Source organism: Corynebacterium sp. CCUG 61414, from assembly GCF_024453945.1.
Taxonomy (GTDB): Bacteria; Actinomycetota; Actinomycetes; order Mycobacteriales; family Mycobacteriaceae; genus Corynebacterium; species Corynebacterium pseudogenitalium.
The window spans coordinates 1-57,406 of record NZ_JAGPYU010000015.1 but is presented as its reverse complement, the minus strand read 5'-3'; the positions used below and the strand labels follow the sequence as shown (position 1 = coordinate 57,406).

Annotated in this window: 53 protein-coding genes and 2 tRNA genes; 15 read left to right on the top strand and 40 right to left on the bottom strand. The window is 62.9% G+C overall.

Annotation, left to right across the window (positions count from 1 at the left end):
• Together KBX14_RS09630 and lepA are read right to left on the bottom strand one after the other, a co-directional pair.
• Positions 1-2,399 (bottom strand): Rib/alpha-like domain-containing protein (locus KBX14_RS09630; RefSeq protein WP_256042427.1); only part of this gene is annotated, 2,399 nt, incomplete at its 3' end.
• Between the two features lie 310 nt (positions 2,400-2,709).
• Positions 2,710-4,566: a translation elongation factor 4 gene (gene lepA, locus KBX14_RS09625; protein WP_070362058.1), complete on the bottom strand. Its 1,857-nt coding sequence runs from the start codon at positions 4,564-4,566 to the stop codon at positions 2,710-2,712.
• Positions 4,567-4,647: 81 nt separating this feature from the next.
• Between lepA and KBX14_RS09620 the strand changes: the two genes are divergently transcribed.
• The 3 genes from KBX14_RS09620 to KBX14_RS09610 all read left to right on the top strand — a co-directional run bounded on the left by KBX14_RS09620 (position 4,648) and on the right by KBX14_RS09610 (position 6,732).
• Positions 4,648-5,163 (top strand): type II toxin-antitoxin system PemK/MazF family toxin, encoded by a 516-nt coding sequence (locus tag KBX14_RS09620; protein ID WP_070362057.1) that lies wholly within the window; start codon positions 4,648-4,650, stop codon positions 5,161-5,163.
• A 190-nt stretch (positions 5,164-5,353) separates the two neighbouring features.
• Entirely contained in the window at positions 5,354-5,617 is a 264-nt protein-coding gene (gene rpsT / locus KBX14_RS09615) for a 30S ribosomal protein S20 (protein ID WP_070362056.1), read from the top strand.
• A 98-nt stretch (positions 5,618-5,715) separates the two neighbouring features.
• Positions 5,716-6,732: an alpha/beta hydrolase-fold protein gene (locus tag KBX14_RS09610; RefSeq protein WP_256042426.1), complete on the top strand. Its 1,017-nt coding sequence runs from the start codon at positions 5,716-5,718 to the stop codon at positions 6,730-6,732.
• On the opposite strand, the gene KBX14_RS09605 is transcribed toward KBX14_RS09610, so the two are convergent.
• From KBX14_RS09605 to ndk, 19 genes are all read right to left on the bottom strand, one after another.
• Positions 6,719-7,363: a LysE family translocator gene (locus KBX14_RS09605; protein ID WP_256042428.1), complete on the bottom strand. Its 645-nt coding sequence runs from the start codon at positions 7,361-7,363 to the stop codon at positions 6,719-6,721. The genes KBX14_RS09610 and KBX14_RS09605 overlap by 14 nt on opposite strands.
• Complete coding sequence (locus KBX14_RS09600; RefSeq protein WP_256042425.1) at positions 7,363-7,770, bottom strand: ankyrin repeat domain-containing protein; 408 nt, start codon at positions 7,768-7,770, stop codon at positions 7,363-7,365. Before KBX14_RS09600 ends, KBX14_RS09605 begins: the two co-directional genes overlap by 1 nt.
• Before the next feature lie 15 nt (positions 7,771-7,785).
• On the bottom strand, positions 7,786-8,712 hold the full coding sequence (holA, locus tag KBX14_RS09595) for a DNA polymerase III subunit delta (RefSeq protein WP_256042424.1): 927 nt from the start codon (positions 8,710-8,712) through the stop codon (positions 7,786-7,788).
• 5 nt (positions 8,713-8,717) lie between these two features.
• Complete coding sequence (locus tag KBX14_RS09590; protein ID WP_256042423.1) at positions 8,718-10,352, bottom strand: ComEC/Rec2 family competence protein; 1,635 nt, start codon at positions 10,350-10,352, stop codon at positions 8,718-8,720.
• Between the two features lie 3 nt (positions 10,353-10,355).
• On the bottom strand, positions 10,356-11,012 hold the full coding sequence (locus KBX14_RS09585; protein WP_305083623.1) for a ComEA family DNA-binding protein: 657 nt from the start codon (positions 11,010-11,012) through the stop codon (positions 10,356-10,358).
• A gap of 127 nt (positions 11,013-11,139) precedes the next feature.
• Positions 11,140-11,937 (bottom strand): DegV family protein, encoded by a 798-nt coding sequence (locus KBX14_RS09580; protein ID WP_256042422.1) that lies wholly within the window; start codon positions 11,935-11,937, stop codon positions 11,140-11,142.
• Positions 11,938-12,576 (bottom strand): histidine phosphatase family protein, encoded by a 639-nt coding sequence (locus tag KBX14_RS09575; protein WP_256042421.1) that lies wholly within the window; start codon positions 12,574-12,576, stop codon positions 11,938-11,940.
• 4 nt (positions 12,577-12,580) lie between these two features.
• The gene (gene rsfS, locus KBX14_RS09570) at positions 12,581-13,051 is read right to left on the bottom strand and encodes a ribosome silencing factor (protein WP_070478390.1); all 471 of its coding nucleotides are present in this window, start codon (positions 13,049-13,051) and stop codon (positions 12,581-12,583) included.
• A gap of 56 nt (positions 13,052-13,107) precedes the next feature.
• Positions 13,108-13,749, bottom strand: coding sequence for a nicotinate-nucleotide adenylyltransferase (gene nadD, locus KBX14_RS09565; RefSeq protein WP_256000919.1), 642 nt, complete (start codon positions 13,747-13,749; stop codon positions 13,108-13,110).
• A gap of 4 nt (positions 13,750-13,753) precedes the next feature.
• On the bottom strand, positions 13,754-14,170 hold the full coding sequence (locus KBX14_RS09560; protein ID WP_256042420.1) for a hypothetical protein: 417 nt from the start codon (positions 14,168-14,170) through the stop codon (positions 13,754-13,756).
• 28 nt (positions 14,171-14,198) lie between these two features.
• A complete protein-coding gene (locus KBX14_RS09555) occupies positions 14,199-15,128 on the bottom strand; it encodes a cutinase family protein (RefSeq protein WP_256042419.1) in 930 nt (309 codons plus the stop codon).
• Positions 15,129-15,226: 98 nt separating this feature from the next.
• Positions 15,227-16,492, bottom strand: coding sequence for a glutamate-5-semialdehyde dehydrogenase (locus tag KBX14_RS09550; RefSeq protein WP_256007953.1), 1,266 nt, complete (start codon positions 16,490-16,492; stop codon positions 15,227-15,229).
• Complete coding sequence (locus KBX14_RS09545) at positions 16,492-17,400, bottom strand: D-isomer specific 2-hydroxyacid dehydrogenase family protein (RefSeq protein ID WP_256042418.1); 909 nt, start codon at positions 17,398-17,400, stop codon at positions 16,492-16,494. Before KBX14_RS09545 ends, KBX14_RS09550 begins: the two co-directional genes overlap by 1 nt.
• A gap of 21 nt (positions 17,401-17,421) precedes the next feature.
• A complete protein-coding gene (proB, locus tag KBX14_RS09540; RefSeq protein ID WP_256042417.1) occupies positions 17,422-18,558 on the bottom strand; it encodes a glutamate 5-kinase in 1,137 nt (378 codons plus the stop codon).
• 17 nt (positions 18,559-18,575) lie between these two features.
• Positions 18,576-20,096, bottom strand: coding sequence for a GTPase ObgE (gene obgE / locus KBX14_RS09535; protein WP_256042416.1), 1,521 nt, complete (start codon positions 20,094-20,096; stop codon positions 18,576-18,578).
• A 112-nt stretch (positions 20,097-20,208) separates the two neighbouring features.
• Positions 20,209-20,529, bottom strand: coding sequence for a 50S ribosomal protein L27 (gene rpmA / locus KBX14_RS09530; protein ID WP_256042415.1), 321 nt, complete (start codon positions 20,527-20,529; stop codon positions 20,209-20,211).
• A 25-nt stretch (positions 20,530-20,554) separates the two neighbouring features.
• Positions 20,555-20,860: a 50S ribosomal protein L21 gene (rplU, locus tag KBX14_RS09525; protein ID WP_071567665.1), complete on the bottom strand. Its 306-nt coding sequence runs from the start codon at positions 20,858-20,860 to the stop codon at positions 20,555-20,557.
• A gap of 200 nt (positions 20,861-21,060) precedes the next feature.
• Entirely contained in the window at positions 21,061-23,736 is a 2,676-nt protein-coding gene (locus KBX14_RS09520) for a translation initiation factor IF-2 N-terminal domain-containing protein (protein WP_305083627.1), read from the bottom strand.
• A 279-nt stretch (positions 23,737-24,015) separates the two neighbouring features.
• Entirely contained in the window at positions 24,016-24,426 is a 411-nt protein-coding gene (gene ndk, locus KBX14_RS09515; RefSeq protein WP_070478404.1) for a nucleoside-diphosphate kinase, read from the bottom strand.
• 72 nt (positions 24,427-24,498) lie between these two features.
• Here ndk and KBX14_RS09510 point away from each other — a divergent pair, with 72 nt between their 5' ends.
• Positions 24,499-25,965 (top strand): AMP-binding protein, encoded by a 1,467-nt coding sequence (locus KBX14_RS09510; RefSeq protein WP_256042413.1) that lies wholly within the window; start codon positions 24,499-24,501, stop codon positions 25,963-25,965.
• Here the strand turns inward: KBX14_RS09510 and KBX14_RS09505 are convergent.
• From KBX14_RS09505 to KBX14_RS09490, 4 genes are read right to left on the bottom strand one after another with little or no spacing between them, the layout of a single operon-like run.
• On the bottom strand, positions 25,962-26,396 hold the full coding sequence (locus KBX14_RS09505) for a DUF4233 domain-containing protein (RefSeq protein ID WP_256042412.1): 435 nt from the start codon (positions 26,394-26,396) through the stop codon (positions 25,962-25,964). The two genes, KBX14_RS09510 and KBX14_RS09505, sit on opposite strands and share 4 nt — an antisense overlap.
• Positions 26,393-27,889, bottom strand: coding sequence for a folylpolyglutamate synthase/dihydrofolate synthase family protein (locus tag KBX14_RS09500; protein ID WP_256042411.1), 1,497 nt, complete (start codon positions 27,887-27,889; stop codon positions 26,393-26,395). Before KBX14_RS09500 ends, KBX14_RS09505 begins: the two co-directional genes overlap by 4 nt.
• On the bottom strand, positions 27,890-30,598 hold the full coding sequence (locus KBX14_RS09495; RefSeq protein ID WP_256042410.1) for a valine--tRNA ligase: 2,709 nt from the start codon (positions 30,596-30,598) through the stop codon (positions 27,890-27,892). It abuts the gene before it with no gap.
• Between the two features lie 42 nt (positions 30,599-30,640).
• Positions 30,641-31,627 carry a malate dehydrogenase gene (locus KBX14_RS09490; RefSeq protein ID WP_256042409.1) on the bottom strand — a complete coding sequence of 329 codons (987 nt, stop codon included), beginning with the start codon at positions 31,625-31,627 and terminating at the stop codon, positions 30,641-30,643.
• Positions 31,628-31,820: 193 nt separating this feature from the next.
• Between KBX14_RS09490 and KBX14_RS09485 the strand changes: the two genes are divergently transcribed.
• The gene (locus KBX14_RS09485; RefSeq protein ID WP_083290888.1) at positions 31,821-32,618 is read left to right on the top strand and encodes a TetR/AcrR family transcriptional regulator; all 798 of its coding nucleotides are present in this window, start codon (positions 31,821-31,823) and stop codon (positions 32,616-32,618) included.
• Between the two features lie 16 nt (positions 32,619-32,634).
• On the opposite strand, the gene clpX is transcribed toward KBX14_RS09485, so the two are convergent.
• Positions 32,635-33,912 carry an ATP-dependent Clp protease ATP-binding subunit ClpX gene (gene clpX / locus KBX14_RS09480; RefSeq protein ID WP_070362031.1) on the bottom strand — a complete coding sequence of 426 codons (1,278 nt, stop codon included), beginning with the start codon at positions 33,910-33,912 and terminating at the stop codon, positions 32,635-32,637.
• A gap of 87 nt (positions 33,913-33,999) precedes the next feature.
• Between clpX and KBX14_RS09475 the strand changes: the two genes are divergently transcribed.
• The gene (locus KBX14_RS09475; RefSeq protein ID WP_256042408.1) at positions 34,000-34,809 is read left to right on the top strand and encodes an alpha/beta fold hydrolase; all 810 of its coding nucleotides are present in this window, start codon (positions 34,000-34,002) and stop codon (positions 34,807-34,809) included.
• Positions 34,810-34,858: 49 nt separating this feature from the next.
• A complete protein-coding gene (locus KBX14_RS09470) occupies positions 34,859-35,446 on the top strand; it encodes a hypothetical protein (RefSeq protein ID WP_177224295.1) in 588 nt (195 codons plus the stop codon).
• Here the strand turns inward: KBX14_RS09470 and KBX14_RS09465 are convergent.
• The 6 genes from KBX14_RS09465 to KBX14_RS09440 form a co-directional block, all read right to left on the bottom strand.
• Positions 35,443-36,771, bottom strand: coding sequence for an MFS transporter (locus KBX14_RS09465; RefSeq protein ID WP_071573558.1), 1,329 nt, complete (start codon positions 36,769-36,771; stop codon positions 35,443-35,445). The genes KBX14_RS09470 and KBX14_RS09465 overlap by 4 nt on opposite strands.
• Positions 36,772-36,928: 157 nt before the next feature.
• Positions 36,929-37,549 (bottom strand): ATP-dependent Clp protease proteolytic subunit, encoded by a 621-nt coding sequence (locus KBX14_RS09460; RefSeq protein ID WP_070362028.1) that lies wholly within the window; start codon positions 37,547-37,549, stop codon positions 36,929-36,931.
• 20 nt (positions 37,550-37,569) lie between these two features.
• The gene (locus KBX14_RS09455) at positions 37,570-38,151 is read right to left on the bottom strand and encodes an ATP-dependent Clp protease proteolytic subunit (RefSeq protein ID WP_070362027.1); all 582 of its coding nucleotides are present in this window, start codon (positions 38,149-38,151) and stop codon (positions 37,570-37,572) included.
• Positions 38,152-38,342: 191 nt separating this feature from the next.
• On the bottom strand, positions 38,343-39,695 hold the full coding sequence (gene tig, locus KBX14_RS09450) for a trigger factor (protein WP_256042407.1): 1,353 nt from the start codon (positions 39,693-39,695) through the stop codon (positions 38,343-38,345).
• Between the two features lie 77 nt (positions 39,696-39,772).
• Positions 39,773-39,846, bottom strand: a tRNA-Pro gene (locus KBX14_RS09445).
• 146 nt (positions 39,847-39,992) lie between these two features.
• Positions 39,993-40,067 (bottom strand) — tRNA-Gly (locus tag KBX14_RS09440).
• 152 nt (positions 40,068-40,219) lie between these two features.
• Between KBX14_RS09440 and KBX14_RS09435 the strand changes: the two genes are divergently transcribed.
• From KBX14_RS09435 to KBX14_RS09415, 5 genes are read left to right on the top strand one after another with little or no spacing between them, the layout of a single operon-like run.
• Complete coding sequence (locus KBX14_RS09435; RefSeq protein ID WP_256042406.1) at positions 40,220-41,029, top strand: DUF1542 domain-containing protein; 810 nt, start codon at positions 40,220-40,222, stop codon at positions 41,027-41,029.
• A 59-nt stretch (positions 41,030-41,088) separates the two neighbouring features.
• Entirely contained in the window at positions 41,089-41,868 is a 780-nt protein-coding gene (locus KBX14_RS09430) for an electron transfer flavoprotein subunit beta/FixA family protein (protein WP_256042405.1), read from the top strand.
• A gap of 23 nt (positions 41,869-41,891) precedes the next feature.
• Positions 41,892-42,872, top strand: a complete 981-nt coding sequence (locus tag KBX14_RS09425; protein ID WP_256000901.1) for an electron transfer flavoprotein subunit alpha/FixB family protein — start codon at positions 41,892-41,894, stop codon at positions 42,870-42,872.
• The gene (locus tag KBX14_RS09420) at positions 42,872-44,320 is read left to right on the top strand and encodes a cytochrome b/b6 domain-containing protein (RefSeq protein WP_256042404.1); all 1,449 of its coding nucleotides are present in this window, start codon (positions 42,872-42,874) and stop codon (positions 44,318-44,320) included. The genes KBX14_RS09425 and KBX14_RS09420 overlap by 1 nt, the downstream gene beginning before the upstream one ends.
• Positions 44,321-44,330: 10 nt before the next feature.
• Complete coding sequence (locus KBX14_RS09415) at positions 44,331-45,164, top strand: aldo/keto reductase (RefSeq protein WP_070362022.1); 834 nt, start codon at positions 44,331-44,333, stop codon at positions 45,162-45,164.
• On the opposite strand, the gene KBX14_RS09410 is transcribed toward KBX14_RS09415, so the two are convergent.
• Both KBX14_RS09410 and KBX14_RS09405 read right to left on the bottom strand, forming a co-directional pair.
• Entirely contained in the window at positions 45,161-45,625 is a 465-nt protein-coding gene (locus KBX14_RS09410) for a ribose-5-phosphate isomerase (protein ID WP_070362021.1), read from the bottom strand. The genes KBX14_RS09415 and KBX14_RS09410 overlap by 4 nt on opposite strands.
• Before the next feature lie 21 nt (positions 45,626-45,646).
• A complete protein-coding gene (locus tag KBX14_RS09405; protein WP_256042403.1) occupies positions 45,647-46,264 on the bottom strand; it encodes a DsbA family protein in 618 nt (205 codons plus the stop codon).
• Positions 46,265-46,346: 82 nt separating this feature from the next.
• Between KBX14_RS09405 and pepN the strand changes: the two genes are divergently transcribed.
• Positions 46,347-48,755, top strand: a complete 2,409-nt coding sequence (pepN, locus tag KBX14_RS09400; RefSeq protein ID WP_256042402.1) for an aminopeptidase N — start codon at positions 46,347-46,349, stop codon at positions 48,753-48,755.
• Positions 48,756-48,758: 3 nt separating this feature from the next.
• Here the strand turns inward: pepN and KBX14_RS09395 are convergent, their stop codons facing one another.
• A complete protein-coding gene (locus tag KBX14_RS09395; RefSeq protein WP_256042401.1) occupies positions 48,759-49,472 on the bottom strand; it encodes a GntR family transcriptional regulator in 714 nt (237 codons plus the stop codon).
• Positions 49,473-49,808: 336 nt separating this feature from the next.
• On the opposite strand from KBX14_RS09395, the gene KBX14_RS09390 reads away from it, so the two are divergent.
• Both KBX14_RS09390 and KBX14_RS09385 read left to right on the top strand, forming a co-directional pair.
• A complete protein-coding gene (locus KBX14_RS09390) occupies positions 49,809-50,837 on the top strand; it encodes a mechanosensitive ion channel family protein (protein WP_070478424.1) in 1,029 nt (342 codons plus the stop codon).
• A complete protein-coding gene (locus KBX14_RS09385) occupies positions 50,821-51,243 on the top strand; it encodes a globin (RefSeq protein WP_070478425.1) in 423 nt (140 codons plus the stop codon). Before KBX14_RS09390 ends, KBX14_RS09385 begins: the two co-directional genes overlap by 17 nt.
• On the opposite strand, the gene KBX14_RS09380 is transcribed toward KBX14_RS09385, so the two are convergent.
• From KBX14_RS09380 to KBX14_RS09360, 5 genes are all read right to left on the bottom strand, one after another.
• Positions 51,232-51,870 carry a hypothetical protein gene (locus tag KBX14_RS09380; RefSeq protein ID WP_256005403.1) on the bottom strand — a complete coding sequence of 213 codons (639 nt, stop codon included), beginning with the start codon at positions 51,868-51,870 and terminating at the stop codon, positions 51,232-51,234. The genes KBX14_RS09385 and KBX14_RS09380 overlap by 12 nt on opposite strands.
• The gene (locus KBX14_RS09375; RefSeq protein WP_071573570.1) at positions 51,871-52,323 is read right to left on the bottom strand and encodes a thioesterase family protein; all 453 of its coding nucleotides are present in this window, start codon (positions 52,321-52,323) and stop codon (positions 51,871-51,873) included.
• A 24-nt stretch (positions 52,324-52,347) separates the two neighbouring features.
• Positions 52,348-54,018, bottom strand: coding sequence for an energy-dependent translational throttle protein EttA (ettA, locus tag KBX14_RS09370; RefSeq protein ID WP_256042400.1), 1,671 nt, complete (start codon positions 54,016-54,018; stop codon positions 52,348-52,350).
• A gap of 106 nt (positions 54,019-54,124) precedes the next feature.
• A complete protein-coding gene (locus KBX14_RS09365) occupies positions 54,125-54,733 on the bottom strand; it encodes a single-stranded DNA-binding protein (protein WP_070478429.1) in 609 nt (202 codons plus the stop codon).
• A 134-nt stretch (positions 54,734-54,867) separates the two neighbouring features.
• Positions 54,868-56,886 carry a bifunctional copper resistance protein CopD/cytochrome c oxidase assembly protein gene (locus KBX14_RS09360; RefSeq protein WP_256005406.1) on the bottom strand — a complete coding sequence of 673 codons (2,019 nt, stop codon included), beginning with the start codon at positions 56,884-56,886 and terminating at the stop codon, positions 54,868-54,870.
• Positions 56,887-57,406: the final 520 nt, after the last annotated feature.

Below are 57,406 nucleotides of genomic sequence, written 5' to 3'. Positions count from 1 at the left end.
GGCGGGGCGGAACTTTCCACACTCGACGGAACCTGCGTGGTTGTCCGCGGGGCGGACGGCTTCGTGGTTACAGTTGTCCGCGGCGTGGCCTTCGGAGCCGACGTCGTAGCCGATGGTTTCGTGGTCGCGGTTGTCCGCGGCGCGGACGGTTTCGTGGTCGCGGTTGTCCGCGGCGCGGACGGTTTCGTCGTTGCGGTTGTCCGCGGCGTGGACTTCGGAGCAGACGTCGTGGCTGACGGTTTCGGCTTCGCGGTTGTCCGCGGCGCGGACGGTTTCGTCGTTGCGGTTGTCCGCGGCGTGGACTTCGGAGCAGACGTCGTGGCTGACGGTTTCGGCTTCGCGGTTGTCCGCGGCGCGGACGGTTTCGTCGTTGCGGTTGTCCGCGGGGCGGACGGCTTGGTGGTCACTGTTGTCCGCGGGGAGGTCTTCGGAGCCGACGTCGCAGTTGAAGGCTTCGGCTTCGCTGTTGTCCGCGGCGCGGAACTTTCAATGCTCGACGGAACCGGCGTGGTTGTCCGCGGGGCAGACGGCTTCGACTTCGGAGTAGACGTTGAACTAGGTGCCGCACTCGGCACCACACTCGGCGCCGAACTCGACGGCGTGGCCTCAGCCGCGGACACTGTCACAGCGGCAGTAACCGTCTCGGTGGACTGGTCCGGGTAGGTAACCAAAACCGGGACGTCGTGGCGCCCGGCCTTTGTCCCGGCGGGCGGTGCGACAGTGAGGGAACCGTCGGAAGATACGGTGATCCAATCTTGTGTGTGGGCGTCGCGGGCGAAGCTGACGTCGTCAGGCGCGGGACGACCTGTGGGCGCGAGTGTGGGTGCCGACGCCGTGGTGCGCTTCCCTGCTTCGACGGTGATTGGCTGCCATTCCGGCTGGTAGTCCTCGGCGAGTGGTTTGGCGCTGACTGAGAATTGTGCGGAGTCCACAATTTGAGACTCGAGCATCAATCGACCCTGGAAGGTGGCGCCGTCGGGGGTGTCGTCGGGGACGGTGAAGGAGCAGCTGTTGAGGTTGTCGTCGTTGCAGGCACCGACGATTTCGCCTCGTGCGTTGGTCCACTCGATGTCGGCGGACTGGCCAAGTGCGGAAACCATTTCTACGAAGGGGTGCACGTCGGCTCCAGGCGCGGCGCGGTGCAGGCCGGTGGTTGCGCTGAGGTGGAGGCGGGGGTCGGAGGCGTCGGGGACGAGGGCGAAGTGGACGCCGTCGGCGGCGAAGATGCCTTCCGCGCGGTACTGGGCCGCCGGGAGTACGGAGTGTTCGCCGGCGGGGCCAAACATCGGCACGGACCATCCCGAGTACGCCGGGAGCACCTGCTGCGTTGGCCCGGAGTGCTTCGAGCCTGCGACGACGAAGCCGTACAGCGAGTCTTCGGTCACGCGGCCGCTGAATCGCACGGTGTAGTGGCCGTGCTCGACCTTGGCCATCACGGTTTCAGCGATCGCTTCGGGGTGTTCGCGCAAGAATGCTGCCTGTGCGCGGGAAAGCTCGGCAGGGTCTGCGACATCGCCGGTGGCCTCGCTGAGCTTTTCGACGCCCTCTTCGCTCAAGCGGCTCATCACCACGTAGTGGCCGTCGCCATCTTGGCCTTCGGTTTTGCGCGGGAATCCGTCTTCCTGGTTGATACTGGACCAGTACACCGCGCCGGAGACTGAGTACTGTGGTCGATCTCCGGCGGGGCCTTGCTCATCGAGTTGCCACTCAGCGCGCGGGCGGGCGAACGCGAAGGGGGCGTCGGCGGTGCTAGGTTGTTCGGCGGTGTAGATGTGGGCGTGCGTCAGTGCGGAGCCTTCGATGACTTTGGCGCCGAGTAGTTCGTCGGTGTCGGGGCTCATGAATCCGACACCGGAGCCTGGTCCCTGGCGCAGCGTGACCAGGGTGTTGCCGGCGGGCCCTTGTTGGTTGGGGCGCAGCCACAGCTTGTAGCGGGTCCGCTTGCCTCCAGATTCCGGGGCGAAGCGGTGCAGGGTGCCTTCGGAGTCAACCCAGTCGAGGTTGTCGAAGACGAAGTAGCCTTCTCCCGGAGGGGTGCCGTCGGCAAGTGTGTGGGTGCTCGCAGTGAACACTGGCGACGCCGGGGACGTGTTGTCCATCCACTGCAGGTAGATGGTGTAGCCGTTTCCGAGTCCCTGCTGTTGGGAATTCAGCGAGTAGGCGTCCGTGGCCAGCACTGCGCGGCCCTGCACTACTCCCTGCACCTGCTGCTGCTCGATCTGCTCCAGCGAGGTGACGCGGCCGGCGGCGATGGCGTCATTTTCAGTTTGTGCCTGCTCTACAGCGGGGTGCGGGTCCGCCGCGAGAGCGGGCGCGTCGTTAAGCACGAGTGAGCAGATGATGGTTCCGGCGATCAGCGCACGTCGGCGGGCGGCGCGGGACGCTCCAAAGTTTCGCATGAGGTGTGTCCTTTCGGAGGCAATGAAATCGTCCTGATGCTACTTCAAAGTTTCTCGAAAACACGCACCCTAATTAGCCCGACAAAAACATATGAAGCACGGTAGACAATTACCCTGCCTGCACGTTTACGAGCCGTCACCCCGTAGCGCATTCAGTACATTTTCAGCACCTGGCCACAAACAGGCGCCGCACACTAACGAAACTTCAAGGTCACAAAAGCATCCACCGCACGCTCACGCGGTGGATGTCCCACAAAGAATATAGACCGTAAATGGCGTGGTGATTTCCACCACACTCGGCGCTGAGGGGCTACGCCTCGTCGGTCGACAGCGCCGCCACGAATGCCTCCTGCGGCACGGTGACCGAGCCGATCGCCTTCATGCGCTTCTTGCCGGCCTTCTGCTTCTCCAGCAGCTTGCGCTTACGCGAAATGTCGCCACCGTAACACTTGGACAACACGTCCTTGCGCAGCGCACGGATGTTTTCACGCGAGATGATCTTCGAACCAATCGCCGCCTGGACGGGAACCTCGAACTGCTGGCGTGGGATGAGCTCCTTGAGCTTCTTGGTCATCTTGTTGCCGTACCACTGCGCGGAGTCCTTGTGCACGATCGCGGAGAACGCGTCCACGGGGTCGCCCTGCAGCAGGATGTCCACCTTGACCAGGTCCGCTTCCTGCTCGCCGGCGTCCTCGTAGTTGAGGGAGGCGTAGCCCTTGGTGCGGGACTTGAGCATGTCGAAGAAGTCGAAGATGATCTCGCCGAGCGGCATGTAGTAGCGCAGCTCGACGCGGTCCTCCGAGAGGTACTCCATGTTCTTCATGGTGCCGCGCTTCGACTGGCACAGCTCCATCGTGGTGCCGACGAACTCCTGCGGGACGATGATTGTCATGTTGACGATCGGCTCATACACCGCCTGCAGCTTGCCACCTGGCCAGTCGGATGGGTTGTGCACCATCTGCTCCGAACCGTCCTCGGCGATCACGCGGTAGGTGACCGACGGCGCGGTGGAAATCAGGTCCAGGTCGAACTCGCGCTCGAGGCGGTCGCGGGTGATCTCCATGTGGAGCAGCCCCAGGAAACCACAGCGGAAACCGAAGCCCAGCGCCACGGAGGTCTCTGGCTCCCAGGTCAGGGAGGCGTCGTTAAGCTGCAGCTTCTCCAGCGACTCGCGCAGCGCCGGGAAGTCCTCCTGCGAGACCGGGAAGAGGCCCGAGTACACCATCGGCTTGACCTCCTCGAAGCCGTCGAGCGGCTCCTCTGCGCCCTTGTTAGCCCAGGTCACGGTGTCGCCGACGCGGGTTTCGCGCACATCCTTCACGCCGGTGATCAGGTAGCCGACCTCGCCGGGGCCGAGCCCCTTGGTCTTCTTCATGGTTGGAGAGACCACGCCGATCTCGAGGATCTCGTGGCGCACGCCGGTGTTCATCATCTGCACCTGCTGGTTCGGCAGCAGCTTGCCGTCCATCATGCGGATGTAGGTAACGACGCCGCGGTAGGTGTCGTAGACGGAGTCGAAGATCAAGGCGCGGGCCGGCGCGTCGGCGTCAAACTCTGACGACGGTGCCGGGATTAGTTCGACGACCTTATCCAGAAGCTCCGGGACGCCCTCACCTGTCTTGCCGGACACGCGCAGCACGTCCTCCGGCTCGCAGCCGATAATGTTGGCGATCTCCAGCGCGTACTTCTCCGGGTCGGCTGCCGGAAGGTCGATCTTGTTAAGAACCGGGATGATTTCCAGGTCGTTGTCCATCGCCATGTACAGATTCGCCAGGGTCTGGGCTTCGATGCCCTGGGCGGCGTCGACAAGCAAGATTGCGCCCTCACACGCCTCGAGAGCGCGCGAGACCTCGTAGGAGAAGTCGACGTGGCCCGGCGTGTCAATCATCTGCAGGACCATCTCCTGACCCTCGTACTCGCCGGAGCGTGGCGTCCATGGCAGGCGGACGTTCTGGGCCTTAATAGTAATGCCGCGTTCGCGCTCAATATCCATATTGTCCAGGTACTGATCACGCATCTCACGGGCCTCGACGACATCAGACAGCTGCAAAATGCGGTCCGCGAGCGTGGATTTTCCGTGGTCAATGTGGGCAATAATGCAGAAGTTACGGATCCGCTCCGGGTCCGTGAACGTGGTTTCCGCGAAATTTCGTTTTTGGGCAGCCATAATTGTGCCACTCTACCTCGCAGTGCCCCATTTCGAAACACAACCTTGCCCAGGCCAGGCAAAACACTTAAAGTTTGCACCATGGTTTTCTGGCGCAAGCTTCAACAGCAACGACGTGCCTCCCTCGAGGAGGGGCTCGCGCTGCTCAACGAGCGCCTCGGGCTCACCCCCGGCACCAAGACCCGCACCACCGCCACGCGTATCGACGTCCAACCTACGGAGCAACACGCCCGGAACCTGTATTACGGTCCGGACATGGACGGCAACGCCGAACCCGGCGAGGTCGTGTGGGCACTCGTGCCGTCGACTCCCCCGGAGGAACGCGCGATGCTCGTCGTCGGACGCGACCACCACGATGTTCTCGCCCTGCTCATCCACTGCGGCGAGGAGCCGGTGTCGGACCCTGCGTCCGCCACTGAGGAGTGGCTCGGCATCGGCACCGGGGACTGGGACGCCTCCGGCCAGCCCGGCTGGCTGCGCCTGGACCTACTGCTTGTCGTGCCGGAGGCAAGTATCCACCGGCGAGGCGCCACCCTCCCCGCTCGGCGCTTCGATCGCGTGGCGAACCGACTGCGCGACACCTACCACTGGACCTAATAAGCCTGCCACTTGCCCCGTTTCTCGTGGTGGGGTATCTTAGTCGAGTTGTTTGTATCCGGTTTCGGGTGCGTGATCTACGCGGGCAGGACCTTGGGTTCGCGTCAAGTTCAAAGCATTACGCAGTAACAGCCCGTTGCCGAATCTTCGACATTGCAATCGATACCAACTTATTTAAGAGGTGCACATTATGGCTAACATCAAGCAGCAGAAGAAGCGCGTTCTCACCAACGAGAAGCGTCGCGTTCGCAACAAGTCCGTCCGTTCCGCTGTCCGCACGGAGATCCGTAAGTTCCGTGAGGCTGTTGAGTCCGGCGACAAGGCTGCCGCTGAGAAGCAGCTGCGTTTCGCTTCCCGCAAGCTGGACAAGGCTGTGTCCAAGGGCGTGTTCCACCGCAACAACGCGGCGAACAAGAAGTCGAACATGGCTCGCGCTCTGAACAAGATGGCCTAAGCTTTTCGCGCAGAGCAATCCTGTGCCCCGGCTCCGTCCGGTGCGCAGGATTTTTTGCATTCGTAACATTGCTGGATCTGCTCTACGATACTGAAATTGTGAAGAACTATCGTCGTGCGCTTTGCGCAGCAGTAACAGCTACAACTCTGACGTTGGGCGCCGTAGCGGTGGCCCCTGAGCAGTCCGCCGTCACCCCTACCGCTCAGGCGCAGCAGATGCCTGACTTGCGTCAGCTCCAGAAGATGCTGAACCCGCAGAATATTCGGCTTGACCGGCTGGCACTGCTCGTCGGCCTCGTGGCCGCAATTGTTATTCTGGGCCCGGTCACCGGCACGATCGGCTCCTCGCACGAGCCGGGCCGCCGCGGTTCCCAGGAGCGCCGCACCGTCAACGCTGACGGTCGCTCGCGTTCCTACAACGTGGTGTTGCCCTCGGGCTATGAGGAGGGCAAGTCCTACCCCGTCATCATTGGCTACGGCGGGTGGCAGCACACTGCCGATCAGATGCAGGGCTACGCCCACCTCGAGTCCGCGGCAGCCGGTCGCGCCATCGTCGTCTACGCCGAGGGCGAGTCTCAGGCCTGGGCGGGTGCGCCGTACGCCCGCACGTCGACGCGCGAGGACATTGCATACACCCGCGCGATTATCGACGACCTCGTCGAGAACTTCGGCGCCGACCGCAACCGCGTGAGCGCCGTCGGACTTTCCAACGGCGGTGGCATGGTGGCCTCGCTCGCCTGCCACGCCCCTGAGCTGGTCAACGGCATCGCCTCTGTGGCAGGCGCCTATTACAACCCGACCGTCGAGGGGTGCAAGAGCGGTTCCGTGCCGACGCTCATCATGCACGGCACCAACGACAACGTCGTGGGCTATAACGGCGGCACCCGCCACGGAGCCGCGTTCCGCTCGGTCAACGACGTGTTCAACCTGTTCATGGACAAGAACGGCTGCATCGCGGGCTCCGCCACCGAGACCCGCCTGGGCAATGTCACCACGTTGAGCCCTGCCTGTGGCGCTCGAACCGAGCTGCAGCGCGTCGAAGGTGGCGGCCACACGTGGTTCACGGATCCATCTGCAAGTACCGCCACCGTAGACTTCCTGCTCAGCCTGCGCTAAGCAGACCACGCACCACGAGGAGCACGCCAACAACGCAGAAGAAGCCGCCGGAGCCCATATCGATTGCGGGCCCGGCGGCTAGTAATTTGCGCCGCACCCGGTTCGTAGACACCACCTGCGTGAGCACGCCGAACAGGATGAACGAGCTGGCCCACAGCGACAGGATCACCACAATCTGCGTTGCCCACGACGGACTGGCTGGCAGCAGTGGCGCAATCATGGCGGACAACGCCAGCACGATTTTCGGGTTCGCCAGGTTCGTCGAAAGTCCCCGAACAAAGCTGGCTCGCAGGCTACCGAGCCTCTGCTCTGCTTCCTCGAGGGAAAGGGGTGGGTTGCGCCGGTCGCGCCAGCCCTGGCGCACCGCGTTGATACCCATCCATACCAGGTACGCTCCACCGATCACCTGCACTACCTGCAGCGCGCGCGGCATGGCGGTCAATAGCGCCGCCGCACCGAACACGGTCAGCGAGCACCACCACAGCACACCGAGCTGGATTCCGCACGTCGTTGCCCACGCGTGCGGCCGCGAGCGCGTCGCGGTACGCGTGACCAGGATGACGTCGGGCCCAGGCGCGGCTGCACCAACCAAGTTCAGACCGACAATGACCGCGAGATCTGTCGGCGCGATCACCGCTGCGTGCCCTTGAGCAGGTCGATGAGGTCCTCGCGACCGAACATGCTCGCCGTGTCGATGGCGTTTGGAGTACCGATGGTGGCGTCGGCACCCGCGCTGATGAGCGCTCGGGCGATATCGTCTTCCTTCTTGAAGATCGTCCCTGCCAGCGGGCTTTGCCCGCGAGCGTTCAGGGCGTTGACATCCGCGCCACGCGCGATGAGCCCTTCGGTCAGGGCGAGGTGCCCGGAGTAGCTGGCGAGCATCAACAACGAGTTTCCGTCCTGGTTCGCCAGATTGACGTCGACGCCCTGGTCAACGTAATCGAGCAGGGTTGCCTCGCCGTCACGCGCCATCTGGAATAGGCGGGTGGCGAAGGCTTGGACGTCTTCGGGGATCTCGTTCGGTTGTTGCTGCGTCATAGTTTTCTTACGCTATCACGCGAGTTGGGCAATCCTGCGGACTGCTTCTTCCACCGCGTACTCCGGCTCCCCACCATTGCCCTTCACCGTAGACTCCAGCTCAGCGACAATGATGACGGCCTGCGACACCGCATCACCCGACCACTGGCGCGCAACGTTCATGGTCTTCTTCACCACAAAGGGGTGCATCCCGACCGTTCGCGCGAGCTGGTCCGGGTTGCCGCGCACCCCATACAGCTTGGCGATGTCCCCGACCTTGTGCGCGAGCGCCGCCGCGATCGCCACCGGACTCGTGCCCAGCTGCAGTGCCCGGCGCGTGGAGGCGAGCGCGCGGTCGGCGCGCCCGGCGATGGCCTGCTCTGCGATGTCGAAGCCCGCGACTTCCGCCACGCCCGTGTAGTAGTTGCGCACAGCGTTTATGTCGACTTCCCCGTCGGTGTCCGCCACGAGCTGGCTCACCGCACTGGCGAGTTCCCGCAGGTCAGAGCCGACGGATTCGAGCAGCGCAGCGACAGTGTCCGGGGTTGGGCGCTGCCCGTAGCGCCTAAACTCCTGGGTGAGCCACGAGTGCCGGTCGCGGTCGCGCAGCGGGTTCGCGCGGTGGACCTCGGCGATCTTTTCGAACTTCTTCACATAGGCTTTTTGACGCCCACCTCCGGAGTGCTCGATGATCAGCGTCATACCTGGCGCCGGGTCCACGCAGGCGCGCAGCAGGATCTCGAGCGGTTCCTTGCCTGCCAGCTCGGTGTTCTTGATCAGCACGATGCGTTCCTCGGCGAACAGTGACGGGCTGGTCGCCATGGCCAGTTCGCCTTCGGTAACGTCGCCTGCGCGTAGGGTGGTGCGCTCCGCAGCTGGGCTGAGCTGGGCGATGATGGCTTTGGTGGCGCGTTCGGCGAGGAACTCGTCTTCCCCGAGGACCAGGTGCACTGGGTTGAGCATGCTTCTTAGCGTAGCTGTTGCCTCCCATCTGCGTAGAGGACGGGCACCGCTCCCCGGTTGGGGAAGATGACGGGGATGCCGTCCGGGGTTGCTGCCGGCCGCTTGGGTGCGCTGCCTTCCTCGAGTACCACGACGAGCTCGGTGCCTGACGGGATGGGAAGGATGTCGTCTTTGGTGGCCACGACGTGGCTGCGGAGCGTCGCGGGATCCACAACGGCGCCTCGCGGCCACGCGATACAAACGCTTGCTACCACCGCGCAGGTCAGGCACAGCGCCAGTGTCCGGCGGCGCCACGGCACAAGCAACAACACGGCGACCACCCACCCGTAGCCGATAAGCACCGTCACCGGGTTCGCAGCAACTGTGGCGGCGGGCAGCGCCGCTCCATGTTCAGCCACAGCGTGGACCCACCAGGTCAGCGGAGAGATCACCCACAGCACGATCGACTCAAGACCTCCCGGCAGCACCGCCAGCACCACCGCGCACAGCCCAAGCACCGTCACCAGAGGCGTGACGGGGGCCACCAGCACGTTCGCGCCAACAGAGACCAGCGAGACCTGCCCCGCCATCGCGGCCACGAGCGGCATCGTCGCAACGTCGGCGGCGATGGCGACCGCGACGGCACGTACGAGGATGTCCGGCAACGTCGTCGGTGCGAGCGCCCTGTAGAACAGCGGGAAGAGCACCACGATGCCGACGGTCGCAGCCACCGACAGCGCAAACCCGTAGTGCAGCGCCAGGTCGGTATCGAAGAAAATGAGCGCAATCACCGCCAGGCACAACGCGTGAATGACCTCCGTCTGGCTCGATGAGACGACCGCGACGAGCCCCACCAGCCCCATCACCGATGCCCGCAGCACGCTCGGCTCCGGCCCAACGAGCAAGGCGAACACCGCCAACGCAGCACCCGCTGCAACGAGCCTGCCATAGAGCCCGATGCGCAGCGCTGCAGCTACTACCACGGCGAACGTCGTCACGATGGCAACGTTCGAACCCGATACCGCCGAGAGGTGCGATAGCCCGGTAGCGATGTACGCCTGCTGCTCCGACGCCCCCTGCATCGAGGTATCGCCCAGCACCATGCCCGGGATGAGGCCCTGCGAGTGTTCCCCGACGTGCTCGCGCACTGCATCGGCGAACGTTGCCCGCACGTGCTGCGCCCACCCGGATGCACCCGTCGGCCCGGCCAACGGCTCGACCGTGCCATTGACCGCCCACGGGTTGACGCCCACCCGCGACGACTCCGACACGGTGCCGTCCACCCGCACCGTCGCACCACTGACCACCCCATCGGGGACGCCGCCGCGGACAAACACCGGCAGCTCCGCGCCACCGCTCCCGGCGCGCACGCCTACCAGCATCCCGCCAGAGTCAAGCTCCTTTGGGGCAGCGGTCACGGTGGCCTCCACCGGCAGGCGCAGCGTTCCCGCCCGCGCCACCGCGATGCGGACCCAGGCCACCACGACGGCCGCCACGCCACCGGAACCGGCCAACACCGCCTGGCCCACCGCACGCGCACACCCGCACAGCACCACCGCCGCGACAATCACCGCGAACCCCGCCCACGGCGCGAGCGCAACAGCCACGATCGTCGCTATCCAGACACACAGCGCCGTGGGCACCAGCCGAAGCTCCTGCACCGCTTACAGCCCCACCAACGGCGCAATCGCCTCAAACTTCGCAGGGCCAATCCCCTTGACCTGCATCAGATCCTCGACCTTCTGGAACGGACCATTCGCCTCCCTGTGCGCGATAATCGCCGCCGCGGTCGCCTCCCCCACCCCGGGCAGCGTGACCAGCTCCGCGGCCGACGCACCGTTGAGCGAAATCTGACCTGCCGCGTCCACAGCACCACCATCCCCACCTGGCACGGCAGGGCCTTCACCGATTGCGACGACGTGGAGCTGTTGGCCGTCGACAAGCACTTGAGCGAGGTTCAACTGCAGCAAGTCCGCGTGGTCGAGCGGCTGCGCAATATCCAGCGCATCCGCCACGCGGGAACCCTGGTTCAGCGTCACCAGCCCAGGATTTGCCACCTCCCCCACCACCGCAACCACCACGCGCTCCGGCACATCGGTCGCAGTAGCAACGTTCTCCCAAACAGGCGCATCCTCCTCCGCAACATCCGGGCCGCGGACCTGCACCACCGCCCACAGCACCAGTAGGCTCATCACAACCCCCATCACCGCGGCCGCCGGCTTCACCGGAACGTGCACGCGAGGAGTCGGGTACTTCACCTGCAGCAGCGCCTCCTCACCAGTCGGGCGCGTAAGCTCTTGAATCCGTTCACTGACCTGCATAACCACAGGCTAAAACCGGCGTCCTCGCCCCAACAGACCAAGCAAACCCGTTGTGGACAACCCCCAAACCGCACACCCCGTGCAGGCTACTTCTCCACAGCCGCCGCCAACCCCCTTGACAGCGCCGCTACGTGCGTGAACCAAACACGACCGACAGCCCGATCGCGCCGGGCCCGGTGTGCGCGGCAAGCACATCGACCATTGGCTCCACCAGCACTCGTGAGTGCCGCGGCAGCACCTCATCAAGCATGCCCGCCAGCTGCTGCGCGGACTCTTCCGCGTCCGCATGCTGCACCGCAGCAAACACCGGCTGGGAATCCGCACGCTCCAAAACAAGCTCCGTGAGCTTGGAAAACGCCTTCGTCTGGGTGCGAGTCTTGCCTGCTAACTCGAGCTTGCCGTTGTGCATCCGCAGAATCGGCTTCGTTGCCAGCAACGCCGCCGACAACACCGCAGTCCCCGTGGAAATCCTGCCAGACTTGCGCAACCAGTCCAGCTGGTGCAGGTAGCACCACGTCTCCGAGCGCTTCAGCGTGGACGAGGCCATCGCTTCTACCTCGTCGAGGCTCGCCCCCTCGCGCGCGACGGTCGCCGCCGCCATCGCTGCCGCCCCGACCGCCATACCAACGGTACTGGTGTCGAGCACCCGCACGTTCCCCGGAAACACCCCCGAAGCAGAAACCGCCGCGGACCAGGTGGAAGAAAAGTGCTTCGACAGGTGTAGGGCTACCACGCCATCGTCCCCAGAGCGCTCGAGCTGACGCCCGTAAGCCGCTGCGAGTTCCAAGGCCGACAGCCCGCTCGTCGATACTTCATCGTCTTCGACATGCTCCGTGACGTGCAGCGGGAGCACCGTAATGTCGAGCTCACTGGCAATATCAGCTGGCAAGCCCGCCGAGGAATCAACAACAACCCGTACCGCCATTTAGACCGTCAACCCCTGGTTCCACGCCTCGAGGTACCACTGCACGCCAGTGTCCGGCTCGCCGTAGCGCGGCAACGCCTGCAGCTGCGCAAAGTTCGCGTTACGCAGGCTCTTCATCATCGGGTACTGCGAAATCTCCAGGTCCAGCAGGCTCGACGTCAGCGCCGCGATCGTACCTCCGTGGGCGACAAGCAGCACCGCCGCGTCATCCCACTCGTCGAAGTGCTCCATCAACTCGTCAACAACCGGGCGCGCCCGTTGCGCGACGTCAATCCGGCTCTCACCTTCGGGCGGCGCCCACGTTGGGGTATTGCGCCAGTGGGCGCGAACGCTGCCGTCGACACCATCAACCTCGGCGTGTGTCTTGCCCTGCCACTGCCCGAGGTGCGTCTCGCGCAGGCGCGCATCATACGTCACCGGCAGCTCGAGGTGCTCCGCGACGATCTGCGCCGTGACTGCAGCCCTACTCAGGTCCGAAGCCACAATCTTGGCGACGCCCATTTCTGTCAACACCGGCGCAATGTTTCGCGCCTGCTGCCTCCCCTCTTCCGACAACTCCGTGTCGAGTTGCCCCTGCATCCTCGACGTGGCGTTATACGTGGTTTGGCCGTGTCGCAGCAAGATGAGTCGTCGCGCCATGGTGTTAGAACTCGTCCTCGTCCTCAGGGGCATCGCCTGCCAGCGGAAGGTCTTCAATCTGCTGCGCCGAACGCACACTCTCGCCGTCCGCAAACGCACCCGGGCGTTCGTAGGCTGGCAGGCCCTCCACGCTAATTGCCGGGCAGTCTGCGTACAGGCGGTCCAGGCCGTAGAAGTCGCGCTCCGGGCTGCGCTGCACGTGCACCACGATGTTGCCGTAATCCAGCAGCACCCAGCGGTTTTCGCGAACGCCCTCGCGGCGCTTCGGCTCGAAGCCGGCGTCGGTCATGTCGTCCTCAATCTCCTGGACGATCGCGTTTACCTTGCGTTCGTTGTCCGCGGAGACAATCACAAAAATATCGGTAATGCCGATCACGTTCGACACATCGATGACGCCGATGTTCTCGCCGAGCTTCTCGTCGGCGGCCTTCGCGGCGATCGCGGCCTGATCAAGAGAGATCTGCAGAGCAGTCAAGTACTCAGTCCTTCGTCAGTAATGAAAAATAGCAGTAACGCGCCTATTGTCCCACGCTAAGGGCGCTGTTCGCCACTTGAACGATATAGGTCGTTTTTCGCAATGTACTGCACCACGCCATCTGGCACCAGGTACCACACCGGGCGGCCTTCTTTAGCGCGCTCGCGGCACCCCGTGGACGAGATCGCCATCGCAGGAATCTCAATCAAATGCACCTGCTCCTGCACGTCTTCGGGCAAGAAGGCCTCGCTCAGCTCGTAGCCGGGGCGCGTCACGCCGACAAACTGCGCCAGGTCAAACATCAGGTCCCAATCGCGCCACGACATTATCGACGCCAACGCATCCGCGCCCGTGATAAAGAACAGTTCCGCCTGCGGCAACAGGGCGCGCAAATCCCGCAGCGTGTCCAGGGTGTAGGTCGGCCCCTCCCTGTCAATGTCTACCCGAGAGACCGAGAACCTCGGATTCGAGGCAGTCGCGATGACCGTCATGAGGTAGCGATCTTCAGAGTCGGTGATCTGCCGATCCGCTTTCTGCCAGGGCTGACCCGTCGGCACAAACACGACCTCGTCAAGGTCAAAACGGTCGGCGACCTCGCTCGCGGCCACGAGGTGGCCGTTGTGGATCGGGTCGAAAGTACCGCCCATGACCCCCACTCGTCGGGCGTCGCGCAATGATGCTGCTACGGCCTCTGCCACGTGCTTACCCGATCCAGACGTTCGCCTGCTCGAAAGCGAGCCAGAACGCTGTAAGCCCCACGCCAACAATTGAGCCAAGCACAATGAGCAGGATGCCCCACCACGGCAACTTCTCCTTACCTTCTGCGGATGAATCTGGGCGCTGCTTCATCGATGACATCGAGCTGGCGTTGAGGTCTTCACACACCGGCTTGCCATGCTCGTCAAGCACTGGGATGCGCTGCCCGTTGGCGTCGACAAGTACGTTGCCCTTGCCATCCGTCCGGAACTGGCACTTCTGCGATTGGATGTATACCCCGCGTGAGGGCGTCGGCACCGCCACGCCTGCTTCAGTCTCCTGAGCCTGCGCAACCGACACCCCACTGGTCAACAGCGTCGCTGTTACAAGAGCGCTACACGCTATCCGCTTCCACGAAACCATGACTGTATCCTTGTCCTTCCGTCAACTCTTAGCGGTACCGAACCTGATCAACAAAGCGACCAAAAGAGTCTGCCACCTGGTCATCCCAACGGTTCCACCGCAGGAAGTACTGGCCGTGGGTACCGCCCGTCGGGGCAGCAGCCCGCAGGACCTGGACGGAAAGATCGCACACTGCATCCAGCGGCAAGCAGTAGTTGACCTTGTTGCGGGTCGCACCCGCGGTGCGGGTGTTAAACGGCAGGAAACCAAGCATGCCGCCTGCACCGCCGTTTGCCACGCCCACCGTGCCAGCATCACGCGCGGCAGTCATCGGGTTGCCAAAGTAGACAACGCCCGCTAGCTTGCCGCGGCGTGCCAGCTCACGCTCGTGCTCCAGCAGGATCATCGCGCCCTGTGAGTAGCCGGACAGCACGTACTTCGGATGGCACCCGCTCGCGCGTTCGTAGTCGTTCACCAGCGCCATCACGCCAGTGCGCCCAATGTTGACGGAGTCCATAAAGTCCGTGCCAGCCTGTCGCGCCATCGTAAACAACGGCACCGCGTACTGGATAGCCAAACCCAGCGCCTGCAGCAGCGTCGCGGGTGCTGCAACGGAAGGGACATCATAATCCGGGTAAATCGCTGGGTAGTAGCGCGGCTCCATACCGAGGACTTCCACGTCCTTCATCAGGGAGTTCCCGCCGTGAGTGGCACGGTAGCGCGACTCCGAATAGCGAAGGAAAGCGCGAATGGTCTCCCCCTCCCAACCATTCGAGGTCCACGGGGCGTCCCCGGCATAGCGTGTTCGGTAAATCTGGTTATTCTGACCGGAGCCGCGTGCAGCGATTACCGCAACCGAAGGGCACCGCTGCTGGGCGGTCGCTTCCTCCGTCGGCAGCACGGGGGTAACCACCGCAGCTGCTGCTGCGGCGAACGCAACTGCAGTTACGGGTAGCCGACGACGGAAAAACGTACGCATTTTGCGGAACACTATGCACCTTCTCTATGGATGAGTCACACCTTGGACTCCGGGTGTGAAGAAACTGCGCATTAGTGTAGCCCGCCCACACCATTTTCCTAACTTCGAGTCTGCCCGCTGCCCTCCAGGATCCACTTCGTGCTTGTCAGTTCAGGCAACGCCATTGGTCCACGTGCGTGCAGTTTCTGGGTAGAGATCCCGATCTCTGCACCCATGCCGTATTGCTCGCCATCCGTAAACGCGGTCGAGGCATTGAGCATGATGGCTGCCGAATCCACGTGGTCCGCGAAGTACTGCAGCACGCGCGCATCAGTGGCGACCACGGCTTCCGTGTGCCCCGAGGAGTAGCGTGCGATGTGCTTCGCGGCCCCCTCAACGCCGTCGACGACACCGACGGCAACGTCCATCGAAAGGTACTCCTCCGCCCAATCGTGCTCGTCGACCTCGACTACGTCGCAAGCCCCGAACGCACCAAGTGCTGCCGGGTCCCCGTGGACGGTCACGTCGGCGTCCTGCAGTGCCTTTACGACGGCCAGCTTGTCCGCATCCGGCAACGCCGCGTCAAGCAGCACCGTTTCGGTCGCGTTGCACACCGACACCCGGCGCGTCTTGCCATTGACGACAATGTCGGTCGCCTGCTGAATGTCCGCTGAAGCATCCACGTATACGTGGCAGTTGCCAGTGCCGGTCTCGATGGTTGGCACGGTTGCTTGGGTAACGACGGCGTCGATAAGCCGGGCGCTGCCGCGCGGAATGACCACATCGACGAGGCCGCGTGCCGTGATGAGCGCGGTGACGGAGTCGTGCGAGTCGCTCGGCAGCAGCTGGACCGCCTCGGTTGGCAGCCCCTCCTTCGCCAGCACGTCCTGCAGCACCGCGACCAGCGCCGCGTTCGAATGCGCCGCCGACTTCGAACCACGCAGCAGTGCCACGTTGCCTGACTTCAGCGCCAGGCCAAACGCATCGACCGTGACGTTCGGGCGGGCCTCGTAGACCATGCCCATCACGCCGAGCGGCACGCGAACCTGGCGCATCCGGATCCCGTTGTACATCGTGCCGCCGCGCACCACATCCCCAACTGGGTCGTGGAGGCTCGCGACCTGACGCAGTCCGTCCGCGATGCCCGCGATACGTTGCTCATCCAGCGCGAGCCTGTCTACCAACGCTTCGTCCATGCCAGCCGCGCGGCCTTCCTCGATGTCGCGGGCATTGGCCTGCAGAATCTCCGCAGTACGTGCTTCCAGCGCCCGCGCCGCGTGCTGCAGCACAGCGTTTTTGCGAACGGTCGGTAGCGTTGCGATCACCGGGGCCACCTGCTTCGCAGCCTTCGCCAACTGCAGCACCTGAGCTTCGATAGTCGTCATTAGTATCCTTCCTCCACATCAATCTGCGTCGGCAACGGGCGGCCCTCTTGCAGTGCCTCCCAGTTTCGGCGTGTCAGTTCACCCACGCGCGCTTGCATGTAGCGCGGGATGTTCGCGGTGTGCAGGGTAATCAGGCAGCGGTCCATCTGCCACAGCGGGTGATCCTCCGGCAGCGGCTCAGGGTCCGTCACGTCCAGGCCAGCGCCAGCAATCGTGCCATCCTGCAGGGCCGTGGTCAGCGCCTCCGTATCAATCAGTGGGCCACGGCCAACGTTGACCACCGCCGCGTTCGGCTTCATCGCGCGCAGCACCTCCGCGTTGACGAGGTGGTGCGTCTGCTTCGTCAGTGGCGCGATGAGCACGAAGTAGTCCGCCTCCGACCACACATCCTGCGCCTCGGACATCGCCACGGTGCGTTTGGCCCCCGGCACCGGGTTGCCGGAGCGGTTCACCGCAATAATCTCCGGCCCGAACGGCTCGAGGAAGCGGATCAGCATCTTACCGATGCCACCCGCCCCAATCACCGCGACCTTCTTGTTGTCGAACAGGTAGTCCGTCTCCTCGTTGAGCTGCCTGTCGTTCCACTGCGGCGTCACCGCCTTGTGCCGGTGCAGCACCCCCAACAGCAGCGCCAGTGCCGCCTCGGCCACAGTGTCGTCGTATATCCCGGCGGCATTAGCCACCGGCACATCGACATCGAGCACCCCTGCCTCTACCAGCTTTTCGACGCCCGCATACGCCACCTGCACAAGCTTCACGCTCGGCGGTAATTCCTCTGGGAAATCTTCCGGATTCCCGCGAAACACCAACACGTCTGGAGACTCGTCGAGGTCCACAAACGTGTGGCCGTGATCTGTCAGGTCATCGACGACTGCGTCCCAAGGTTTCGGTAAGAATGCAAATTTCATGCACCCCAACCTAGCGTGTATTTACAGACGGGTGGCGAAATTTGATAAATAGTCGGCGTGCACGACGGGTTTGCGCTGCCCTTCCGGCAGCTCATCCGTGTGCTTGCCCAACATGCCGGCAAGCTCCGCGGCATCATACGCAACCTCGCCGCGCCCGACGGCTTCCGAGTCGGGCCCCAGGATCTCCACGATGTCACCGGCGTGGAAGTCCCCCTCGATGTCGGTGATACCCACCGCGAGTAAGCTCGTGCCCCCACTGGTGACGGCCTGCACGGCGCCTTTATCCAGGCGCAGCACGCCTTCAGCGTCCGCGGCGTAGAGCGCCCAGAATTTCCATGCCCTAAGCGTTGACTGCTCACGGGTGTGGAATACGGTTCCGCAGCTTGCGTCCTGCAGCGCCTGCGAGATTTTGGTCGCGCTGGTCAGCAGCACTGGCACTCCGCCGCGAGCAGCCAGACGCGCCGCCGACACCTTCGCCGCCATGCCACCGGTCCCAAGCGCACCACCATCACCGGCCACGACGCCCTCGAGGTCAGCGCCGGTACGGACCTCGGAAACGAACTGTGCCTGCGGGTCGGCGGGGTTGCGGTCGTAGAGGCCGTCGACATCTGAAAGCAGCACGAGCGCATCCGCCCCGATCAGCGTCGCCACGATCGCCGAGAGCCTGTCATTATCGCCGAAGCGCATCTCGGAGGTCGCCACCGTGTCGTTCTCGTTGACAATCGGCACCGTGCCCAGCTGCCGCAGCCGGTCGATCGTACGCTGCGCGTTGCGTGCACGCTCGCGCACGCCCGCATCAGCCTGCGTCAACAGCACCTGGCCCACCGTGCGTCCATGCCTGGCGAAGGAGGCGCCCCACTCCTGCGCGAGGTGCACCTGCCCCACTGCCGCGGCGGCCTGCTTCGTCGCCAGGTCGCGCGGGCGTGCCCGCAGCCCCAGCGGGCTCATGCCTGCAGCAATCGCGCCGGAGGACACCACCACGACGTCGGTGCCCGCATCCATGCGATCCACCAGCGCATCCACGAGGCGGTCAATCTTGACCCTGCTCACCGAGGAATCCTCATTGACCAGTGAGGAGGTACCAAGCTTGACGACGACCCGCTTCGCACCAGCAATGTGCTCGCGAAGCTGCGCCTCCGTAGTTGTTGCTGCGTTCATAGCAGCTCAGTGTAGCGCTAACCCTGCCAACGTTCCCGGTCGGCTGTCTCCCCGTCGCCGAAATCGAACTCGTCGATGAGTCCGCGGCGCGCCTGCGACGCGCGCTTGCGTTCCGCGGCGGAAACACGCGTGGTGTCGTAGAGGCGCGCGTCCTGGCCGCGTCCAGCCAAGGTGGGATCACCAGCTCGCGACGGCTCCCACTCGAACGAGATGTCACCGATGGTGACGGTGTCGCCCTCCATGGCGCCGATCTTGCGCAACTGGTCCTCCACGCCGGCCTTGTTCAGGCGGTCCGAGAGGTAGCCGACTGCCTCGTCGTTTTCGAAGTCGGTCTGGCGAATCCAGCGCTCCGCCTTCTCGCCAGTGACCAGCCAGCCGCCCGGCCACATCGGGTCAGGAACAACTTCGATGCCGCCCTCCTGCGCGTGCCCACGGCGCCTTGGCGCAACCGCCTTCGGTCGCAGCACCTCCGTAGGAGTTGCCTTCTCGGCTTTCACGCGTCGCTTCCTGGCACGCTCCACGATGTTCCACAGCGCCCACTTCAGCGGGTCAAGGCCCTCGCGGGTCGCGGTGGAGATCATGTATACATCCCAGCCGAACTTTTCCTTGATGTCGTCCTCCAAGAACTCCGCGAGCTCCCGGGCCTCCGGCACGTCCATCTTGTTCAGCACAACGATGCGAGGGCGCTCACGCAGGTCACCGAGACCAGAGTCCAGGTCAAGCTGGTCGGCGTAGGAGTCAAGCTCGTGCTCGAGCGCCTCAATGTCAGAGATCGGATCGCGCCCCGGCTCCATCGTGGCCACGTCCACGATGTGCGCGAGCACCGCGGTGCGCTCGATGTGGCGCAGGAAGTCCAGACCCAGGCCCTTGCCCTGGCTCGCCCCCGGGATCAGGCCCGGCACGTCCGCGATGGTGTACGTATCGTCGCCGACGTTGACCACGCCAAGGTTCGGAGCGAGCGTCGTAAAGGGGTAATCCGCGATCTTCGGCTTCGCGGCCGAAAGCACCGAAATCAGCGAGGACTTCCCCGCCGACGGGAACCCCACTAGCCCCACATCCGCCATGGACTTCAGCTCGAGGATCAAGTCGTGCGCTTCGCCAGGCTCACCCTTGAGTGCGAAGCCCGGGGCCTTGCGCTTCGCGGTGGCAAGAGCCGCGTTGCCCAACCCACCGAAGCCGCCTTCAGCCGCAAGGAAACGGGTGCCCGGCACCGTCAGGTCGGCGAGGATTTCCCCGTCCTCACTACGCACAACGGTTCCAACTGGGACCTCCAAGATAAGGTCCTCTCCGCGGGCGCCGTTTCGGTGATCGCCCTCCCCATTGCCGCCGCGCTTCGCCTTGACGTGCGGGCGGTACTGGAAGTCCAACAGCGTGTGCACCTGGTTGGACACCTCCAGCACGATGTCGCCACCGTGGCCGCCGTTGCCGCCATCCGGACCACCGAGGGGTTTGAATTTTTCGCGGTGGACAGAGACACAGCCATGTCCGCCGTCACCGGCCTGGAGGTGCAGCACCGCGCGGTCAACAAATTGGGCCATTAGTTCCGCCTTCCTTGCAAAAGAGTTCTAGTAGTGGAGGGTACCGGGTTGTGGGAAAGAAAAACACCGCGCACCCGGTCGGGGTGTGCGGTGTTTCAAGTAATGCTACGGGTTACGCAGTTTCCTGTGTGACGCCAGCTGCCTCTGCGGCCTCGAGCACCTCTGCCGAAACGCCTTCGCCGTCCGCTGGGACGATGTTGACGATGCGACGGTTGCGCTTAATGCCGAACTGGACTGCGCCAGCTGCCAGTGCGAACAGCGTGTCGTCGCCACCGCGGCCGACGTTGTCGCCTGGGTGGAACTTGGTGCCACGCTGACGAACGATGATCTCGCCCGCCTTTACCTGCTGACCACCGAAACGCTTCACACCGAGGCGCTTCGACTCTGAGTCACGACCGTTCGAGGAGCTTGATGCACCCTTCTTCGTTGCCATTGTCTATTTCTCCTTAGTGCAAGTCTTACTTGATAGCAGTGATCTTGATGGTTGTCTGTGGCTGACGGTGGCCCTGGCGGACCTTGTAGCCGGTCTTGTTCTTGTACTTCAGAATGTCGACCTTCTTGCCTTTGCCGTGCTCGACAATCTCAGCCTCAACAGAAACCTTGGACAAAGCATCAGGGCCTGCGGTGACATCCGCGCCATCGACGAGCAGAACCGGGGTGAGGGCAACCTTGTCGCCCGCTTCACCCTCGATCTTCTCGACCTTGACGAGGTCGCCTTCGGCAACCTTGTACTGCTTGCCGCCAGTCTTGACGATCGCGTACATAGAGGGTTACCCCTTATCTAAACTCGTTGTGTCTCCCCGCATGCACAGAAGACAGTTGGTACAGTTCTCTAGCGCTTTGTGGCCTTTCGAGTTCCACCGTGCCTGCATGCGTAAACGGCGCGGCTTCACAGCCCAAAACAGCGACTGTCAAATACTACACAGAAGCGGGTGCGATTATCAAACCGCACCCCACTGCTCCTCTATTTGGAAGAGGTTCGGCGTGTCGCGCGTCGCCGCCTGCGCCGCGCACTCGCCTTCGACTCCTGTTTCTTCGTCGCAGGCTTGGTTGCCTTCTGCTTCGTTTCCTTCGCCTTCGGTTGCTCCTGCTGCTGCGGCTGGGACGTCTTGCGCACTGCGCGCCGACGCCCGCGCCGGCGAGGAGACTCCGTCACCTTCACCTTCGGCTGCTCTTGCGCTTCCTCGCGTGGAGCTTCCTTCGCAGGTTCCTTAACGTGCTCCTGGCGTTCAAAGTCTTCACGCTTTGGCTTGTGGTCCGAACGGGAGTTACCGCGGGTCGCTCGCTTCCGGCGCGGGGAGCGCTCGAAGGCGTCGACGGCCTCCTCGTACGTCTGCTCAGGCTTGCCCTTCTCCTGAGCCTGCTCCTGCGGCTTGTCCTGTGGCTTGTCCTGTTCCTGCGCGCGCCCGCGCCCGCGACCCGTGCCTCGACGCCCACGGCGGCGCGAACCAGACTCGCGCTTGGAGGATTCACCTACTGTAGGCGGCTTCGGCTCGTCGTTGTCTTCGTGTGCTTCATTATCTTCGGAAACAACCGAGCCGACCAGCTCGTCGATAGCCTTTTCGTCCAGCTTGCTGCGGCGCTTCTCCTCCGCCTTCTTGTTGGAACGCTCGCCATTCGACTTCCCGCGACGCTTGCCGCGGCCACCGCGGTGCTGCAGGTCGTCCTCCTCCGGGTTGTACGTCGCGTGCTCAACAGGCTCCTCGGTAATGATCACACCGCGGCCACCACAGCACTCGCACGGCTTGGAGTAGGTCTCAAGCAGACCATCGCCGAGCTTCTTGCGGGTCAGCTGCACCAGGCCGAGCGAGGTGACCTCGGAGACCTGGTGGCGGGAGCGATCACGGCCCAGCGTTTCCTTCAGGCGACGCAGCACCAGCTCCTTGTTTTCATCCAGGATCATGTCAATGAAGTCGATGACCACCATGCCGCCGATGTCGCGCAGGCGCAGCTGGCGGACGACTTCCTCCGCGGCCTCCAAATTGTTCGCGGTGACCGTCTCCTCGAGGTTGCCGCCGGAGCCAGTGAATTTGCCGGTGTTGACGTCAATCACCGTCATGGCCTCGGTGCGCTCAATAACGAGCGTGCCGCCCGACGGCAGCCACACCACGCGGGCAAGCGCCTTCTGGACCTGCTCGTCGATGCGGTGCTCCGCAAAGGCGTCGGCACCGTCGTGCTCGGAGCGGTCAAACTTGGTCACGCGGTCCAACAAGTCAGGCGCGACGGACTGCAGGTAAGCGTGCGCAATGTTGTAGGACTTCTTGCCGTCGATGATCAACTCAGAGAAGTCCTCGTTGAAGACGTCGCGGACGACGCGGACGATCAGGCGCGGCTCTTCGTAGAGCAGCACCGGGCGCGAGCCCTTCCCGTTCTTCGCGGCTTCTGCCTTTTCCTGCACCATTTCCCACTGTTTGTGCAGGCGCTGGACGTCCTCAGCAATCGCTTCCTTCGACATGCCCTCGGCAGCCGTACGAATAATCGCCCCACCCTTGCCAGGCACAACCTCGTTGAGGATGCCCTTGAGGCGCTTGCGTTCGGTGACGGGCAGCTTGCGGGAGATCCCAGCGTTACGGCCACCCGGCACGTACACGAGGAAACGTCCGGCCAGCGAAATGTGCGTTGTCAGGCGAGCACCCTTGTGCCCGTTAATATCCTTCGAGACCTGCACCATCACCTGGTCGCCGGACTTCAGTGCGTGCTCAATCCTGCGCTTCTTTCCGCCAAGCTTCGCAGCCTTCCAGTCAACCTCGCTGGCGTAGAGCACCGCGTTGCGCCCGGTTCCGATGTCGATGAACGCCGCTTCCATGCCCGGCAGCACGTTCTGGACACGGCCCATGTAAATATTGCCGATGATCGACGCGTTATCGTCCGTGGACACAAAGTGCTCCGCAAGCAGCCCGTCTTCCAGGACCGCTACCTGCGTGATGCGGCCTGGGCCGTCGTTGCGGTCGCGCTCGCGCACCACCATCGTGCGGTGCACCGACTCGCGCCGCGCAAGGAATTCCGCCTCAGAAACAATACGGGAGCGCTGGCGCTCCGCTTCTCGACGCTCACTCCGCCGACGACGCTGCGCCTCCAGACGGGCGGAACCGCTGATCCCCTTCGGCTCATCGATGATCTCAACCTTGGGTTCCTCGGCCTTCGGTGCCTCGTCCTTGCTCTCGTCCTCGGGCGTGTCTTCTGTTTCCCTCGGTGCCGAGGTACGCACCACGCGGCGGCGCTTCGGGCGCGTTGGCGCTTTGAAGATCGGCGCGTATTCGATCGTCGCCTCTTCCTCGGGCTCTGGCTCTTCCTCAGTGTCCGGTTCGGCCTCAGGCGCTGGTTCAGGTTCCGGAGTTGGTTCGGGCTCCGACTCTGGCTCGTCGGCGGCCTCGAATGTGGCGTCGACTTTCTCCTCGATCTGGTGGATCTCGTTTTCAACGTCCTTGCGCACCCGCTCGCGGATCTTTTCGTCGCTACTGTCTTTCGACTTCTTCGCCTCAGCTTCATCCGCGGGCTGCTGCAGCGCATCGATGACCTTCTCGGCTTCCTCCCGAGTAACCGAGGACTGCGCAACCTTTGTAATTCCCAACTCAGTCAGCGCGACGACAACGTCCTTCGACGCCACCCCCAACGCCTTCGCGAGCTGGAACACCCGCATTTTGTCTTTCAGGGTTGATCGATCAAAGTCCTGAATTTCGGTATGAGATTTTTTCGCCACGTACGTGCTCCTATATTTTTGCATCTGCAAGCTGCGTCAACCGGGCGCGAAGCCGTTGCCGCTGCCACACGGCTGACACACGTTCCTACAGAAAGTTGTAAAAAGCTTGCCTCCATTGTGGCACACGACGCCGACTGCGCCTATTTCAACGTCGCTGCCAACACAACAAAACCGCCCACCCTGCCATGTACAGCAGGATGGGCGGTCGAAGCGTGGTTCTTACTTGTTCGGGAACCAGATTGCGATCTCGCGCTCGGCGGACTCTGGGGAGTCGGAACCGTGGACGACGTTCTCGCCAACGGTCAGGGCGAAGTCGCCGCGGATGGTACCAGGGGTTGCCTTGGCAACCGGGTCGGTGCCGCCGGCGAGCTGGCGCCAAGCCTCGATAGCGCGCTCGCCCTCGACGATACCTGCTACCAGCGGAGCAGAGGTGATGAAGTCAACGAGTTCACCGAAGAACGGCTTGTCCTTGTGCTCTGCGTAGTGCTTCTCTGCGGTCTCACGGTCTGCGGTGCGCAGGTCCATCTCGACCAGCTTGAGGCCCTTACGCTCAATGCGGGAGATGATCTCTCCGACGTGGCCGTTTGCAACGCCGTCTGGCTTAATCAAAATCAGTGTACGTTCAGTCATGTCTCCCTACCCTACTAAACAACAACCACCGGGTGCGAACATCTTGATGTGGGGGTGATTAAAGTTTGCTCCATGACATATGAGAGTCCCCTGCAGCCAATTCTGGACGTCGGCACGCGAGCGCGCTCCATCACCGATCTGCTCTTCGGCAACCTCGGCGAGCATGCATCGGCGCCGGCGCTCACGGAGGTCGAGACGGGGCGCAGCGTGACCTATGCGCAGCTTCACCAGGAGGTGCTGGCGCTCGCCGCCACGTTGCGCCGCCGCGGCATCGGTCCCGGGGATTGCGTCGCAGTGCAGCTGCCCAACGGCATCGATTTCGCAGTCACTTTCCTCGCGTTGGTGCAGGTGGGGGCGTCGGCAAGCTTGTTGGGGACGAGTCTCACCGCGACCGAACGCGACCACCTCTGCGCGCTCGCCGAGGCCAAAGTTCTTCTCGACGCCCCCATCGCCCCCACCGAACCACCCGAGCGCAGCGCCTCCCCAGCCGGGCCGGAAGATATCGCCGCGGTTGCCTTTTCCTCCGGTACCACCGGTTTGCCGAAGGCCGTCGAGCTGACCCACCGCAACCTGTGCGCGAACATGCTGCAGTTTTCGGCCGCGCTGCGCGCAAGCGGTATCGGCGCGGGCACCCCGACACTGGCGCCGCTGCCGTTCGCCCACATCTACGGGCTGAACACGCTGCTGCTGTCGTCGCTCTACGCGCGCCACCATATTCACACGATGGCAGGCTTCGACCTGGGAGCGTTTATTGAGGCGCAGCGAAGCCACCGTATTGAGTTGGGCTTTATTGCGCCACCCATCGCGCTTGCGCTCTCACGACACCCGGAGGCAACCGCGGAGGCGTTCGCGGACTCCCGGTTCATGGTGTGCGGTGCCGCCCCGCTGGATGCTGCGTTGGCGGACAGCGTTGAGCAGCGGCTCGGCACGGTGATCCTGCAGGGCTACGGCACCACGGAGACGTCCCCGGTGACCCACGTGGGCATTGCCGGGAGGTCGAAGCCGGGCTCGATTGGGTTCGCGGTGCCGAACACGCAGTTCCGCATCATCGACCTTCGCGACGGCCACGACGTCGCCCCCGGCAAACCCGGTGAGATGCTCATCCGGGGCCCGCAGGTGATGCGGGGCTACCGCAACGACCCTGAGGCAACCCAGGCAACGATCACTGGTGGGTGGCTGCACACCGGGGATATCGTCACGCTGGCTGAGGACGGCACCGTCTACATCGTCGACCGGGCGAAAGAAGTGATTAAGTACAAGGGCTTCCACGTCGCCCCCGCTGAGCTCGAAGCGTTGCTGCGCACCCACCCCGCGGTTGCCGACGTCGCCGTCGTCCGCCATATCGTGCGCACCCACGGGATCGACTGCGAGGTCCCGCGCGCCTGCATCGTCGTTGCCGACGGTGCTACGTTGAGCCGCGAGGAAATCATGGAGTGGGTTGCCGAGCGCGTGGCCGGATACAAAAAGATCCGTGAAGTCACCTTCACGGATCACATCCCCCGCAACGCGGCGGGCAAGATTTTACGGCGCGAACTCTAGTCGGCGTCCAGGTGCTGCGTGGTCAGGTAGCCGCCACGCATGCGCTGCACAATGTCGGAGCGCAGCTTCACGATGAAGAACCACACCAGGCCGAACATCAGGCCAACCACCGTGACCGACCAGTGCACGAAGAACCCAAAGATGAGCGGCACCTGCAGGGCCAAGTTAATCCACATCGCGCCCGGAAACTTCTGCGCGAACGCCATCACCGCGTGGGCGACGCCGATGACCACGATGTACACCCAGTTGAACGTGGTCCAGTAGGCGCCACCGTCGACTTTAAGAATCACGAGCAGGATGAGCAGCACGGTGATCGATTCCATGATCAGCGTGCCGGAGAGCACCCCGCGCAGTCCTGCGATTGGGTCCTTGACCGGCTCGTGCCCGAGCCCGAGCGGGCTGATCGGCGGTTGGCGTTTTTCTCTGCTCACTCTGGGTCCTTTCCAAACATGGTGCGGGCCTCCCCCGCGGTCACGACAGAGCCGGTGATGATCACACCGGAGCCGGACTGCACGCCGACTTCCGCAAGGGCGTCCTCGGCAAGCTCAACGGCTAGCTCGTAGGCGGACGGCAGGTGCGGCTGCACGTGCACGCGCTCATCGCCGAAGATGGAGCGGGCGATCTCGGCAAGGTCTTCGGCCTCCATCGCGCGTGGCGAGGAGTTCTGCGTAATCACGACTTCCGTGAGCGCCGGCTCTAGCGCCTGGAAAATGCCAGCGGCGTCCTTGTCACCGAGGATGCCCAGCACGCCGATGAGTCGGGTGAAGTCGAAGTCGTGCTGCAGTGCCTCCGCGAGGGCGGTTGCGCCGTGTGGGTTGTGGGTGGCGTCGATAAACGTGGTGGGTGTGGCGCGCACTCGCTCGAGCCTGCCCGGAGAGCGGACCGCCGCAAAGCCTTCCCGCACTGCCTCAATGTTGAGCGGGTGCTCGGCGTGTGCGCCGTGGAATGCTTCGACCGCCGCGAGCGCGACTGCCGCGTTGCGGGCCTGGTGTGGGCCGGACAGCGGCAGGAAGATGTCGTCGTAGCTGCCGGCGAGCCCCCGCAGCCGTAGCTGCTGGCCTCCGACGGCCACCCCGGCTTCCTCAACGCCGAACTCGGAGCCGAGGCGCGCGACGGCGCTACCGACCTGGACGGTCTGCTCCAGCACCACACGCATGGCCTCCGGCTGCTGATCTGCGATGACCGTGACGGAGTCCGGATTCGTGATGATGCCGGCCTTCTCGCCCGCGATCTGCTCGATGGTGTCACCGAGGTACTGCGTGTGGTCGATGCCGATCGGCATGATCACGTTGACGTCCGCGTCGATCACGTTGGTTGCGTCCCAGCGGCCACCCATGCCGACTTCCACCACGGCGATGTCCACCGGGGCGTCGGCAAACGCGGCGTAGGCGATGCACACCATGGCTTCGAAGAAGCTCAGCGGCTGGCCGAAGTGGTCGTCAGCCATCGCGAGGTACGGCTGAATCTCTTCGTAAATGCGCACAAAGTCCGCGGGGTGGATTGGTTGGCCGTCGATCCCGATGCGCTCGGTGATCAACTGCAGATGCGGGCTCGTCGTGCGCCCCACCCGGTGCCCGAGGCTGCGCAGCAGCGACTCGATCATTCGGGTTGTCGACGTCTTCCCGTTCGTCCCCGCGACGTGAATCGCTTTGAACGAACGCTGCGGGGAACCCAGCAGGTCCATGACGTACTCGACGCGCTCGAGCGTCGGGTCGATCTGCGTCTCACCCCAGCGCTCCTCGAGCTCCTGCTGGACCTCACGCAATGCCGCGAGGTCCTCAGGCGTGACCTCGCGCGCGACGACGTCTTCTGTCTCCTGCGCCTGCGGCGCGCCCAGGTTCAGGCGTAGCCCAGACTCCTCGACGGAGATATCGAACTGCTCGGGTAGCTCCGGAAGCTCCGGCAGGTCAGCATTGTCGGCCATCTACGCCTCCGGCAGCTGCGCCAGGCGCGCCGTCACACGTGCGAACTCTTCCTTCGCAACCTGCTGGCGCACCTTGATCTTCTCAACGACCTGCTCCGGCGCGTTCGCCAGGAACTGCTCGTTGCCAAGCTGACGGCCAGTGGTATCGAGCTCCTTCTCCGCCGCCGCGAGTTCCTTCTCCAGGCGCTTGCGCTCGGCCGCAACGTCGACGGTGCCGGAGGTGTCCAGCGCCACGTCGAGCGTCGCCTGGCTCAGGCGCATCTCAATGCTTGCCGACGCCGCAAAGCCCTCAGCAGGCGCCTCCACCCGCGCGATATCGCGGATTACGTTTTCCAGCCCAGCCAGGTCCGCCTTGGCAAAGTCAAGCTTCGCCGGCACCTTCTGGTTCGGCTTCACACCCTGGTCTGCACGGAAACGACGCAGCTCGGTAATCAGCTTGATCGCATCCTGGATCCTGCGGCGCGCTACATCATCCGTTTCGACGCCACCATTGGTGTCCTCCGCAGTCGGCCACGGCGCCTGCGTCACCGAAGGCTGCTGCGTCAACGCGGTCCACAGGACCTCGGTGATGAACGGCATCGTCGGGTGCAGCAGGCGCAGCACCACGTCGAGCACGCGGCCGAGCACGATCTGCGTGTTGCGCCCCTGCGCGGTCTCGCCCTCGCGCGGGATCTGGGTCTTTGCGATCTCCAGGTACCAGTCGCACAGCTCGTCCCACGCGAAGTGGTAGAGATCCTCGTTCGCCTTCGCGAACTGGTAGTCGTCCAAGTAGGCGTCGACCTTCGCGCGGACTTCCTCCGCGCGGTCCAGGATCCAGCGGTCGGCGTCCGTCAGCTCCTCGCGGGCCGGCAGCGGACCAACCGCTGCGCCGTTCATCAGAGTGAAGCGGGTCGCGTTGTACAGCTTGGTGGCAAAGTTACGCGCGGACGTGGCGTTGTCCTCACCGATCGGCAAGTCCACGCCCGGGTTCGCGCCGCGCGCAAGGGCGAAGCGCAGCGCGTCAGCGCCGTAGCGCTCGACCCAATCCATCGGGTCGATGCCGTTGCCCAGGGACTTCGACATCTTGCGGCCCTTCTCGTCGCGCACCAGGCCGTGCAGGTACAGGTCCGTGAACGGGATGATCGGACGGCCGTCAACCCCCTCGCCGAGGATCTCCGGGGTGTTCTTTCCAGCAAAGGTGCCGAACATCATCATGCGGGCAACCCAGAAGAACAAAATGTCATACGCGGTAACCAGCACGGACGTCGGGTAGAACTTCTCCAGATCCGGCGTCTTTTCAGGCCAGCCGAGCGTCGAGAACGGCCACAGCGCAGAGGAGAACCAGGTATCCAACACGTCCGGGTCCTGGGTGTAGCCAGCCGGCGGCTCCTCGTCAGGGCCGACGCAGACCACTTCGTCATTCGGGCCGTACCAGATCGGGATGCGGTGGCCCCACCACAGCTGGCGCGAAATCGTCCAGTCGTGCATGTTGTCCACCCAGTCGAAGTAGCGCTTCTCCATCGACGCCGGGTGAATCTTCGTATCGCCATTACGGATCGCGTCGCCGGACATCTTGGCCAGTTCTTCAACCTTGACGAACCACTGCAGGCTCAGACGCGGCTCAATTGGCTCGCCGGAGCGCTCCGAGTGGCCCACCGAGTGCACGTACGGGCGCACTTCCTTGACGATGCGGCCCTGCTCCGCCAGCGCCTCGCGCACCGCCACGCGCGCCTCTTCGCGGCTCATACCGTCAAACTTGGTGCCGGTATCGGCGATGTGGCCGGTCTCGTCCATGATGATCGGCATGTCCAGGTTGTGGCGCAGGCCCATCTCGTAGTCGTTCGGGTCGTGCGCAGGCGTGATCTTCACCGCGCCGGTGCCCAGTTCCATATCGACGTAATCGTCGGCAATCACCTGAATCTTCAAGTCATCGCGGAACGGGTGGTCAAACTCCTGGCCAACCAGGTCCGTGTAGCGCTCGTCGTCCGGGTGGACGGCAATGGCGACGTCGCCAAGCATGGTCTCAACACGGGTCGTGGCAACGACCAGGTGCGGCTCGTCGTCGTTGAGCGAGCCGTAACGGATGGAGACGAACTCGCCCTCAACGTCCTTATAAACGACCTCAATGTCGGACACCGCGGTTTCCAGCACGGGCGACCAGTTCACCAGGCGGTAGTCGCGGTAGATCATGCCCGCGTCGTAGAGCTGCTTGAAGATTGTTTGCACTGCGCGCGAGAGGCCGTCGTCAAGGGTGAAGCGCTCACGCGACCAGTCGACGGAGTCACCGATAGCCCGCATCTGCGTGGTGATGGTGCCGCCGTACTGGTGCTTCCACTCCCACACCTTGTCCACGAACTCTTCGCGGCCATAGTCGTAGCGGTCCTTGCCCTCCTCGGCCTTCAGCTTCGCCTCGACCTTCGTCTGCGTAGCGATGCCCGCGTGGTCCATACCCGGCAACCACAACACCTCGTAGCCCTGCATGCGCTTGCGGCGCACCATAACATCAATGAGCGTGTGGTCCAGGGCGTGGCCCATGTGCAGCTGCCCCGTCACATTCGGCGGGGGCAGCACCACAGAATAAGCAGGCTTGTCCGAGGAAGCGTCAGCGGTGAAGTATCCCTTCTCCACCCAGCCCTCGTACAAAGCCTGCTCGTGTTCGCCGGGCTCCCAAGACTTCGGGAGCGCATCGGCTCGGTTCTTGCCTACCAAATGTTCAGTCGCGTCAGTCACGGTTGACTATCTTAGCCATCAACCTCCGGTAGGCGCGACCGGTTAGAAAAGCTTGGAGGCAATCTCCCACTCGCCGCGCATCGCTTCGACGTTCTTGTCGATGCGCTCACGCTGGAAGTCGCTGATCTCCAGCCCCTCGACGACCTCCCACTTGCCATCGCGGCCGATCACCGGGAAGCCGAAAAGCAGCCCCTCCTCGACACCGTACTGGCCGGTGGAAGGCAGCGCTGCCGTCGTCCACTTGCCGTCGGTGCCGTTGACCCAGTCACGCATGTGGTCAACTGCCGCAGACGCAGCCGAGGCCGCCGAGGACTTACCGCGAACCTCGATGATCTCACCGCCGCGCTTGGCAACGCGCGGGATGAACTCGTCGACGTACCAATCGCGGTCCAGCTTGTCGGCAATCTTCTCGCCGCCGACCTCAGCGAAGGTCACATCCGGGAACTGAGTATCCGAGTGGTTGCCCCACACCACCATCTTTTCAATTGTCGACGACGGCACCTCCAGCTTCTGCCCCAGCATGGACAGTGCGCGATTCTGGTCCAGTCGCATCAAGGCATTGAAGCGCTCGGCAGGGACATCCGCCGCGGCCTTCGCAGCGATGCGCGCGTTGGTGTTCGCCGGGTTGCCCACGACAAGCACCCGGATATCGTCCGCAGCGCCAGCGTTGATGGCCTTACCCTGCTCGACGAAGATCTTGCCGTTCGCGGTGAGCATGTCCGCGCGGGACTCGCCCTTACCGCGTGGCTTCGCGCCAACCAGGAACGCGGCGTTTGCGCCCTCGAATGCCTTGAACTGGTCATCGGAAACGTTGATGCCAGTCACCAGTGGGAAGGCAGAGTCGTGCAGCTCCATCGCGGTACCCTCCGCCGCGCGGACAGCTGCCGGGATCTCGAGCAGCGTCAGCTCGACCGGCTGATCCGCACCGAAGACGTCGCCGGAGGCAATACGCCACAGCAGGGAGTACGCAATGTTGCCTGCTGCGCCGGTGACAACGACTTTAACGGGAGTGGAAGAACGGTGTGTCATAGAAAAACCTCGGGTCAATAGTGTGCGGTATCTGACATTCAAAGTATAGGTAGCTCAACCGACACACTACCCCCGAAATCGTGCATACCCTCCCCCTTTTAGGTCTAAAAGGCATAGTAAGGCAGACAAATTCCCGTTTTACACGGTGCAAATTCTCAAATGGGGGCATCATAGAGAAAAGTAGATGTCACCAATGAGCCAACATTCACGCATGCGTAGTAATTCAGGAGCGGATACAACGATGGATTTCCCCACCGACCCCACCTCGGCGAGTATCAAAGCACCTGAACCAGATATCAACGCAGAAATCGACAGTGTTGTTGACATCGCCCTCGACATGTTCGCCCGCGGTGGCTTCTCCCAAACAAAGCTGGGTGCCATCGCGAAGGAAACCGGCATGTCGAAGAGGATGATCCATTACCACTTCAGCGACAAAAAGGGCCTCTACGCAAAAACGATCAGGCGCGCGCTCGACCGCCTGGCTCCACCCGAAGAGATCCTGCAGCGCTCCTACGCAGTCCCGGTTGACGGCATGCGCCGCTTCGTAGACAGCATGTTCCACTCCTTCCAGGAAAACCCTGAGGCAGTTCAGCTGCTCATTCGTGAGCGGCTCGAGCCGGTCCTCGAGGACGCCTCGGCGGACATTGTGCACGGCCGCAGCGAGATCACGCTGCACGTCGAGCGCCTCCTGCTCGTGGGCCAGGACGCCGGCGCCTTCCGGCCGGGGATCTCCGCCGATGACGTACTCGCGCTGCTCACGGCGCTGAGCACGCTGCGGGTATCGGGCAACGCGGCGTCGATAATTACGAGCCACCTCGACCTCGACGAGCCGCGAAACGTCGAAGGGATGCGGCGCATGGTAATTGATACCGTGCTGGCGTTTTTGACATCCAACATCGCGCCTTCGGGCTACGAAAGCTACCTCGAGGCCACTCCCCTGCCGGACAGCGAAGGCACCGGCGCCAGCGACGACCTCTACGACATCTACTAGCTGCGACTCGGCAGCCTTACGCCGAGCGCTGCCCTTCCGCTTCCACGAACTGCGGCTCTGCAGCGCCCCGCACCACGTCGCCGTTGATGACGACTTCGCTGACGTTCTCGCGGTCGGGCAGGTCGTACATGATGGGCACGAGCACTTCCTCCATGATGGCGCGCAGGCCACGGGCGCCAGTGTTGCGCTCGGCAGCGCGGTCCGCGATCTCCTCGAGGGCGTCCTCGGTGAGCGTGAGCTGGGCGCCGTCCATCGAAAAGAGGCGGCTGTACTGCTTCACCAGTGAGTTCTTAGGCTCGGTGAGTACGCGCACCATGGCGTCGCGGTCGAGGTTCTCCACGTTCGCAATGATCGGCAGGCGCCCAATGAACTCAGGGATGAGGCCGAACTTCACCAGGTCACCCGGCTGCACCTGCGCCAGCATGTTGGCTTCGTCGCGCTCCTGCTTCGAGTCAATCTCCGCCCCGAAGCCGATGCCCTTCTTGCCCACGCGCTCCGCAATCACCTTGTCCAAGCCCGCGAACGCACCGGCGACGATGAACAGGATGTTCGTCGTATCAATCTGGATGAACTCCTGGTTCGGGTGCTTGCGCCCGCCCTGCGGCGGCACGGACGCGACGGTGCCCTCCAGGATTTTCAGCAGTGCCTGCTGCACGCCTTCGCCGGACACGTCGCGGGTAATCGAGGGGTTCTCGGACTTGCGGGAGATCTTGTCTACCTCGTCGACGTAGATGATGCCGTGCTGCGCCCGGTTAACGTCGAAGTCCGCGGCCTGCAGCAACTTCAGCAAGATGTTTTCGACGTCCTCTCCGACGTACCCCGCCTCGGTGAGACTGGTGGCGTCGGCAATTGCGAATGGCACGTTGAGCATCCTGGCAAGCGACTGCGCGAGGTACGTCTTGCCGGAGCCCGTCGGCCCCAGCAGCAAAATATTCGACTTCGCGATTTCCACTTCCTCATCACGCTTGCGGTTCGTTACATTCTCCGACTCCGCTCGGATGCGTTTGTAGTGGTTGTACACCGCCACCGCGAGCGTGCGCTTCGCCGAGTCCTGCCCGATGACGTACTGGTCCAAAAACTTGGTGATCTCACTTGGCTTCGGCAGCCGATCCGCAGCCTCATCCTGCTCAGCCTGCGCCCCGCCGAGTTCTTCCTCGATGATTTCGTTGCACAGTTCGATGCACTCATCACAAATGTAGACTCCGCCACCGGCAATAAGCTTGCGAACCTGCTTCTGCGTCTTGCCGCAAAAGGAGCACTTCAACAGGTTTGAGGTGTTTTGGGATGTTGCCATAGATGCGTTGGACTCCAGCTTCTTCGTCTCGCCTAAGGGTTGACCTTAGAGCTTAGCGGGTACGTCAAACTCACACACTCTCGCACGTTGTCGCGCATCGTGGCGATCAAGGGCACAATGGAGCGCATGACGCATATACATACTGTGGAATACGGCAATAAAGACAACACCAGCACCGTGGTGCTCCTCTCCTCCATCGCGACGACGCACGAATCCTGGTCGAAGCAGATTCCTGAGCTGGCGAAGCACCACCGTGTCATCGCGGTCGATCATCGCGGGCACGGCGACTCCGACGTCGCCCAGGTGGCTCCCGGTTCCGCAACCGTGAAGCTGCTTGCGCAGGATATCTTGAGCGCGCTCAACCGTGAGGGGGTCGACCGCTTCAGCGTTGTCGGCCTCTCCCTCGGCGGCGCCATTGCGCAGTATCTTGCGGCGTACAGCGGGCGCGTGGAGAAGGCAGTCTTCGCTTGCACCGCGACTTACCTCGGTGGCAATGAGCAGTGGGACGAGCGCACGCGCATCGCACGGGAGGAAGGCATGGGCCCCATCGCCGACATGCTCATTCCTAACTGGTTCACCCCAGCATTTATCGACGCCCACCCAGGGGAAGTCGAGCGCATCCACGACATGGTCAGCGCCATCGACCCCGAGGGTTACGCCCAAAACGGCGATGCCTTGGCAAAGTGGGACTTCGCTTCCCACCTGGATCAGATCACCTGCCCAGTGCTGACCATCGCGGCCGCCGGCGACGCCGGTACCGGCCCGGACAAACTGGCCGAAATCGCCGACGGCGTCGCAGGCCCCGTGGAGTCTGTGGTCATTGAGCCGGGCTCGCACCAGGTGCCCATCGAGAACCCTGCTCCGTTCAATGAAGCGCTGCTGAAGTTTTTGGGCTAAGATTTGTCGGCTACGCTAGACGCAGAAGTCTGTCAGAAAGGATCCCCTAGTGATGAACACCCGGCCCAAACTTGTGCTTGCCGCACTCTTGACGTGCACGACGCTGTTGGCCGGGTGTAACTCGTCGCCGGAGGATCGTTTGGCGGAGCCTGAGATCTCGTTCCCGGCGAAGGAGACGTCGACAAGCCCGGCGCCCGACGATGATGACGAGGACGCGACCGAGACCGAGACGTCCACCTCGACAAAGACATCGACGAGTACCTCGAAGAAGAGCTCAAGCTCGTCTAGCTCCTCGAGTTCTTCGAAAAAGTCGAGCTCTTCTGCCTCCTCTAGCGATGATGACAGCGACGAGCCCGCGCCAGTACAGCCTGCCGAGCCCGCCCCTCAGAACGGCGCAGCGTGCGCGTGGCCGAAGCAAGGCCAGCAGTCAGCGAGCGACGAATACAGCACCTTCTGCGACGGCGACTGGGCCCGCACCGTGATGCCGAACGGCCAGGAGTACTTCTGGGCCTCCAACGGCAACTCTTGGGCATCCGTTGACCCCGTCGGCGAGCACGAAGGCAACGCCTGCTGGGACCGTAAGGACTTCGCCTCCGCGCCGGCCGCGGTGCGCGACGCGGTCCCGTACTGCCCTTAAGCCTGCAGTACCTCCGCTGGCTTCTCGACGACGACCGGCTTCGCGGCCGGCGCACGCAGGCCTACCAGGGCGACCGCACTCAACACGAACACGCCTGCCGCAACGATGTAGAGCCCACGTGGCCCCAGCCCGGCCTCGGCGAGGTAGCCGATGAGCAGTGGTCCGCAGACCGAACCAACTCGCCCCACAGCCAACGCCACTCCAACGCCGGTCGCCCGCAAGTGCGTCGGGTAGGACGCCGGAGTCACGGTGTACATGCCGGTAACACACGCGTTCAGCAACATACCAACCAGTACGCCCAGCGGGAACGCCACCAACGACGCGCCCGCGGAGAAGATGAAGGCCACCAACGCGCCCGCGCCACCGATGGCGAAGGCGATGAGCAGCACGCGGGCGTCAACACGCGTGGTAATCACTCCGAAGATCAGCGAGCCGATCGTGCCGCCGAACGCGATCATGATGCCGCCGAAAATACCCTGCTGCGCGGACAGTCCCAGTTCGTTGAGCAACTTGGGCGTCCAGGAATTAGCAAAGGCAAAACCAAAGCTGATCAGCGAGAATGCAATCCAGATCCGTACAGTCGTCGACAGCCATACTGGGGAGACGATTGCGCGCAGGGCGCCCGAGGCGGAAGCCGGGGCGCTCGTCTGGGCCGGAACCACTGCTCCCCCGTGTCCAATACGGCGTGCGATACGCTCAACGCGCGCAGCGTCACCACGGCTTGCGAGCACGTCCACCGACTCCGGCAGCAACGCCGTTGCAAGCACCAGCGCCACGGCAGACAGAGCCGCGCCCACGAAGAAGATCCAGTGCCAGCCGTGGCTCTCCACAACCTTGGACGCCAGCACGCCGCACAGCGTCGCTCCAACGCCGTACCCCGACGCGTAGACCGCCATCGCCAGCCCACGGAACCGGTCGTTAGAATACTCACTGACCAGCACCGTCACGCACGCGAGCACGCCGCCCACGCCCACACCAGTGACGAAGCGCCACGCGATAAACGCCGCGGTACTCCCCGCGAAGCCCGACAGGAGCAGGCCCACGGTATCAATCAGCAGCGCCACAAGAATCACGTTTCGACGCCCCCATCGATCCCCCGCAGGCCCAAAGACCGCCGCGCCGACACCAACGCCGAGCAGCGCCGCCGACAGCACCCAACCCAGCAGGGACGAGCCGATCGCGAACTCCTCCGCCAGGTGCGGCGCCGCGAATGCGGTTGCAACGAGGTCATAGCCGTCAAGGGCGTTCAAATAGGTAATGACGGCAATGATCAGCCACTGGTACGGGCTCATCGGCCGAGTGTTAATGGAAGTTCTGATATCCACCGCGCTCTTTCCTTTATCTTCACGTGTCGTGTTTTCGCAGATGTGTGAAGAATGTACCGCACGGTCTGTCTATTCGCGTCCTTTTATTCACGCTTTGTCAAGCACACAAAAAGACGCCACCCGGTTACCCATGGTGGCGTCGAAAAGCGATCAGAAGTTAGCCGTTCAGCTTGCGGTAATCAAAGACCTGGTCGATGATGCCGTACTCAACAGCTTCCTGCGCGGTAAGGATCTTGTCGCGATCCGTATCAATGCGGACCTGCTCCGCAGTGCGACCGGTGTGGTGCGCGAGTGTGTCCTCCATCAGGCGGCGCATGCGCTCGATCTCGTTGGCCTGGATCTCAAGGTCAGAAACTTGGCCCTGGGTGCCCTGCGTCGCCGGCTGGTGAATCAGCACACGCGAGTTCGGTAGCGCAGCGCGCTTCCCCGGCGCACCTGCGGCAAGGATAACCGCCGCAGCGGACGCAGCCTGGCCGAGGCACACCGTTTGCACGTCCGGGCGGACGTACTGCATCGTGTCGTAAATCGCCATCAGCGCGGTAAACGAGCCACCCGGCGAGTTGATGTACATCGTAATGTCGCGGTCCGGGTCCTGGGACTCCAGCACCAGCAGCTGCGCCATGATGTCATTCGCGGAAGTGTCATCGACCTGGGTGCCCAGGAAGACGATGCGCTCCTCGAAAAGCTTGCCGTATGGGTCGATCTGCTTCGTGCCGAAGGAAGTCTCCTCCAAGAACTGTGGCAGCACGTAGCGGGAGGAAGGCATTTGGAAAGACATACGTAAATTCTCCTGTCTACTTAGTTGCTGATCGAGCCCTGAGCGCTCTCGATAACGTGGTCCACGATGCCGTACTCCATCGCCTCTTGGGCCGTGAACCAACGGTCACGGTCGGAATCCTTCGTAATCTGCTCGAAAGTCTGGCCGGTATGCTCAGCGATGAGCTGGGCCATCTCGCGCTTCGTCGCAGCGAACTGCTCAGCCTGAATAGCAATGTCGGCAGCAGTACCTCCAACGCCTGCGGACGGCTGGTGCATCATAATCCGAGCGTGCGGAAGCGCGTAACGCTTGCCTTTCGTGCCGCCGGAAAGCAGGAACTGCCCCATCGACGCCGCCAAGCCCATGCCGTACGTAGCAATGTCGCACGGCGAGTACTTCATCGTGTCATAAATCGCCATGCCGGCAGTCACGGAACCACCCGGGGAGTTAATGTACAGCGAGATGTCGCGAGTTGGATCCTCCGCGGACAGCAGCAAGATCTGCGCGCACAGCTTGTTCGCAATTTCGTCGTCAACCTGCTGGCCCAGGAAAATAATGCGCTCGCGCAGCAGGCGCTCATAGACAGAATCACCCAAGTTCATGCCCTGCGATGGGGATGTCATAAAAATGGCTCCTTCGTGGTTCAAACTCTTTTATGTAGCGTCAACAATGCCACCACCCTACTCCGATAGTCCACTTTGCACGGGGTTGTTCGCTGATGGCGTACACGTACGTTGTGAACCCGTAGTGAATGGCGAAACGCCCCGGCGTAGGCGCAACGCGTGCGCATCGCCGGGGCGTTTCAACTCACGATTTAGTCTTCGGAAGCCTCTGCTTCTTCCTCTTCAACCTCACCGAAGTAATCGTTCGGGTCGACGGTCTCGCCCTTGTCGTCCTTCACGGACACGCGGCAGATCGCGGTAGCGAGTGCCTTGCCACGGCGGACGTCTGCGAAGAGGTTACCGATCTGGCCTGCCTGCTGCAGCTGCGCCACGAACTGGTTCGGGTCCATGCCGTAGGACTGCGCGGTGAACAGGATGTGGTCGGTCATCTCCTGCTGGGAAACCTCAGGCTCCTCCTGGTCAGCAACAGCGTCCAGGAACAGCTGGGTACGGACAGCGGACTCAGCCTGCTCGTGGTTCTTCTTGTCGAACTCCTCGCGGGTCATGCCCTGTGCCTCGAGGAACTGTGCGACAGCAGCCTCGTCGTGCGCCAGCTGGCCGAGCATCTGGTGGAGCATGTTGTGCTCCTGCTCCTCGACGATGGACTTCGGAAGCTCGAACTTGGTCTCCTCGAGCGCTGCCTTCAGTACCTCGTCGCGGATGTCAGCTGCCTGCTGGGTCTTCTTGTCCTCAGCGAGCTGCTCCTTGGTGGATTCACGCAGCTCCTCAGCGGTGTCGAACTCGGAGGCCATCTGAGCGAACTCGTCGTCAAAGTCAGGAAGCTTGCGCTCCTTCGACTGCTGGACGTGTACCTTGATGGTGGCTTCCTTGCCCTTGTGCTCGCCGAACTCGATCGTCGCTGTGAACTCGTTGTCCTCGCCGGTCTTCATGCCGCGCAGCGCGGTGTCGAGGCCCTTGATCAGGTCGTCCGAGCCGATCTGGTAGGTCAGGCCCTCAGTGGAAGCCTCCTCGACCTTCTCGCCGTCAACCTCAGCGTGCAGGTCGATGACTGCGAAGTCGTCGGTCTTCATCTTGCGCTTGGTGTCCTTGAGCTCGCCGAAGCGCTCGCGGAGCTGGTCGATCTCCTTGTCGACGTCCTCGTCGCTGACCTCGAGGGCCGGAACAGTGACGTCAATCTTGGAGAAGTCAGGGACAGTAATCTCTGGGCGAACGTCGACCTCAGCGGTGAACTCGACGACGTCGTTGTCCTCGATCTTGGTGATGTTGATCTCTGGCTGACCGATCGGGTTCAGGCCATTTTCCAGGACAGCCTTCTCGTAGCGGGTTGGCAGCATGTCGTTGACAACCTGCTCCAGGATCGGGCCACGGCCGAAGCGGGCGTCGATCAGCTGGCGAGGAGCCTTACCGCGACGGAAGCCAGGAATGTTGACCTGCTGCGCAATTGACTTGTACGCCTGGTCGATTTCCTTGCCGAACTCATCGAAAGGAACGCTGACGTCCAACTTGACACGAGTCTCACTGAGCTTGTCGACGGAAGTCTTCACGGATTACTCCTGTAATTAATCGGGTAAATTGTACGGATATGTAAACAAGCCCGCTATTTCTAGCGGGCTTGTTGATGTCGGGGCGACAGGATTTGAACCTGCGACCCCCTGCTCCCAAAGCAGGTGCGCTACCAAACTGCGCCACGCCCCGCGAATGATTGCTCATTGCGACGTTGGCAACTATAACCATGCCCCAGAGCAATACGCAAATCGACAGTTCAACACTACTTTTGGGCTATATTCACAGAAACAAAAACGCGGCTACACATCCTGTGTAACCGCGTCCTTTTTACTACTTGGAGGGAATGACGGGAATCGAACCCGCGTCTTCAGCTTGGAAGGCTGAGGTATTAGCCACTATACGACATTCCCACTTCACCAAAAGGTGATGGGCGCAAGTGTAACCCACCGCCCACTTTGAGACAAAACCACCCGCTTAGCGTGGAACTTTCTCCCGACCACGTGCGTTGCACGTTGTAAGTACTGATAATTTGTGGCCGATCCCGAAGGAGCTTTCCCTCACTATGAACCTCATTTTGATCCTCGCTATCGTTGGCGCCGCGGTGTACCTGATAAAGAGTCGCCAGAATGGCTCGACCAACCAGCGCGAACAGCTCCAGCTCGAGGACGCGATTGCGGACGCACGCCGCTGGACAGAGCGACTTGGCTCGCAAGTCCTTACTATTTCCGGCACCGACGCCGCTTCGACCCAGGCGATGGCCGACGCCTCTGAACGCTACAACGCAGCAAGTGGCGCGCTGGGCCAGGCGACCACACCGAAGCAGGCTATGCTCGCTCGCGAATCTGCCCTGGAGGGGCTGCACTATGTCAACGCAGCACGCGAAATCATGGGCATGCCCGCGGGCCCAGAGCTTCCGGAACTGGAAGGCCAGCGTCGCGCGGGCCGGGTGACCGAAGAGCGAACGATCCGCCAGGAAGACGGCACCACCGTCACCGCATCCCCGTACGCTTCTGAACGCACCCCGAACTACTACCCTGGCGGCGTTGTCGCCGGCCGCCCAGTACCGGCTGGCTGGTACTCCACCGCCTGGTGGGCTCCAGCGATGATGACCGGCATGTGGGCTGCAAGTTCGATGATGTTCTACTCCGCGATGTTCGCAGGTATGGCCGGCACGCCATCGCCTGAGGCCTTCGCAGCGGGTGACTTCGGGGACGCCGGCGAAGGCGACTTCGGCGATATGGGAGATGCTGGAGACATCGACGATGCCGGGGAGATGGGCGACATGGGCGACGCCGGCGGCGAGGGCCTGTTCGGTGACGGCGGCCTCTTTGGGGATGGCGGTGGCTTCGACTTCGGGGGATTTGACTTTTAGTCCAGGCCAGTGCGCTAGAATGCCTACCGTTTAGCACCCCACCGTCTAAGGAGCGTTTCGTGAACATTGCAGTGTTGCTCAAGGAAGTCCCGGATACGTACGGCGACCGCGACCTGAATTTGGAAACCGGCCTGACCGATCGCTCCGGTGATGTCGTCGCTGACGAGGTCTGCGAACGCGCCGTCGAAGCCGCGATGCGACTCAAGGAGGCCCGCGGCGACGAGGAAACCATCGTCGACCTCATTACGGTAGGGCCAGAAACAGCGCATGCCAGCGTGCGCAAGGGCATCGCGATGGGCGCGGATGATGCCTACATCATTGCCGACGACGCGCTCCTCGGCGCGGACGTGACGCTGACGGCAGAAGTGCTCGCAGCGGCACTGCGCAACAAGGACTACGACCTGGTTGTGCTCGGTACCGCGTCCTCTGACGGCGGTGGCGGCGTCATGGCTGGACTGCTCGCAGAGATGCTCGGCTGGCCCGCCATCGCCAACGCGACCGAGGTCACGCTCAACAACGACATGGTGACTTTGACGCAGGTCAGCGATCACGCCACGCTCACCCTGGAGGCGCAGCTCCCGGCGCTGGTCGCGGTCTCGGACGAGTACCCGGATGCCCGCTTCCCGAACTTCAAGGGTCTGATGGCGGCGAAGAAGAAGGAACTGCACACGCTGACGCTGGCGGAGCTCGGCGTCGACGCGGAGGATTTTGCACGGCCGCGGGCGATCATGGTGGACGTCGAAAAGCGTCCTGCGCGTGAGCGCGGCGAGATCATTGACTACGGCCCGAACGCTGTGGGCCAGCTGGTCGACTTCCTTGCAGAGAAGCACTACATCTAACCCGCCGAACGAAGGATACTGACATGGCAACCTCTCCCCGCACAGTTTTGGTCGTGCTCGATGCGACGCACGACGACCAGCTCGACTCCACCGCCGCCGAACTCATCGGCGCAGCCGCGCCTCTGGGTACCCCGGTGGTGCTGACCACCAACCCTGCACACACCGAAGCGCTCGGCGAGCTCGGCGCAGCCGTGGTGCTGACCACTAACGTTGACGCGCAGCAGCAGGCAGTCCCACTTGTCGACGCCGCCGAGGCCGCGTTCAACGCCATCGACCCGGCAGCCGTGATCCTCGCCCACTCCGTCCGCGGCCGCGACGTCGCGTCGCGCCTGGCCGTGCGCAAGGGCAAGGCCCTGCTCACCGACGCGATTGATGTCCGCCGAGACGACCAGGGCATTGTGACGGACCACGAGAACTACGGCGGCGCCTACACCGCGACGGCCGCAGCGACCCACTCGGCGCCAATTATTACGGTGCGCATCGGCGCGATCGATCGCCGTGCGGACGCCACCGCGCCCGAGGTTCACGAGTTGGACGTCACCGCCTCCGGGACACGCGCCGCGACGGTGACTTCGGTGACGCCGGTGGTGCGCACCTCGACGCGCCCGGAGCTGCTCACCGCAGACCGCGTGGTTGCAGGAGGCGTTGCTTTGGGTGACGCGGACATGTTCGAGCAGCTCGTGGGCGGGCTTGCCGACGAGCTCGGCGCCGCAGTCGGCGCGACCCGCTCCGCTGCGGACGAGGACCAAATCAGCCACGACGCCCAGATTGGGCAGACCGGCATCGTGGTCAGCCCGAAGCTCTACATCGGCATCGGCATTTCTGGCGCTGTGCAGCACCTCGTGGGCATGCAGACAGCCGACACCATCATCGCGATCAACAACGATGAGGACGCTCCGCTGTTCGATATCGCGGACTTCGGCATCATTGGCGATCTCTTCGACGTGGTGCCGGAACTCATCGAGCAGATCGCAGCTCGCCGCGGCACGGAGGCGTCCGAGTAATGCAGGTGCACCTTCGTCGTGGCCTGCCCCGCGTAGCGAGCGGCCAGCCGTGGCCACCAGTTGATGAGGTCGCGCTCGAACCCGATCCGGCCGTGACCGGCGATCTGGTCGGCGCTCAAGCGGCTCCGGCCCCAGCGCAACCCGAAGGCGTATCGACGCCCCTCCGTCGCGGCCTGCCTCGTACCCCGAGCGGCCAGCCATGGCCTCCTACAGACTCGGTCGCAGTCGCTGCGGACCCTGCCGTGCAGCAGGTGTTTCCAGCGGCTGCAGAACGCACTGCTGCCGAACAGCCCGCGGAAGAGCAACCAGCTGGCCCGCTCACCACGGTCGCCGTGCGCCAGGGCCTTCCGCGTACTGCCGGGGCTGGCCCGTTCCCGCCTGTCGCCAGTGTCGACATCCCAGAGGACCCCGCTGTGGCGGTTCCTCCGCTCTACGGCGCAGCGGCGAAGGCTGCAGAACAGGCACCGGAACAGGTAGCGGCAGTCGAGTCCTCGCCGCAGCTAGCACAGCCCGAGCGGCCGGAGCCGTCGGCACAGTCCGTGCCCGCGCCGACCCAAGCGCCAACACGTCGCTGGTGGGCGTACGGTGGCGTCGCGCTGCTCGCTGCGTTCGTAGTCGCGGTCCTGGTGGCGCGCTGGTTCGTCGGCACCCCGACGGGCAGCAGCTTCATCGAGCGCTACACCGGTCAGCAGCCGCTGCCCGAAGGCGCACCTGTTGGGCTGCCGGCATGGTTGGGATGGTCGCACTTCTTCAACATGCTGTTCATGGCGCTCATCATCAAGACTGGTATGACCGTGCGCCACGAGCGCAAACCCGAAGCCTATTGGGCGCCGCGCACAAACCCCAAGAAGAAGATTTCTCTTACCCTGTGGCTGCACCTCACCATTGACGTGCTCTGGGTGGCACTCGGTGCGGCGTTCTACATCGTGCTGTTCGCCACCGGTCAGTGGATGCGCATCGTGCCCACGAGCTGGGAGGTCATCCCGCAAGCGGTCTCCGCGGGGATCCAGTACCTCAGCCTGGACTGGCCGACGGAGAACCCGTGGGTGCACTACAACGCGCTGCAGGAGCTGTCGTACTTTGCGGTGGTGTTCATCGCTGCCCCGCTGGCGATCCTCTCCGGCGCTCGCATGAGCGAGTGGTGGCCGAAGTCCTGGTCCTTCTTCTCGCTGAAGGCTGCACGCGCTATTCACTTCCCCACCATGCTGTTCTTCGTCCTGTTCACCGTGGTACACGTCTTCCTGGTGCTCACCACGGGTCTGCGCAGGAACATGAACGCGATGTTCGCTGCCTCCGGCGACGTCGACCCAGACGTGTACGGTACGAGCTGGACTGGCGTCATCCTGTTCCTCGTTGCGGCAGCCGTGATCGCGGTGGTGTGCAGGCTGGCTCGCCCCGCACTGGTAGCCCCGGTGGCGCAAGCGACTGGCAAGGTGACAAGCCGCTAAAGTAAAGCGCATGGTACCCATGTTTGCGCTTCACGACGGCACATCAATCCCCCAGCTCGGCTACGGCCTCCACCGCGTAGACCCACAGGAGGCCGAGCGGTTGGTCAGCGAAGCGCTGGAGGCAGGTTACAGGCACTTCGACACCGCCCACATTTATGGGAACGAAGAGGGCGTCGGCAAGGCAATCGCGAAGTCGGGGATCCCGCGCGAGGAGCTGTACATCACCACGAAGCTGTGGAACAACCGCCACCACGACGCCCCGGCGGCGCTCGAGGAGTCACTGGAGAAACTCGGTCTTGACCACGTCGACCTCTACCTCATTCACTGGCCGCTGCCCGGACAGGGCGCATACGTGGATGCGTGGAAATCCCTCATTGGACTCCGGGAGGCCAAACTCACCACCTCAATCGGCGTCTCAAACTTCCTGCCTGAGCACATCGAGCAGATTGAGATGCATACCGATGTCACCCCTGTGGTCAACCAGGTTGAGCTGCACCCGCTGTTCCAGAACTGGAAAGAGCTCGACGCGATGCGCGTGCACAATATCGCAATCGAGGGCTGGGCTCCGCTCGGCGGCGGCGCCTACGACCTCACGGACTTCCCCGAAATTACCGACGCCGCCGAGGCACACGGCAAAACGCCAGCGCAGGTGGTTCTACGCTGGCATCTGCAGAACGACGTGATCGTGTTCCCCAAGACCACGTCCGCGGAGCGGATGCGTGAAAACATGGACATTTTCGACTTCACGCTCAGCCCCGAAGAAATGTCCGCCATCGTCGCGCTCGACGAGGAGGAGTTTGGGCGCCACGGCCCGCACCCCGCGGACTACGAAGAACTGGGCTAGATAGCCGGGGCTTCGCCCGTCTCCTCGTATTTGGACAGGATGTCGATGCGGCGCTGGTGGCGCTCCTCGTTGCTCCACTCCTGACCAATGAACGCGTCGACGATCTTCAGCGCTTCTTCCTCGGTGTGCATGCGCCCACCGATACCGATGAGCTGCGCGTTGTTGTGCTCGCGTGCCAGGCGCGCGGTCTCCTCAGACCACGCCAAGGCGCAGCGAGCGCCCTTCACCTTGTTCGCGGCGATCTGCTCACCATTGCCAGAGCCGCCCAGCACGATGCCGAGGGAGCCTTCGTCCGCTACCGTCCGCTCAGCTGCGGCGATGCAGAACGCTGGGTAGTCGTCGAGGGCGTCATACTCGTGCGCACCACAGTCGATGACTTCATGGCCCTGCTTTTCCAGGTGGGCCTTAATCTGATTCTTTCGTTCGAAACCGGCATGATCTGCCCCAAGGTAAATTCGCATGCGCTCTACCCTACCTTCCTGCTAGCTCACCTGCGGCGGTTCCGTGCGGGAACGCTTCAGTTCGAAGAAGTAGGGGTATTCGCTCAGTGCCAGGGAGGCGTCGAAAAGCTTGCCTGCCTCCTCACCCGTTGGGACGCGGGTGATGACCGGCCCAAAGAATGCGGTGTCTCCGAGCTTGACCACCGGGGTGCCCACCTCGTCACCGACGGCGTCCATCGCACCCTGGTGGTAGGTGCCCAGCAGCTCGTCCATCTCGTTCGTGTTGGCGACATCGGCGTAGCTGGCGTCGAGACCTACCTCTTCGAATGCTGCCGCGATGATCTCGTCGTAGGCGCCGTAGCCCTTCTTACCGCCCTGCTCCTCGGCGTGAATGGCGGTGCCCATCGCGGTGTAGAGCGCGTCGATCTTCTCTGGGTGGTCGCGCTTCACCGCTGCGAACACGCGCGCGGGACCCCAGTTAGCCTCCATCATCTTGGCGTAGTCGGCGGGGATGTCGCGGCCGTCGTTAAGAATGGACAGTGACATCGGCACCCACTCGACCGTGATGTCGCGGACCTTTTCTACTTCCTTCATCCAGCGCGAAGTGAGCCAGCAAAATGGGCAGCTTACGTCGAACCAAAAGGTAACTGGTGCAGTCACAGAATCATTCCTCCATTCGTTCCGGAAATTATGCAGCCACCATAGCGAAAAACACACAGGTACGGCGAGTATGTTGGAGGACATGAAGACAAACCTCAAGCGCAGCGACGCACAACTTCGCGCACAACTTATCTCAGATGTCCATTACGATATTGCGCTCGATGTCAACGGAGCAGAGCAGTTCACGTCGACCACCACGGTCACGTTCCGCTCGGGCGCAGGCGAGACCTTCTTCGACCTGGTCGCCGACGAGTTCTCCGCAACGCTCGACGGCCGCCCCGTCGACGGCCGCACCCTCACTCTCACCGAGGGCGAGCACACGTTAGTTGTCGACGCCACCATTACCTACAACCACACCGGAGAAGGCCTGCACAAGTTCGTCGACCCGGTGGACAACAAGGATTACCTCTACACCCAGTTCGAACCCGCGATGGCGATGAAGGCGTTTGCCTGCTTCGACCAGCCAGATATCAAGGCCACGTATAAGATTGCCGTCGACGCGCCAGAGGCCTACACGGTCGTACTCAACGAGGAGGCGACCCATGAGGGCAACGTGTGGTCCTGCACCATTGATTACCCACTGTCGACGTACCTGGTGGCAATCTGCGCCGGCGAGTACGAGTTCGTCGAAGACGAGTACGTCGACGATCTGAAGCGTATCCCGCTTCGCATCTTTGCCCGCGCCTCACTCATGGAGCACCTCGACGCGGAACGCTTGTTCCGCCAGACGAAAGACGGCTTCGCGTACTACCACAAGAATTTTGCGATTGCGTACCCGTTCGGCAAGTACGACCAGATTTTCTGCCCCGAGTACAACATGGGCGCAATGGAGAACGCCGGCGCGGTGACGTTCCGCGATGAGTACGTCTTTACTTCCGAGCCAACCCCGTATCGCCTCGAGCGCCGCAACGACACGATCCTGCACGAGATGGCGCACATGTGGTTCGGCGACCTCGTCACGATGCAGTGGTGGGACGACTTGTGGCTCAACGAGTCCTTCGCAACCTGGTCCGCGGCCATTGCCCAGACTGAGATCGGCGAGTACCCGAATGCGTGGACGACGTTCGCCGCCGTCGAGAAGGCATGGGCCTACCAGCAAGATCAGCTGCCGACGACCCACCCAATTGCCGCTGACGCCCCGGACATCGAGACTGCTGAGCAGAACTTCGACGGGATCACCTACGCCAAGGGCGCATCCGTGCTGAAGCAGCTGCAGGCATACGTTGGCCGCGACGAGTTCTTCGCGGGCGTGCGCGATCACTTCAACAACCACAAGTTCAGCAACGCTACCTTCGACGATCTTCTGGGCGCGTTGGAGAAGTCGTCGGGCCGCGATTTGAGCGAGTGGTCCCAGCAGTGGCTGCGCACCACCGGTGTGTCCACCCTTCGCCCTGAAATCACCGAGGATTCCTTCGCAGTCGTGCAAGAGTCCGACGTACTGCGCACCCACCGGGTCGGCATCGGGCTGTACAAGCTTGACGGCGACAAGGTCGTGCGCACCCACCACGTGAACGTCGATATCGAGGGGGCGCGCACCGAGGTACCCGAACTCGCCGGCATCGACCACGACCTCGCGTTGGTCAACGACGAGGACCTCACCTACTGCAAGATGCGCCTCACGCCGGAACACACTGGGTTCGTTCTGGAGCACATCGGGCAGATCGAGGACCCGCTTGCACGCACCCTGTGCTGGTCATCCCTGTGGGAGGCCGTCCGCGACACGCTGCTTCCGGCGCGCAAGTTCGTGATGGCCGTGGCAAACTTCAGCCGCCTCGAAGACCAACCGAGTGTGCAGGAGCGTCTCCTCGCACAGGCTACGCTGGCGGTCAAGCAGTACGTGGCGTGGTCCTGGCAGCGCACCGGCTTCTACATGCTCAGCGAGGCATTCCGCGGCCAGGAGCCTGCAGGTATCTACCAGCGCGCGCTCGCCCGCCTGCAGCCTTCGAAGCAGAACACGACGTACTTCCACGAACTCCTACAGTCGCTGGATAACCAGGAGATTCGCTGGCTCGTGCTCACGAACCTTGTCGCAGGCGGCGCCATGCTGGCCAAGACCGCCAAGAACGAGGAGGATCCGTCCTCCGAGGGTGCGCTGTCGCGCCTGCGTATCGACGCCGTCACGAACAAGCAGTGGGCGTGGGATGAGATCGTCAGCGGCACACGCACAAACCTCGAGGTGCGCTTCCTTATCGACGGCCTCACCTTCACCTCCGAAGGCATGGACGGCTTGGCCGAGCGCTACTTCGAGATCGCGCCAGAGCTGTGGGACAAACTGACCAACGAGATGGCTCAGAACACGCTCGAGGGCCTGTTCCCGCTGTGGGATATTTCGATTGCTACAGTCGAGCGCGCCGAGGCGCTCCTTGCGCGGGAGGACATTCCGGCGGGCCTGCGCCGCATCGTTTCGGAGGGTAAGGCCCGCGTGGAGCGCGCGCTGCGCAACCGTGTTGGTGACGCAGGCGCGGAAGGCGCAGCGAAAACGCTGCGCTAGAGGCTAGAGCTCCTCGACGATGCGGATCTGCGCCGCATCCGTGCGAGCCACGATAGAGGCGAACATGACCAGCGTGTCACCCTCAAAGAGCTTGCGCGTGATGCGGTGCACCGGGGTGTTCGCCGCCAAGGAGAGGCTCTCGCGCTCCTTATCGGTCGGGTTGGCCGGGAACAGGATGTCCTCGCGGCGCAGGTGAGGAGTCACGCCACCCAGGTCGGTACGCTGGCGACGTGCGTAGTCGACGGAGCTACGGCTGTACTTGGACTCGTAGCCGGGACGCACATAGGTGGTTTCAGCGAACACCGGGTTACCGTTGGCGAAGTGAACGAGCTCGCTGGTGAGCAACTTATCGCGGGAGTCTACGCCGAATGCAGAGACGACGATCTGCGGTGCGGGCGCAGCGGTCTCCGAAATCAGTTCGGAAGAGACGTCCAGACCATGCGCGATAAGCTGCTCCGTCAGCGATACCTTGCCCGTCAAGTCTATGATCGGAGGCAGCGCGCGAACGAATGTGCCACCGGTGCGGCCACGCTTACGCTCAATAATTCCTTCGAGCTGCAATAGGTCCAGTGCATGGCGCACGGTCATGCGTGCCACCCCGTACATGTCTACAAGTTCGCGTTCTGGCGGTAGCTTGTCGCCGGGTTCGAGCTCGCGCGATTCGATCTGGCTCCGCAGAGCATCAGCAATCGCTACATACGCTGGCTTTTTCGCCATAAATTCCTCCTATTTTTGCGGCTGCGTTTAGGTTCACTGCCGCCCGCCCATAACTCCAGGTGTGACGCCAAAAGGTACAACACCAAAATCTCAGTTGTTTCTAATATAGTTCATTGGACCATAAAAGTACCTAACAATAAATTTGAACAAAGTGCGCGACACTTGACACGTCCATAAATTGCAAAGTCATACTTTCAGTTGAACCCTATCGACGTGCCAAATTCAGGAATCTCCAACGCCAATTACAACATCGCCCAAGCCACGGCCAATACCCCCATTTGCGGTAACCCGGGTGCTCGACGGCTGCTCGAGACGTAGCGCGTAAACTAGAGCACAATGTTTTCTCTTACGCAGTTTTCTCCATCAGTCTTAGCCAAATCCGTGAGCGTTCCAGATGTCGACGAAGCCGTCGACTCCGTCACCTCGTGGTGGAATGACCCCGCCACGCGAGACATCTTTGTGACCCGCCCCCTGTGGATCCTGGTCATCCTGGCCATTGCCCTTGTGTTGCACATCGTGGTGCGCAGAATCATTACGAAGGCCGCGAACAACGCCATCAACTCCTCCAGCGCGGCTCTCCCCTTCCGCCGCCGCGCTGGCGCCGTGAAACCCGACACTGCGCATTCGCGCTCGCGGGAGCAGCGCCGCCAGCAGCGCATCCTCACGCTGGCGAACGTAGGACGCTCCGCGGCAGCAATTGTGATTTGGGTGTGGGCGGTCCTCGCGGTGCTCGACCAACTCGGGGTCAACGTCGCCCCGCTCGTGGCCTCTGCGGGCGTCGTCGGCGTCGCCCTCGGCTTCGGCGCGCAGTCCCTTGTGAAAGACTTCCTCAGCGGCATCTTCATGTTGCTGGAAAACCAGTACGGTGTCGGTGACGTCATCGCGGTCAACGACATTGAGGGCACTGTAGAGCACGTCACGATGCGCATCACCACCGTCCGCGATATTGACGGCACCCTCTGGTACGTCCGAAACGGTAACATCGATCTGCTTGGCAACCAGAGCGACGTCTTCTCCGTTGCCCGCCTCGAGATCCCTGTTTCCATCCAGGCTGATCCGGAGCAGGCAGCCAGCGTCGTCGAGGCCGCAATGCAGGACGCAGTGACGCGCCCCGAGATCAAGGACAAACTCGTCGGTGAGGCCACCATGCTGGGCATTTCCAAGTTCGACCCGGAGTGCGCAACCCTGCGCGTGATGGTCAATACGCTGCCTGGCGAGCAGTGGGGCGTCTCCCGTTTCATGACCGCGGTCATCCTCGAGGCGCTTCACACGCACGGCGTGCCGCTGCCTGGCACGGAGCCGACCTACATCCGACACCTGGACCGCACCCCTGGAGGCGAGAACAACGATGCAGATCAGCAATAGCAACGAGGCACAGCAAACGCTCTACGAAGCCGTCGGCGGCGAGGAGTTCTTCCACACGCTCGTGCACCGCTTCTACGCCCAGGTCAAAGAAGATGACCTCATCGGCCCCATGTACCCCGACGAGGACTGGGAAGGCGCCGAATCCCGCTTGCGTTGGTTCCTCACCCAATACTGGGGCGGGCCACGCACCTACCAGGAGCGCCGTGGCAACCCAATGCTGCGCCGCCGCCACTTCCCGTTTGCAATCGGGGAGGCTGAGGCGGACCGCTGGCTCGAGCTGATGGGCAAGGCAATGGCCGAGTTTGACGACGCCACCCTGCCCCAGCCCTACCGCGCCGCCATGTGGAATCACATGCAGCGAGTCGCGTACATGATGATCAACCAGGGCCCGCGGTCATACGAATAGGCTCAGCGACTTGCTGTGGTAGACGGTGCCGAAGGGGGCGTCGATACGCACCCACCTGCCTGCGCTCGAAACCCGCAGGTAGCGAGGCACTTCGACCGGGGCTTCGAACCCCGGAATGAGCCCAAGCGAGGTGCAGGTAAACACCGCACGCATGGGTATTTCAAGTTTCGGGCCGCGGTCGTCCGCGTCGACGGTGATGACCACGGCGTCGAGAAGTGAAACCGGCGGGCCGAGCGGGCCCGCGAACTGGCGCGCAAGGTTTCGGCCTTCGTCGGCGAGCTGACGCGCTGTAGAAATAGGCACCTCTTCGCGCAGCACGAACCCTTGCGCCGGTGGCAGTGCCCCAGGCCAGTTCTGATCCTGCGCCGCGCCAAGTGTTCCCGTCGCAGTTTCGAGTGCCTCGAGAACCCGGCGCGCAGGCACCACCGCACCGTCGCGGGAGATAGTTCCGCGGACCCGGCGCGAGGCGACGCAGTCGAACGGGGTGGTGACAAAGACATCGACGTCGTGTTCCCCGACTCGCTGGAACCGCGCGTAGGCGTCATCCTGGAGTGCGAGGGCGCGCTGCAGCAGGGCGCGCAGTCCGCGCTCCCCCTGCTCAACAACAAGCGTTTCGGTGGTAGCCACCTATGCCTGCCCCAGCTCGTCGTCACCGTCGAGCGTTGTGTAGGCGCGGGCAAGGATGCCGAGCTCCTGCGAGGTGATTGCTCGCGGGCTCGCCGTCCGTTTATCCACGGTGACCTGTACGCAATCAATCACGCAACAGACGCTGCCTTGTGCGTCCTTGATCTCCTGACGCGTCGTAAAGGACGTGTTGCCGAGGTGGATCACCTGCGTATCAACGGTCACTGCCTGCGTGTTCGGCAGCACTGGGCGAACGTAGTCCGCTTCGATGCGCCGAACGAACACCACAAACTCGTACCCCTGAGACTCGAAGAACTCCTGGGCAAACGCGAGTCGCGCCTGCTGCGCGATCTCGATGTAAGCCGAGTTTGTCACATGGCCGTACCGGTCAAAATCGTTCCACCTCAGCGAGATGGAGTGCGTGTGAATCCTGCCGCGCATATTCTGTTCCGACATAGCCATTTCCTACCTTTTCCGCTGTTAGCGGCTGAGCTTGCGGTGGGTGACGCGCGACGGCTTCGCCGCTTCCTCACCGAGGCGCTCAACCTTGTTCTTCTCGTAGTCGCCGAAGTTGCCCTCGAACCAGTACCACTTGCCTTCCTCAACGTTGCCTTCCCAGGCGAGGATGTGGGTACAGGTGCGGTCCAGGAACCAGCGGTCGTGCGAAATCACGACAGCGCAACCTGGGAACTTTTGCAGCGCATTCTCAAGCGAGCCAAGGGTTTCGACGTCCAAGTCGTTGGTCGGCTCGTCGAGCAGGATCAGGTTGCCGCCCTGCTTCAGCGTCAGCGCCAGGTTCAGGCGGTTACGCTCACCACCGGAGAGCACCTTGGACGGCTTCTGCTGGTCAGCGCCCTTGAAACCGAACGCCGAGAGGTAGGCCCGCGACGGCATTTCGTTCTGGCCGACCACGATGTAGTCGAGGCCGTCCGAGACTACTTCCCACACCGTCTTTTCCGGGTCGATGTTTTCGCGGTTCTGGTCGACGTAGGACAGCTTCACGGTCTCACCGACCACGACGGTGCCTGCGTCTGGCTCTTCCAGCCCAACGATGGTCTTGAACAGGGTGGACTTACCCACACCGTTCGGGCCGATCACGCCCACGATGCCGTTGCGCGGCAGCGTGAAGAACAGGTCCTTGATCAGGACGCGGCCGTCGAAGCCCTTGTCCAGGTGCTCGACCTCGACGACCTTGTTGCCCAGGCGTGGAGGCGTCGGGATCTGGATTTCTTCGAAGTCCAGCTTCTTGTACTGCTCTGCCTCGGCAGCCATTTCCTCGTAGCGTTCCAGACGCGCTTTGTTCTTCGCCTGGCGCGCCTTCGGCGAGGATCGTACCCACTCGAGCTCGTTCTTCAGACGCTTCTGCAGTTTCTGGTCCTTCTTGCCAGCAACCTCGAGGCGCTCGGCCTTCTTCTCCAGGTAGGTGGAGTAGTTGCCCTCGTATGGGTAGAGCTTGCCGCGGTCGACCTCACAGATCCACTCGGCCACGTTGTCCAGGAAGTAGCGGTCGTGGGTAATCGCCAGAACTGCGCCCGGGTAGGACTGCAGGTGCTTCTCCAGCCACAGGACGGACTCGGCGTCCAGGTGGTTCGTTGGCTCGTCGAGCAGCAGCAGGTCCGGTTCGGACAGCAGCAGCTTCGCCAGCGCGACGCGGCGGCGCTCACCACCGGAAAGCTTGGTCACCGGGCTATCGGACGGCGGGCAGCGCAGTGCTTCCATCGCCTGCTCAATCTTGGAATCGACCTCCCAGGCGTCAGCGGCGTCGAGCTCCTCCTGGAGTTTGCCCATTTCTTCCATGAGCTCGTCGGTGTAGTTCGTCGCCATCTCTTCAGCGATTTCTTCGAAGCGCTGCTTCTTCTCGAAGATGTCGCCGAGGCCCTCTTCGACGTTCTCTCGAACGGTCTTCTCCTCGTTCAGCGGTGGCTCCTGCAGGAGGATGCCGACCGTTGCGCCGGGATCCAGGAATGCTTCGCCGTTGTTTGGCTGGTCAATCCCCGCCATGATCTTGAGTAGCGAGGACTTACCTGCGCCGTTTGGCCCAACGACACCAATCTTGGCGCCGGGATAAAAGGCCATGGTGACATTGTCCAAAATGACCTTGTCACCGATGGCCCTGCGAACGTTTTTCATCGTGTAGATGAACTCAGCCACGTAAAAACCCCTTTAACTGAAGCGGACATACATCGTTTCACAGGGTACATCAGCGAAAGGTGAACGTGCGCTTCCCCAGCGCCGAGCGAGAGCGCAACCGCGGGCGTCAGAACGGCGCGGGGCCGTCGTCACTTTCGCCGCTGCCAGCACCCACAGCTACCGGCTCGAGTTCAGGCGACTGCGGTTGTGGTTCCGTAGCCGCCGCCGAGTCCGACGCCTGCATCTTCATTTGCTCGAAGTAGAACTCGCGCTCCTCTTCCGTCATGAAGTCGACCGCCGTCTTGATCTTCACCGCAGGCTGGCCCTCGAGTGTGTGGCCGTTCTCGGTGATCTTCCAGGAGGAGATCTGGTGCATGCCGAGCTCGAACGCGACCTTGTCCGCTTTCAGCACGGTGCGGTACCGGTTGAGCTTCTCACCGGCGTCGTTAGTTTCCACCCAGGTCTCCGTGACCAACCGTCCGGAGACCATCACCGGCGCGCCACGGAACAGTGAGGTGCGCGCGTTGATGGCGAGCTGGTTCCAACACTCGACGTCGATGTAGAGCTGGTCCGTGTCCTCCCAAATGTCGCGGCCTTGGTTGTCCTGCTCGCCCGTGCGCCGCCTGCGGGAGGACGCGATGCGCATCTTGCACACCGAGTTTCCCGACGCCGGGAACCACTTAAAGTACGGTGCTGCCGTCAAGTTTCCGCATACGGTGACGTTCATCTGGCTCATTGTTGTGTCCTTTCAATTGTTTGCTGAACTGGTACAACTCGGAGCTTTCCAGTGCAGAAACAGAAAAGAAAGGATGCGGCCTTGCAGCCTGTGGATTGATTTTTGGAATTCCACAGATCCCAGGGAATCGTCGATTAGCCCTTGTGCTGCGGGGTATCCGACGTGTACTGTGCGAGCATTTCGTTGTAGGCGCGCCACTCGGCGTCGTCAGTCTCGTCCGCGATGCGGTCGACCTCTGCGGTTTCTGCGCGGTCCTCGCGCCACCACAGGATGAACAGCACACCGAACACGATAACCAGCGGGAACGAGCCCGACGCCCAGGCGATACCGCCGCCCACCTTCTGGTCCGCCAGCAGATCCGGGTCCCACGGCAGGAGCAGCGAACGGTAGAACTCCTCGCCCATCACGGTGTTGAGCTGCATGAGGTACACACCCATAAAGAGGTGCACCGGCATGGAGATCCACAGCCACAGCAGGCGCGTCTTCGCCGTCACGCGCCCCTCGATGTAGTCCGGGCCGATGAGCTCCCAGAAGTAAAAGTAGCCCGACACCAGGAACACCGCGTTCATGATGACGTGGCCCGCGTGCTCCGAAATCATCAGCTCGTACAGGTCAGTGAACACGTACATGACATAGAAGAACACCAGGAACTGCACCGCGGACACCGGCGGGTACGTCACGATGCGCAGGAACTTACTGCGCTGGAAGGACTGCGCCCACAGCCGGGGGTTGAACTCCCCGGACGGGTAGGCGTCGATAATGAGCGACAGTGGCGCGCCCAGCACGAGGAACACCGGCACCCCCATCGACAGGATCATGTGGACGGTCATGTGCGCCGAGTAAGAGGCCGGCATGTGCAGCCCGATGCCGGAGCACATCGTGACTACGACGGTCGCGCAGCCCAGCAGCCACCACGCCGTGCGCCCCTTCGACCACCCGCTCACCCGGCGCGTCAGGTGCAGGTAGTAGACGGCCAGCAGGATCGCGATCACGCTGTAGAGCAGCTCGAATCGCCACAGCCCGACCCAGTTCGCCCAGGTCAGTGGGTCCTCGAGGTTGTAGCCCATCTGGATCTGCATCGGGGTGAGGTTCGGGTCTCGTGGCGGTGGCGGCGGAGTGCGTCCGAGCGTGACAGCGAGGCCAGTCACGGCGGCCATCACCAGCACTTCCACCGCGCCGAGCCGTACGAACGCTCTGCGTTGCGACGGCCCCTCCGCCTCAAGCGCCGGAATCGTGCGCTCGCGGTGCGCATACCCCATCAAACCAAGCAGCAGTATGCCAACCAGCTTGCCCACCAGCACCCAGCCGTAGGCGTAGCGGGTGATGTCGTCCAGGTGCACGCGGATCGCGCCATTAATCACGCCCGACACCGCCATCGCTACGAACGCGAACAGCGCGATGCGCGAATATCTGCGCACCGCCGGTGCCAAGTCCGGCCCCAACCTGAAACCGTGCGCCACCAGCGCCATCAGGGCACCAACCCACACCAGCAGGAACACCAGGTGCCAGATGAAGGAGTTCGTGCCGAAGTCGTGATCGCCACCGGTCGCGGAGTGACCAGTCAGCGCCAGCGGCATAATCGCCAACAACGAGCCGATGAACAAAGCCACTTGCGACCACCAGCACGACACCCGGTACCCCGCCACGGCCACACACGCCGCGATTGCCGCGACAATCAGCCAGACGCGGGCGTCAGCAACCTTGTCCAGCGCCAAGGTCCAGGCGTCGACCTCAAACATCACGGTGCTCAGCGGCTGGCCTGAGACGTCGGAAAGCACCAGCGGCACCATCACCACTCCGATCAGCGCCAACCCCGCGGATGATGCCGCCCCCGTCCGGGAAGCAATCACCCCGTCGACGGTCAAGTGCGCGCCGTTGAGGTCAGCGCCCGTCTGCTTCGGCGGCAACAACCACGCCGAGAAGAGAAAGGACCCAGCTGCCAGCGCGGCCAGTACCCACGCTGCGCCCCGCAGCGCCGGCAGTCCGAACGTCGTCAACGCCCCCGGATCCGGGATGCCCAACGCCGCGAGCGAGGCGCCCGCGAACATCTCCGAAATCACCCCGGCGATGAGCGCCGCGACGAGCCCCGCCGCAAGATACAACGGAAACGCCGCTTTCACCGCCGACTTTGAGGCAACCTGCGCATTTGACATGCTCACTACCCTACGTTTGCAATCTGCATGTTCCCAAGTTTTTCGACGCCCACTTCTCCCCCTCTACGTCACAAGTGTGAACAATAGCTTCTTGCTCAGCCCCACCAGGACTCAGACCTGTCGGGGACAGTTCACTTAAAAGAACGCTGCCATCCACCATTCGCTGATTCCGCGCCGCGGACACTCGGCTTGCCACACCCTGTCCGCGGCAGCACGTTCACCAGCCGTTTGAGAAAACCAACCGCTTAATCTGTCCGCCCCACGGACACGCAACCGATGATGCCTCAACCCGGAAAAACTGTCCGCCCCGCGGACAACCCGCATGCCACACCCTGTCCGCGGCACCCCTCCCACCTTGCGGATTGAGCAGAACCAACCACTTACCCTGTCCGCCCCGCGGACACGCACCCGATGATGCCTCAACCCGGAAAAACTGTCCGCCACGCGGACAACCCGCATGCCACACCCTGTCCGCGGCACCCCTCCCACCTTGCGGATTGAGCAGAACCAACCACTTACC

Coding starts and splice junctions, on each gene's coding strand:
- lepA (WP_070362058.1), bottom strand. CDS start 4,566: ATGGCTGCCCAAAAACGAAATTTCGCGGAAACCACGTTCACGGACCCG.
- KBX14_RS09620 (WP_070362057.1), top strand. CDS start 4,648: ATGGTTTTCTGGCGCAAGCTTCAACAGCAACGACGTGCCTCCCTCGAG.
- rpsT (WP_070362056.1), top strand. CDS start 5,354: ATGGCTAACATCAAGCAGCAGAAGAAGCGCGTTCTCACCAACGAGAAG.
- KBX14_RS09600 (WP_256042425.1), bottom strand. CDS start 7,770: ATGACGCAGCAACAACCGAACGAGATCCCCGAAGACGTCCAAGCCTTC.
- holA (WP_256042424.1), bottom strand. CDS start 8,712: ATGCTCAACCCAGTGCACCTGGTCCTCGGGGAAGACGAGTTCCTCGCC.
- KBX14_RS09585 (WP_305083623.1), bottom strand. CDS start 11,012: ATGCAGGTCAGTGAACGGATTCAAGAGCTTACGCGCCCGACTGGTGAG.
- KBX14_RS09580 (WP_256042422.1), bottom strand. CDS start 11,937: ATGGCGGTACGGGTTGTTGTTGATTCCTCGGCGGGCTTGCCAGCTGAT.
- KBX14_RS09575 (WP_256042421.1), bottom strand. CDS start 12,576: ATGGCGCGACGACTCATCTTGCTGCGACACGGCCAAACCACGTATAAC.
- KBX14_RS09560 (WP_256042420.1), bottom strand. CDS start 14,170: ATGGTTTCGTGGAAGCGGATAGCGTGTAGCGCTCTTGTAACAGCGACG.
- KBX14_RS09555 (WP_256042419.1), bottom strand. CDS start 15,128: ATGCGTACGTTTTTCCGTCGTCGGCTACCCGTAACTGCAGTTGCGTTC.
- KBX14_RS09550 (WP_256007953.1), bottom strand. CDS start 16,492: ATGACGACTATCGAAGCTCAGGTGCTGCAGTTGGCGAAGGCTGCGAAG.
- KBX14_RS09545 (WP_256042418.1), bottom strand. CDS start 17,400: ATGAAATTTGCATTCTTACCGAAACCTTGGGACGCAGTCGTCGATGAC.
- proB (WP_256042417.1), bottom strand. CDS start 18,558: ATGAACGCAGCAACAACTACGGAGGCGCAGCTTCGCGAGCACATTGCT.
- obgE (WP_256042416.1), bottom strand. CDS start 20,096: ATGGCCCAATTTGTTGACCGCGCGGTGCTGCACCTCCAGGCCGGTGAC.
- rpmA (WP_256042415.1), bottom strand. CDS start 20,529: ATGGCAACGAAGAAGGGTGCATCAAGCTCCTCGAACGGTCGTGACTCA.
- rplU (WP_071567665.1), bottom strand. CDS start 20,860: ATGTACGCGATCGTCAAGACTGGCGGCAAGCAGTACAAGGTTGCCGAA.
- KBX14_RS09520 (WP_305083627.1), bottom strand. CDS start 23,736: ATGCGGGTGTTCCAGCTCGCGAAGGCGTTGGGGGTGGCGTCGAAGGAC.
- ndk (WP_070478404.1), bottom strand. CDS start 24,426: ATGACTGAACGTACACTGATTTTGATTAAGCCAGACGGCGTTGCAAAC.
- KBX14_RS09510 (WP_256042413.1), top strand. CDS start 24,499: ATGACATATGAGAGTCCCCTGCAGCCAATTCTGGACGTCGGCACGCGA.
- KBX14_RS09500 (WP_256042411.1), bottom strand. CDS start 27,889: ATGGCCGACAATGCTGACCTGCCGGAGCTTCCGGAGCTACCCGAGCAG.
- KBX14_RS09490 (WP_256042409.1), bottom strand. CDS start 31,627: ATGACACACCGTTCTTCCACTCCCGTTAAAGTCGTTGTCACCGGCGCA.
- KBX14_RS09485 (WP_083290888.1), top strand. CDS start 31,821: ATGAGCCAACATTCACGCATGCGTAGTAATTCAGGAGCGGATACAACG.
- clpX (WP_070362031.1), bottom strand. CDS start 33,912: ATGGCAACATCCCAAAACACCTCAAACCTGTTGAAGTGCTCCTTTTGC.
- KBX14_RS09460 (WP_070362028.1), bottom strand. CDS start 37,549: ATGTCTTTCCAAATGCCTTCCTCCCGCTACGTGCTGCCACAGTTCTTG.
- KBX14_RS09455 (WP_070362027.1), bottom strand. CDS start 38,151: ATGACATCCCCATCGCAGGGCATGAACTTGGGTGATTCTGTCTATGAG.
- KBX14_RS09435 (WP_256042406.1), top strand. CDS start 40,220: ATGAACCTCATTTTGATCCTCGCTATCGTTGGCGCCGCGGTGTACCTG.
- KBX14_RS09425 (WP_256000901.1), top strand. CDS start 41,892: ATGGCAACCTCTCCCCGCACAGTTTTGGTCGTGCTCGATGCGACGCAC.
- KBX14_RS09420 (WP_256042404.1), top strand. CDS start 42,872: ATGCAGGTGCACCTTCGTCGTGGCCTGCCCCGCGTAGCGAGCGGCCAG.
- KBX14_RS09415 (WP_070362022.1), top strand. CDS start 44,331: ATGGTACCCATGTTTGCGCTTCACGACGGCACATCAATCCCCCAGCTC.
- KBX14_RS09410 (WP_070362021.1), bottom strand. CDS start 45,625: ATGCGAATTTACCTTGGGGCAGATCATGCCGGTTTCGAACGAAAGAAT.
- pepN (WP_256042402.1), top strand. CDS start 46,347: ATGAAGACAAACCTCAAGCGCAGCGACGCACAACTTCGCGCACAACTT.
- KBX14_RS09395 (WP_256042401.1), bottom strand. CDS start 49,472: ATGGCGAAAAAGCCAGCGTATGTAGCGATTGCTGATGCTCTGCGGAGC.
- KBX14_RS09390 (WP_070478424.1), top strand. CDS start 49,809: ATGTTTTCTCTTACGCAGTTTTCTCCATCAGTCTTAGCCAAATCCGTG.
- KBX14_RS09385 (WP_070478425.1), top strand. CDS start 50,821: ATGCAGATCAGCAATAGCAACGAGGCACAGCAAACGCTCTACGAAGCC.
- KBX14_RS09375 (WP_071573570.1), bottom strand. CDS start 52,323: ATGTCGGAACAGAATATGCGCGGCAGGATTCACACGCACTCCATCTCG.
- KBX14_RS09365 (WP_070478429.1), bottom strand. CDS start 54,733: ATGAGCCAGATGAACGTCACCGTATGCGGAAACTTGACGGCAGCACCG.
- KBX14_RS09360 (WP_256005406.1), bottom strand. CDS start 56,886: ATGTCAAATGCGCAGGTTGCCTCAAAGTCGGCGGTGAAAGCGGCGTTT.